The following is a 53,408-nucleotide window of genomic DNA, read 5'->3' as shown; positions in this document are numbered from 1 at the left end:
AGTACGGTGTCCAGAACGGCCGGGTGCTCGACACCCAGAAGTTCAACTACACCGCCGCCCAGGTGAACTCGGGTATCCCGGTGAAGACCATCACCAGCACCGACGTCTTCCAGGCGCGCTTCCGCGTCCAGCGCGACTTCTAAGTCGCATCAGGCGCTGGGGAGGATCCTCCCCGGCGTCCCGGATGAACCCCGTGTCATGCGGTCTTCGAGGCTCGGCGCCAGCGCCGGGCCTTTTTTGTTGTTCTGCTGCCTAAAAGCGAGGCGCCATGGGCCGCCGGTCCAGTCTCTCCACGAAATGACATCCGCGTGGGATGAACTACACTGAGAGTTCGTTGTCTCTCCCGCCGCGTTGCCGCCCCGATAGCGCGCTGATACCCCAGACCGACATCTGACGGCGCCGCCCGCTCCGAATCCGGCCAGGGCTTCGCACAGGACAACGGACCGGCCCGCCAGAGGCCGGATTTCGGAGGACAGCGATGAGTACCGGAGCTTCGAGCCCGAGCACCGCCCACGTGACACCAGCGGTCGCGCCGGCCTCGCGCCGTTTCTGGCCGGAGGGATGGTGGCGCCTGATCGACATCAAGATCGGCATCATCCCGCTGCCGGTCTACCTGATCCTGGCCGCCCTCCTCGTGGTCCTGGTCCAGGAGGGCGAGATCAAGCCGGACGGGCCGACGATGATCGCCGTGCTGGTGATGGGCGGCTTCACCTGCGCCGAGATCGGCAAGCGGCTCCCGATCCTCAGGAACATCGGCGCGGGCGCGATCTTCGCGACCTTCATCCCCTCGGCGCTCGTCTACTACAAGTTCGTGCCGCCGCAGATGGAGAAGGCGATCATCGACTTCACCAAGTTCACGAACTTCCTCTACATCTACATCGCCACGATCATCGTCGGGTCCATCCTGGGCATGGATCGTGAGGTCCTGATCAAGGGCTTCCTGAAGATCTTTGCGCCGCTGGCCATCGGCTCCGTGGCGGCGGGCCTCGTCGGGACCCTCGTCGGCACGCTGCTCGGGATCGGGGCCTACAAGACCTTCTTCTTCATCGTGGTGCCGATCATGGCCGGCGGCGTCGGCGAGGGCGCGATCCCGCTCTCCATCGGCTACGCCGCCATCCTCGGCACGCAACAGGGCGTGATGTTCGCGCAGGTGCTGCCGCCGGTTATGCTCGGCTCGCTCACCGCCATCGTGCTGTCGGGCACCCTGAACTACGTCGGCAAGAAGAAGCCGCACCTCACCGGCAACGGCAAGCTGCAGCCCGACGCCGAGGAGTTCAAGTCCAGCGACGCCCAGGCCAAGTCCGAGGCCGCGCAGAAGGGCATCGACCCCGCCACGATCGGCGCGGCCGGCCTCACCGCGATCACGCTCTACCTGCTCGGCGTGATGTGCCATCACCTGACCGGCCTGCCGGCGCCCGTGGCGATGCTGTTCCTGGCGGTGTTCGCCAAGCTCGCCAGCGCCGTCTCCCCCCGGCTCCAGGCGGGCGGCTTCGTGGTCTACAAGTTCGTGCAGATCAGCATGACCTACCCGCTGCTCTTCGCCATCGGCGTGGCGCTGACCCCGTGGAAGGACCTGATGGCAGCGTTCACCCTCGTGAACCTCATCACTATCATCGCGACCGTGGGGACGCTGATGACGGTGGGGTTCTTCGTCGGGCGGGCCATGAACATGTACCCGATCGAGACGGCCATCGTGAACGCCTGCCACAGCGGCCAGGGCGGCACCGGCGACGTGGCGATCCTCACTGCCGCCGACCGCATGGCGCTGATGCCCTTCGCCCAAATCGCCACCCGCATCGGCGGCGCCCTGACGGTGACGGGCACCCTCATCGTGATGAAGTGGATCGGCGTCTGAGGGCGCCGGCCCTGCCACGACATGCTGACTCGTCGTGAGGCGAGGCAGCAACGAGGCTAGCGACCGGCTTGCGGGCCGGATGCGCCATCCAGCGCCACGCCGCGGACGGCCGCAGGCCGCTCCTTGCACCGCGTGACGTAGGCATCGAGGGCATTGCTCGACGGGAACGCCTGACGGGCGAAGCCCAAGGCGCTGCCGATCAGGAGATCGGCGCCGCTGAACGTCTCGCCCGTCACATAGGGGACGCGCGTCAGGGTGGTTTCGAGCCGGTGCATGACCGCTTCGTGGTTCCGCCGTTTCTGCGGCGATTCCGCCAGCTCGCCCGACAGGCCGGCGAATAGGGCCGGTTCGAGTTCGCAGGCGTACCACGCGATCCATGTCAGGAACGCGCCCCGGCGCGGATCGCCGACGGCGGGGGCCAAAGCAGCCTGGGGGAACGCCTCGCAGAGGTGGAGTACGATCGCGACCGATTCGGTGATCAGCACGCCGTCGTGGTCGAGGGCGGGCACGCGCTTGTCGGGATGCGGATTGTCGGCATCCGGCTCGCCGGTTTCCGTCATCGGCCGGTAGATCGACACCGGCCTGATGACGTAGGGGGCGCCGATTTCCTCCAGCAGCCAGATGATGCGCGAGGAGCGGGATTGGGGAGCGTGATACAGGGTGATCATGGTCTTCGTACCTCGGCCACGAAGCGGGACAGGCGCGGCCCGACGCTTGTAGAAGCCCCCTCCTGACAGCATCCTGGCAGCAGGAGACAGGCGATGCGCCGGGCGGACAGACTTTTCCAGATCATCCAGATCCTGCGGCGCTCGTCACGGCCCGTCACCGCCGCCGCCATCTCCACCGAGTTGGAAGTCTCGGTGCGCACGATCTATCGCGACTTGGCCGATCTCATCGGGCAGCGCGTCCCGATCCAGGGCGAGGCCGGGCTCGGCTATGTGCTCGGTGACGCGTTCGACATGCCCCCGCTGATGCTGACGCCCGATGAGATCGAGGCGGCCGTGCTCGGCGCGCAATGGGTCGCCGGGCGCGGCGATCCGGTCCTCTCTCGGGCCGCCCTCGATCTCATCGCCAAGATCACCGCCGTCGTGCCCGAGCGCCTGCGGCCCCTGCTCACCGATCCGTCAATCGGTACTCCCCCCGGCCACCCGCAGGCCGGCGACGGCATCGACGTGGCACAGGTCCGGCAGGCGATCCGCGACGCGCGCAAGGTCTGCCTGAGCTATCGCGATATCCGGGGCGAACGGAGCGAGCGGATCGTCTGGCCCGTGATCGTCGGCTATTTCGATCAGGCGCGCGTCCTCGCGGCCTGGTGCGAGCTTCGCCAGGAGTTCCGGCATTTCCGCACCGACCGGATCGTCGATGCACGGTTCCTCGATGAGCGTCACGGGGTCAGGCCCGCCCTCCTCCGGGCGCGCTGGAAGCGCAACCTCGTCGAGACGCGGAAGACCACCCTCTCCAAACCGCCCGCGGCCGTGACGGCCGGGTGATGGCGCAGCGGCGTCGGCGCGAGCCTCACGCGACGCTGCGCTCGATCTCCTCCTCGTCGCAGATCACGCCGGCATTGCCCTCGAACTCGGCGGCGAGGTCGACGGGGGCCTGAAGCGGGGCGGCCGAGACCCTGTCCTTCGCGAAGGTGGCGAGGAACAACCGCATCACGTGGCGTACGCCGGCATCGTTGATGGTGCGCTGGTCGTCGTTGTAGTAGCGCCCCGCATTCACGTTGCTGGTGACGATGTCGTAGGCCGGGAAGTACACCGCGCGGGGGTCGTTGCGCGCCACGACTTCCCCCGCCGCCACGCGCAGGACCGACTTGGAGTAGCTGTTCGACTCCATGACGTGACGGTCCATATAGGTGGCGATCATCGGCACGGGCGACACGGTGAAGATCACCCGCGCGGTCGGGTTGACACTCCACAGCCGGTCGAGGAACCCGTTCAGGTCGGCCAGAACCTCGGCCGAGCCGGCGTTGACGCACTCGTAGAGGTCCGCGTCGAAGGTGCCGCCCGCCACGCCCGGCGCCAGGGGAAGCGCCGCCCCGTCCGCCCGCCAGCGCCAGCCTTCGGTGAGGCCGAGGGTCAGCACGAAGACGTCCAGGGTCTCGAACAGGTGGCGCACGGCGGCGAGATGCGCATCGCGGGCGGCGATCACCTCCGCCTCGCTGGCGAAGCCCTGCGGCTCGACGGTCGGCCGGAACGGATCGACGTAGCGCCCGTCGTCGCGCAGCCACGCCTTCAGTTCCGGCTCGAACTGACCGTAGGCGCGGTCGAAGAGCTGCACGAACTGGCGCGTGTAGTAGAGGTTGCCGTAGCGCGCGGAGAAGGTGCCGAACTGCCGGGCATTGGCCTCGGCTTCGGTCATACCGGGGAGCGGCGGCTCGGTGAGATAATAGTTGAACCCGGCTCCGCGCACGGCTTCGGCCACCCGCTGTGCGAAGCAGGAGCCGCCCGTGGCGACCTTGTCGGTCGGCGCGATGGTGAAGGCGCCCTTTGGGTGCGGATTGACGGCGAAGGGCGGCACGTTGGTCACGACCTTGCGCCAGAAACGCTCGGCCGGTAGACCCGTGTACGGATTATTCGCCATCACCGAACCCTCTTGCCGCCGCGGCGAGTTACGCCGCTGCCGCCCTCCGCTCAAGACCAGCGCGCAACGTGGCCCTGACCGATCTGCCCCGGCGCGCGCGCCATGCGCTCTCCCTGTCGGCCCCTTCCTGGGCGACAGCGTGGCGAAGCCGGTCCCGCGAGGATCAGGCGCGCAAAGGCCCCTCCATCGCGATCATCGGCAATTGCCAAGCGCGGGCGCTGGCCCAGGCCATGCGGCTGCTCGCACCGCAGAGCCCCGTGCGCTACTTTTCCATGGGGACGCTGAAGCGCGAGCACGGCCAGCTCGACGCCCTCGCGCGGGTGCTGCACGGGCATCACCGGGTCTTCAGCCAGGCCTTTCCCGAGGGGCTGATCCCCGGCGGCGGCAGCGCACGGCTGAAGGAGATCGAGCCGCGCCTGACGCTGGTCCCCTCCATCGTCTTCTCGGCCTTCCACCCGGACATGGTCTATGCCGGCGCAGCCTCCGACCTCGCGTCCCTGAAACTCACACCCTCTCCCCTCGGTCAGTACCACTCGGCCATCGTGCTGATGGCGCATAGGCTCGGGCTCGATGCGGCGCGCACGGTCGGCCTGTTCCGCGAGGAGGTCTTCGCCCGGCTCGGGTACCTCGATTGGTGGGAGCCGGCGGTGCGCGAATTGACGAGCGCCGCCGAGCAGGCCGGCTTCGGCCTCGACCGCGAACTGACCCGCTGGGCGCGGCGCGGCGCCTTCATGCACCTGATGAACCACCCGAAGCCGTTCGTGGTGGGCGACATCGCCAAACGGCTGTTGCGGGAAGCCGGCATCGAGCCGGCGCCGGTCGAGGTGGAGGATTACCTCGCCGACGAACTCGTCCACGACGTGATCTGGCCGATCTATCCGCCGATCGCCGCGCAGTTCGGGTTGTCCGGATCCTACCTGTTCAAGGCCAAGGCGCGGGACGGGGCGTTTCCGGTGCTCTACGACCTGTCGGCCTTCGTCGCCGCGAGCTATTCGCTCTATGACGGGATGGCCGCGTCCGATCTGCACTGTGCGCGCGTTGAGATTTGGCTGAGCCTGCCGGAGATCGTGGCCCTGTTTCGCGGATCGGCTCAGCCCGCCGCGTAGAGCGCGGCCGGTGCGGCGAAACCCTCCGCCATGATGCGGACGGTGGCATCGATCTCGCGCACCTGGAACGGCTTGCGCAGGAACAGGCTGCCGGGCACGCCCCGGTTGCGGGACGACGTGTCCGCCGAAGTGTAGACCACCGGTCCCTCCGGCTTGATCGCCCGGAACGCCCCCGCCACCGTCCAGCCGTCGATGAGGCCCGGCAGGTGGATGTCGGTGAGGAGCCAATCGACCTCCTCCCCGCGCTTGCGCAGGAGGGTGAGCGCCGCCTCCCCCGTCGAGGCTTCGAGCACCCGGATGCCGCACGCCTCGCACAGGTTCGCGACGATCTCCAGCAGGAGATAGCTGTCTTCGACGATCAGGACGCTCTGGCTTTGGAGCATGGGGGGCGCACCGATGAACGCGACGATTCAGGATCGAGCGACCCGATTAAGGCGCGGTTAAACATGAGCAGAGCTTTCCGGCCTGACGGGCGGCTGTGGCCTCGGGGACACCGTTTCGGTGAAATCGCAGCGGGCCGGGGGAGATGCCGCGCCCGGGCCGCATTCCGGGCGCCTCACCGGAGCGCGGGTGCGTCGGCGCACGCTCCGACAGAGGCAGCGGGCGCAAGCGCCGTTTGGGGCAGCCCGCTGAACCCGGGCTTAACCATCGTAGCCTTAATGGGACGCAGACAAACGGACGCGGCCCTGCCTCGAAGACCCCAGCCGGCCTTCGGCACCGCGCGAGGAGTTTCGTACACGATGTCCGCCATCATCACCCGGCGCCTGCGCGCCGTCGCCCTCGGTCTCTCTGTCTGTGCCGCCCTCGGGCTCGGCGCCTGCAGCAAGGACAGCGATCTCGCCGACGCCTCGGCTTACGGTGCCAACGGCGCCGGCGGGGCCTCGACGCCCGGCAGCGCCCAGGATTTCGTGGTCAATGTCGGCGACCGCGTCTTCTTCGAATCGGATTCCACCGATCTGACGCCCACCGCCACCGCCACCCTCGACAAGCAGGCCGCATGGCTGCAGCGCTACCCGCGCTACACGTTCATCGTGGAAGGCCATGCCGACGAGCGCGGCACCCGCGAGTACAACTTCTCCCTCGGCGCCCGCCGCGCCCAGTCCGTGTTCGACTACCTGACCACCCGCGGCATCGCCGCCGGCCGGATGCGGACCGTCTCCTACGGCAAGGAACGGCCGGTCGCCGTGTGCAACGACATCTCCTGCTGGTCGCAGAACCGCCGCGCGGTGATCGTGCTCGACCGGGGCGCGGGCGCCTGATCCGGCCCGCCGGCCGTCTTTTTGCCGCGGACGGGGCGTTCTGTTAGGGCGCGCCCCGTCCGCTGACTGCAAGCCGAGCCCCATGCACGCCCGCCTTCCCAGACGTTTCCTCGCCGCCCTCGTGATCCTGCCGGCCCTGTTCGGCCCAGCGATGGCGCAGGATGCCTCCGAACTCGTCGTTCGGCTGGGGCGGCTCGAAAGCCAGTCCCGCACGATGTCGGGGCAGATCGAGACCCTCCAATACGAGAACCGCCAGCTTAAGGAGCAGCTGCGCAAGTTCCAGGAGGACGTTGAATTCCGCCTGAACGAAAAGGGCGGCGGAGGTGCCGCCGCCGCGGCGAAGCCCGCCCGCAGCCCCGCACCCTCGGCCGTCCCGGCTCCCGCCGCGCCGAACTCGGTCAACGGCGGCAATCCCGGTTTCAACGGAGGCGGCACGCGCCAGCCGTCGCAGAAGCGCGGTGACGCCTTCGATCCCGACCAGAACCCCGAGGCGCCCGGCGCCCCGATGCGGCTCGGCGCCACCGAGCCCTCCGCACCGTTGCCTCCTCGTGAAACCGCCGAGGCCGCGCCCCTCCCGCGCGGCGCCCTCGACGATGAGGGCGAGCCCACCGGCTCCTACGACGAGCCCGTCGACCTGAACCCGCCGCGCCGCACGGGCGCGATCCCCTCGGTAGCACCGCGCCCCAGCGAGAGCGTCGCCGCCACCGGCACGCCGGATGCCGGGGCCGATTACGATTCGGCCGTCGAGCTGATCCAGTCCCGTCAATACGAGCAGGCCGAGATGAGCCTGCGTCAGTTCCTGCAATCGCACCCGCGCGACGCTCGCGTGCCCGGCGCGACCTACTGGCTGGGCGAAAGCTACCTCGCCCGGGGCCGCACCCGCGAGGCGGCGGAGCAGTTCCTGAAGGTCTCGACCGATTACGCCCGCTCTGCCCAGGCGCCGGAGGCGATGCTGAAGCTCAGCGTCTCCCTGAACGCCCTGGGCGCCAAGGAGCAGGCCTGCGCCACCCTCGCCGAACTCGAGCGCAAGTTCCCGAATGCCGGGACCGGCGTGCGCCAGGGCGTGACGCGGGAACAGAAGCGCGCCCGCTGCGCGGCGTGACCCCGCCGGACGATCCTGTCCTCGACGCGCTCCACCCCTGGCTGAGACCGGACTCTTCGCGAACGCTCCTCCTCGCCGTCTCCGGCGGCCCCGATTCGACCGCGCTGATGCACGCGGCGGCGAGCCTCCGACCCGATATGCCCCTCCACGTCGCCACCGTCGATCACGGCCTGCGCCCGGACGCGGCCTCCGAGGCCGACTCGGTCGGCCGCGCCGCCGCCGACCTCGGATTGCCCCACGCGGTGCTGCGCTGGCAGGGCGACAAGCCCACCACGGGCCTTCAGGACGCCGCCCGCGCCGCGCGCTACCGGCTCCTCGCCGACCATGCCGCCGCCATCGGCGCGGATCTCATCCTCACCGCCCATACCCGCGACGATCAGGCCGAAACGGTGCTGATGCGGCTCGCCGCCGGCAGCGCGCTCGCCGGGCTCGCGGGTATGCGCCCCGAACGGATGCTCGCGCCGGGCCTGCGCCTCGGGCGGCCCTTTCTCGGCCTCGACAAGGCGGTGCTGGTCGGCTGGTGCGAGGCGCGAAGCCTGACGTTCCTGCAGGATCCCTCGAACACGAACCCGCGCTTCGCCCGCGCCCGCCTGCGGGCGGCGGCCTCGGCCCTCGCCGCCGAGGGCCTGACGAGCGCGCGGCTCGCGCGGCTGGCCGAGCGGGCTGCCCGCGACGAGGCCGCGCTGCGACAGGCAGCGGAGACCGCCCTCCGCGACGCCCTGCTCCCGGCACCGGAGGGGACGCTGCGCCTCGACGGAACGCGGCTGCGGGCTCTGCCGGAGGCCATCGCCCTGCGCTGCTTCGATCTGGCGATCAGGCGCGCAGGCGCGGCCGGCTACCGGCTGGAGAAGCTCGAAGCCCTGGTGCTCGACGCTTTGCTGCCTGCCTTGCATGCCGGAGCGAGCCTGCGGCGAACCCTCGCGGGGTACTCCGTGTCGGCTAAGAGCAGTGGAGTGGTGACACTTGTGCCCGCTCCTCCCCGGAAGAATGCCGGGCCTGCGGCACCGCCGACCGTCTTACTTGGCAACGAACACCCCCCCGCCTACATTGGCGATGCGTGATCGGACGGGCTGGCGCTGCTGCGCGAGAGCCATCTGGGGGACCGCGCGCGCCAAGGATCGATCGATGAACCCGAATTTCCGCAACTTCGCCTTGTGGGTCGTCATCTTCCTGCTTGTGCTCGCCCTCGTGACGCTGTTCCAGAATCCTGGGCATCGGGGCGGCGGCAGCGAGATCGCCTACAGCCAACTGCTGAACGATGCCGATGCCGGCAAGATCCAGTCGGTGGTGATCTCCGGGCAGGACGTGTCCGGCACCTATGTCGGCGGCGGCAACTTCACCAGTTACGCGCCCAACGACCCGAACCTCGTCACCAAGCTCCAGGGCAAGGGCGTGCAGATCACCGCGCGTCCGCCGTCCGACAACACGCCCTGGTTCATCCAGCTTCTCGTGAGCTGGCTGCCCATCCTCGTGTTCATCGGCGCCTGGATCTTCCTGTCGCGCCAGATGCAGTCCGGCGCCGGACGGGCGATGGGCTTCGGCAAGTCGAAGGCCAAGCTCCTGAATGAGGCGCATGGGCGCGTCTCCTTCGATGACGTCGCCGGCGTCGAGGAGGCCAAGGAGGACCTTCAGGAGATCGTGGAGTTCCTCCGCGACCCGCAGAAGTTCCAGCGCCTCGGCGGCCGCATCCCGCGCGGCGTGCTCCTCGTGGGCCCCCCCGGCACGGGTAAGACGCTCATCGCCCGCGCCGTCGCGGGTGAGGCCAACGTGCCGTTCTTCACCATCTCCGGCTCGGACTTCGTGGAGATGTTCGTGGGCGTCGGCGCCAGCCGCGTGCGCGACATGTTCGAGCAGGCGAAGAAGAACGCGCCCTGCATCATCTTCATCGACGAGATCGACGCGGTCGGCCGCCATCGTGGCGCCGGCCTCGGCGGCGGCAACGACGAGCGCGAGCAGACCCTGAACCAGCTCCTCGTGGAGATGGACGGGTTCGAGGCGAACGAGGGCGTGATCATCATCGCGGCCACCAACCGCCCCGACGTGCTCGACCCCGCGCTGCTGCGTCCGGGCCGGTTCGACCGCCAGATCATGGTGCCGAACCCCGACGTCACCGGCCGTGAGCGCATCCTGCGCGTCCACGTCCGCAAGGTGCCGCTGGCTCCAGACGTCGATCTGAAGACCATCGCCCGCGGCACCCCCGGCTTCTCGGGCGCGGACCTGATGAACCTCGTCAACGAATCGGCCCTGCTCGCCGCCCGTCGCGGCAAGCGGATCGTCACGATGCACGAGTTCGAGGACGCCAAGGACAAGGTGATGATGGGCGCCGAGCGGCGCACCCTCGTCATGACCGAGGACGAGAAGCGGCTCACCGCCTATCACGAGGGTGGCCACGCCATCGTCGCCCTCAACGTTCCGGCAACCGACCCGGTCCACAAGGCGACGATCATCCCGCGCGGCCGTGCCCTCGGCATGGTCATGCAGCTGCCCGAGCGCGACAAGCTGTCGATGTCGTTCGAGCAGATGACCTCGCGGCTGGCGATCATGATGGGTGGCCGCGTCGCCGAGGAGATGATCTTCGGCCAGGACAAGGTGACCTCCGGCGCCCAGTCGGACATCGAGCAGGCCACCCGCCTAGCGAAGATGATGGTGACCCGCTGGGGCTTCTCGCCCGAGCTCGGCACCGTCGCCTACGGCGACAACAACGACGAGGTCTTCCTCGGCATGTCGATGGGCCGCCAGCAATCGGTGTCCGAGTCGACCGCCCAGAAGATCGACGCCGAGGTGCGCCGTCTCGTCGAGACGGGCCTGACCGACGCCCGGCGCATCCTCGCCGAGCGTAAGGACGACCTCGAGTCGCTGGCGCAGGGCCTCCTCGAATACGAGACCCTGACCGGTGAGGAGATCCGCAACCTCATCAAGGGCCAGCCGCCTGTCCGCGACGGCGGCGACACGCCCTCGACGCCGGCCCGGCCCTCCTCCGTCCCCTCCGCCGGCCGTGGGCGGCCGAAGGAGAGCGACGGCGGGATGGAGCCCCAGCCGCAGGTCTGAACCGTGATGCACTGACGTGATGAGGGGCGCCGCGAGGCGCCCCTTTTCGTTGGGCGGCGCATATTGCCCGCCGTATTTCGAACGCCTTTCTCACGGAGCACCCGATTCACCACGCCTCCGGCCGAAGCTCGGCCGGCGGGCGAAGTCTGCTATGATGGCCGGGTGCGCCCCGAACGGCGCCGGAGACGCGACGTTGCGCAAGTATTTCGGGACCGACGGCATCCGTGGCCGCGCCAACGGCATCATCACGCCGGAGCTCGCCCTGAAGGTCGGGCAGGCGGCGGGCCTCGTGTTCCAGCGCGGCGACCACCGTCACCGGGTGGTGATCGGCAAGGACACGCGCCTCTCGGGCTACATGATCGAGACCGCCCTGGTCGCTGGCTTCACCTCGGTGGGCATGGATGTGCTGCTCCTCGGCCCGGTTCCGACCCCGGCGGTGGCGATGCTCACCCGCTCCATGCGCGCCGACATCGGCGTGATGATCTCGGCCTCGCACAACCCGTTCGAGGATAACGGCATCAAGCTGTTCGGGCCCGACGGCTTCAAGCTCAATGACGATGTCGAGCGCGAGATCGAGGCGCTGATCGACGCCGAGTTGCACAAGCGCCTCGCCGGCTCCTCCGACCTCGGCCGGGCGAAGCGGATCGAATCCGTTCATGCCCGCTACGTGGAGTTCGCCAAGCGGACCCTGCCCCGCTCCGTCACCCTCGACGGGCTGCGGGTGGTGGTGGATTGCGCCAACGGCGCCGCCTACCGCGTGGCGCCGGAGACCCTGTGGGAACTCGGCGCCGACGTGATCAGCATCGGCGTCGAGCCGGACGGGTTCAACATCAACCGCGATGTCGGCTCCACCGCGCCGACCGCCCTCGTGGACATGGTGCGCGAGCGCCGCGCCGATATCGGCATCGCCCTCGACGGCGACGCCGACCGGGTGCTCATCGTGGACGAGAAGGGCCATGTGGTCGACGGCGACCAGCTGATGGCCGCCATCGCCCGCTCCTGGCAAGAGGACGAGCGCCTCACCCAGCCGGGCGTGGTCGCCACCATCATGTCGAACCTGGGCCTGGAGCGTTTCCTCGGCGGCATCGGCCTCCACCTCGCCCGCACCGCCGTGGGCGACCGCTATGTGCTGGAGCATATGCGCGAGCACGGCTACAACCTCGGCGGCGAGCAATCCGGCCACATCATCATGTCGGACTACACCACGACCGGGGACGGTCTGGTCGCCGCCCTGCAATTGCTCAGCGTCGTCCAGCGCAGCGGCAAGCCGGTCAGCGAAGTCTGCCATTGCTTCGATCCGCTTCCGCAGATCCTGAAGAACGTCCGCTACCGCTCCGGCGAGCCCCTGCGGCAGGAGAGCGTGGTGACGGTGATCGAGCAGGCGCGGGGACGGCTCGGCCAGTCGGGCCGCCTCGTCATCCGCCCGTCGGGCACCGAGCCGGTGATCCGCGTGATGGCGGAGGGCGACGACCGCACTCTGGTTGCCGAGGTGGTGGACGAGGTGGTCGAGGCCGTCGCCAAAGCCGCCGCCTGACGCAGGCTCAGCCCGGCCGCCCCTCGTAGCGCAGCACGAGGTCGGCCGGGGCGGTGATCCGCCACGCCGCAAGCAGCGCGTCGCGCAGGGTTTCCTCCTCGCAGTCATACAAGTCGAGATTCGTCCAGCCCCGGCGCCCCCAGGCGCCGTCGAGGGGCTGGAACAGGTCCGGCTCGGCCTCGCAGAACATCTCCTGCGCCTCCGGGCTCAACCGCAGCACCACCCGCTCCTCCTCCACCCAGAGCGTGCCGAGCACCCGTCCGCCGACGCGGAAATCCGGGTTGCCGCGATGCGTGCCCTCGATGACCTCGGGCAGGAGGCGGGCCAGGGCCCGTACATCGTCGCCGGTCATCGGCCGATTCTTCCCGGAAACCTTCCGAAGCTGCCCAAACCCAATCCTCGCCCCACGCCCCGCCTGTTTCCGAGACCTTAACGGCTGCGCAACACTTCGCGCCTCGGTCGAAAACTTTGTCAGGACTAAAACTTAACGTTAAGTCCGATTTAAGGTGTTCCCGTCATTCTCGTGAATGTCAATCAGCCGGCACTAAGCTTCCGGCACACGATACGAGTGAAGGAATCCTTATGGCCCGCTCCAAGCTTCACGCTGTGGTGCGCGTCGCGACGCTCGTGGCGAGCATCGGCGCACCCGGTCTGGCATTCGCTGCCGACCTCCTGCCTCCGCCCCCTCCCCCGCCGCTGCCCCCGCCGGTCGATTTCGCCGGCGGCTGGTATCTGCGCGGCGACGTCGGCGCCAGCATCTACACCGCCCCGAAGTATGCCGTGAACGATATTCCCGGTACGCATTTCTTCGGTGAAGCTCAGTCGGGCGGCCTCTTCGCGGGCGTCGGTGTCGGCTACCAGTTCAACAACTTCTTCCGCGCCGACGTGACCGGTGAGTACCGCACGGCCTCCCTGCGCCTGTCGAGCTATAACGACTTCGGCAGCGGCTGCGGCTGCGATCCGACGGGCCGCAACTTCAACCTGACCAGCGGCCATTACGATGCCGCCGTCGTCCTTGCGAACGGCTATTTCGACCTCGGCACGTGGTACGGCATCACGCCGTTCGTCGGCGGCGGCGTCGGCGCGGCCTTCAACTACTTCTCGGGCTTTACCGACAGCGGCGTCACCAACTTCTACGCGCCGTACGTCTACAACCAGCCGACCTCGCCGGGCGTCTTCAAGTCGAAGACCACCGAGAGCTTCGCCTGGGCGCTCCATGCCGGTCTTGCCTACGACGTGACCCCGAACTTCAAGGTCGAACTGGCCTACCGTTACCTCAACCTCGGCCACGCTCAGACCGGCGTGCTGACCTGCCTCGACGCCTCAGCTCCGGCCTGCACCACGGTGCTGAAGGCGAAGAACCTCGAGGCGCACGACATCAAGCTCGGCGTCCGCTACCTGATCGGCAGCGCCTTCGTTCCCGCCCTCCCGCCGCTCATGCCCGAGCCGCTGGTCCGCAAGTACTGATCGACCCTCCAGGACGTTTCCGGACGGCGCGGGCTTCCCGCGCCGTTCGTGTTTGTCGCGAACCGAAAATTGCGTTCAGCGCAAGGCGAAACACGCTGAACTTGCCTAATGCAACGGTCGATTAAGGTTACTGCGGTAACCCTAAACCGTGGCGTGAAGATTTAATGGCTTCGCAGCCCCGAGGATTGTTGGGATGCGTAGGATCCTATTTTCACTGTTGGCCCTGAGCGCGGTCGGCACGGCGCAATCCGCCGACCTCGACTACGATTACCTGCGCGGCGCCGACTATGATCCGCCCCCCGTCGCCGTCATCGACTGGAGCGGGTTCTATATCGGTGGGCACGGTGGTTGGACCTCCGGCAGCGTGACGAAGCGAGCCGATGCCCAGGCGGCCTTGTTGAGCTACGCCAACGCGACGCCCCTGGGGACCGGCTACACCCTCAACAACTCGACAATCTTCGGGTCTCGTGGATCGAACGACAGCTTCGGCGCCTATGCCGGCTTCAATGCTCAGTTCGATGACGTCGTCCTCGGCATCGAAGCCGACTACACGCACAACAGCCGCAAGTCGGTCTGGACAGGAACGGCCACGAACCTGCTGACGCAAGATACCGTCACGGCGACGAACCGGACGAGCTTCGAGAATTACGGGACGATCCGTGCGCGCGCCGGCTACGCCATCGGAAGTTTCCTGCCCTACGTCACCGGCGGTTTGGCCATCGGCGAGGCGAACTTCAGCCAGAGCCTGTATCGGGCTCCGTATCCGTCGGCGCCCTTCGCCCAGGTGACGACCTCCAAGATGGTCGTGGGTGTCGCTGCCGGCGCGGGTATCGACTACGCCATCACGCCCAACGTGATGCTGCGTGCCGAATACCAGTATCTCAATTTCCCCGAGTTCAACGGTCGCCAAGTCCAGATGAACACCTTCCGCGGCGGCGCGGCGGTCAAGTTCTGATCCCGGAGCCTCTCATGACCCTCGGTCCGCGGGCCTTTGGCCTGCCGTTGCTCGCGATCCTGCTCTGCGGCGGGTTCACCCCCGCCGTGGCGCACGAGGATGCCTTCTCGGATGCGCCGCCGCGCCATGTGCGCGTCGACCGCCGAATTGTGCCGATGCAACGCTACGTCTCCCCGCCGCCGATCATCAGCGGCTACCTCCCGCGCAACAACGCGGTGCCGATGTACAACGAGCCGCCGGGTCTCCCGTCCGGTTACGGCGCCTACGGCCGCTGATCAGCTTTCCAGCTCGCTGTCCCAATAGAGATAGTCGAGCCAGGTGTGGTGATACTGGCGGTGGTCGAATTCCGGCTGGCGATGGTGCAGTTCGTACCGCGTCGGCCGGCGCGGTGCGTTCATCAGGGGCATCTCCGCCTCCTCCGGCGTGCGGTTCGCCTTGCGCAGGTTGCAGGGCGAGCAGGCGGCGACGACGTTCTCCCAGCTCGACAGACCGCCCCGCGAGCGCGGCACCACGTGGTCGAAGGTCAGGCCACCCGAGGGCAGGCGCAAACCGCAGTACTGGCAGGCGAAGCTGTCCCGCAGGTAGATGTTGTAGCGGGTGAAGGCCGGGCTGCGCGCCAGGGCCACGTAGTTCTTCAGCGCCACCACGCTCGGCACCCGCAGCGACCGCGAGGGCGAGCGCGCCTCCACGTCGTAGCTGGCGACCAGGGTCACGCGGTCGAGGAACAGGGCCGTGAACGCGTCCTTCCAGGACCACAACGACAACGGATTATACGAGAGCGGCCGATAATCCGCGTTCAGGACGAGTGTTTGAAGGTCCATCATCGGCGCGTCTCGCTCACGGCTATCTCTGGCGCGTCCAGCGCGCGGGAAGTGTCCCGCGCCCCGCCCATCCGCCGCGCTCGCGGCCGGAAACGGGCGGAGAGCGGCGTCGGGAGACCGCCGCAGGGCGGATCCCGTCGCGCGCCTCGCGCGGTGTCGGATCGTGGGTGAGGATGGGAAACAGGGCCGGAGGCCGGCGCGAATACACGCCGGGGCTGGCACTCGGATACGGTACGCGGCCGGGCCGGGACGTGAGATCCGCAGGCCGCGCCCCTTCGCGTCGTGACGAAAAGGCCCTGTCCATAAGGGCTTCATCTAATCCCACCGTGACACCCTTGTGAAGCTGTCCGCGCCGTCCGCAGGGACGCACCCACATCCGATTACGGTTTTCGCGGCTCCGGCGGTCCAATGGAGCTCCGAGGGTTGGGTCACGCACGCTTTGGCCTTATTCGTCTGGCGAAACGGCCGCCCCGCGCGGCCCACCCGCCGCGACTCGCCCGCGAATCGCCGGAGGCCCCGCATCCCGGCGCCGTCCTGGCCACCCGTCGAGAGGTTTGCCTATGCTGTTTTCGCCAGTGCGCGTGACCACGCCGCACGGCCCGCGCCGGCTCCGCACCACGCCGCTCGCGATACTGGCCGCCCTCGGGACGGCCCTGTGCCTTGCCTCTCCCCTCCCCGCGTCCGCTCAGAACCCGGCCCCGCAGGCCCCGCCGGCTGCCGCGACGCAGGCCCCCGCCGCCCAGCCGCCCGCGAAGCCTGGCGAGGCGAAGAAGCCGGAGGCCAAACCCGCCATCGCGCAAATAGAGCCGCCGGAGCAGTTCAAGGCCGTCCGCGCCAAGCTCGACGAGGCCAAGGCCGAGCTCGACAAGCGCGAGAAGGAGCTCGGCCACACCGACGTCTCCGCCGCCGACCTTTCTACGATCCGGGAATCCGTCACCACCGTGACGGACGAGGTGCGCGCCATCGTCAGCCGGCTGGACGATCCGCTGGCCGCCGCGCGGGAGCGCCTGTCGCAGCTCGGCCCCAAGCCGAAGGAGGGCGAGGAGAGCCCCGACGTCGCGCAGCAGCGCGCCGAGCGCGAAGCCGCCGTCACCCGCATCGACGAGACGCAGCGGCTCGCCCGCTCCCTGGTGGTGCAGGGCGACCAGCTCGTGGACCGCGTCTCGAACCGCCGCCGGGCCTCCTTCACCCGCGACCTGTTCCAGCGCACCCACCCGCTCATCAGCCCGAGCCTATGGGAGAAGGTCGTCGCCGACCTGCCGCGCGACATGCGCTCGCTGCAGAGCGCGCTGGCGGATATCGGCGTGCTGTTCGCGCGCAACGGCAGCATCGGCAACCTGCTGCTCCTCGGCCTCGCCTTCGGCGTGTCGGTGGCGCTGTATTTCGGCCGCCGCAACATCGCGCCGCGCGCCGCCCGCCGCGACGAAAACAAGACCGAACCCTCCCGCCGGGCGACGCTGATGGGGGCGTGGCGGGTCATCCTCGTCGGCACGGTGCCGGCGGTGGCGGGCTCCTACGCGGTGTTCTACGCCCTCGATGAGACCAACCTGCTCCCCTCGCGCCTCCTGCCGGTAGCCGGCGCGATCCTCGGCGGGCTCGCCTTCATCGCCGCCGTCGAGGCCCTGTGCGACGGCCTGCTCAGCCCGGACAAGCCGGCCTGGCGCCCGGCCCCGGTGAGCGATTCCGCCGCGACCCGCCTGAAGCTCCTCGCGGTCAGCATCGCCACCATCGCGACGGTGGTGAAATCCGTGGAGGCGCTGAATTCCGGCATCTCGGCCGCGCTCACCATCTCCATCGCCACGCGCGGCCTCGGCGCGGCGGCGACCTCGCTGATCCTCGCCATCGGCCTGCATCGCTTCGCGGACACGGAGCAGGAGGAGGAGGCATGTTTCGGCCCCTACGTCCCCACCAAGACTACCACCGGCATCGGCGGCCCGGCCCGCCTCGTCGGCTGGATCGCGGTGGTGGTGATCGGGTTCGCGGCGCTCGGCGGCTACGTCGCGCTGGCGACCTTCCTCACCGACCAGTTGATCTGGGCGACCTGCATCCTCGTGTTGCTGTACCTGCTGGTGCAGAGCGTCGACACGTTCCTCGGCAAGGCCCTCACCGACGAGAGCCGCCTCGCCACGGCGTTGCAGGCCAATACCGGCCTGCGCAAACGCTCGCTGAATCAGATCTCGGTATTGGCGACGGGCGCCGCCCGCGTGGTGCTGATCCTCGTGGCGGCGCTGCTGATCCTGGCCCCCTGGGGCCTCGATTCCACCGACATCACCGCCTCGATGCGCTCGGCCTTCTTCGGCTTCCAGGTCGGCGGGGTGACGATCTCCCTGTCCTCCATCGTGCTGGGGATCGGGGTGCTGGCGATCGGCGTGATCGTCACCCGCGCGATCCAGCGCTGGCTCGATCAGACCTACCTGCCGGCGACGGACCTCGATGCGGGCCTGCGCAACTCGATTTCGACGGTGGCCGGCTATTGCGGCTTCCTGCTCTCGCTGGCCCTGGCCTTCTCGTATCTCGGCCTGAGCCTGGAGAAGATCACCATCGTGGCCGGCGCGCTCTCGGTCGGTATCGGTTTCGGCCTGCAATCCATCGTCAACAACTTCGTCTCGGGCCTGCTCCTGCTCTGGGAGCGGCCGATCCGCGTCGGCGATCAGGTGGTGATCGGCGATTCCGAGGGCATCGTGAAGCGCATCTCCGTGCGCTCCACCGAGATCCAGACCTTCGACCGCTCGGCGGTGATCGTGCCGAACTCGAACCTCATCTCGGGCATCGTGAAGAACCGGGTGCGCGGCGACCGGACGGGCCGGCTCTCGCTCACGGTCAACGTTCTGCGGAACCAGGACCCGGTGAAGGCGGCCGAATTGATCACAGGCTGCGCCGACGCGCATCCCAACGTGGTGCGCGACCCGCCGCCGCGCGTGGTGTTCCGCAAGATCGGCGACACGTTCCTCGAATTCGAGCTGCTCGCCTGGATCAGCGACGTGTCCCTCGGTCTCAAGGTGCAGACGGACCTGAACTTCGCGGTGTTCCGGACGCTCACCGAGGAGGGTCTGATCCCGCCGATGGGGCCGGGATCGAGCATCGTCACGATCCAGGGGCTCGACGGGATGCAGAACGCGATGGGCGAGATCGCCAAGACCTTCGTGCGCCCGACCCAGGAGACGGAGAAGGCCCCGCCAGTGCCGGAGAAGACCGCGACGGCGCCGCTCTAGGCGGGCTTGCGCGCCGCACGCGGCCTCTCGGCCCCGTCGTGGTCGAGCACGGCCGTGTTGCGGCCGGATTCCTTGGCGGCATAGAGCGCGGCGTCGGCGCGGGCAAAGAGGCCCGGCGTCGTGTCCGCCTCCGCACGGGCGATGCCCACGGAGGCGCCGACCCTCAGGAGAAGGCCGGCATGGGCGAAGGGCCGCCCGAGGCCGGCGACGATGGTGGCGCCCAGGGCGCGCAGGGCGACGGGATCGGCCGGGCGCGGGATCAGAACGGCGAACTCGTCGCCGCCGAGCCGCGCCACGAGGTCCGCCCCCTTGCAGATCCGCGCCAGCCGCGCCGCAGCGCGCTTCAGGCAGGCATCCCCCGCCACATGGCCATGGATGTCGTTGATGGCCTTGAACCCATCGAGGTCGATGAGGATCAGCGCGCCCGTGGGAAGCCCGCCGGAGGCCTCCGGCTCGCCGAAGCAGCGCTCGAAGGCCCGCCGGTTCGCGAGTCCGGTGAGCGGGTCGAGGTCGGCGCTGCGGTGAAGCGCGGCGAGGCGCGCGATGTCGGCGCTGACGTCCTGATGGGTGCCGAATAGGCGATGGGGCACGCCGTCCCGGGTCTCGATGCCTGCCCGCGTCCGCAGCCATCGCCGCTCGCCCCCTGGCGTCACGATCTCGCTGTCGAACTCGAAATTCTGCAGCCGGGACAGGGCCTTGCTGCGCAAGACGTTCAGCAGCTTCAGCGAGGCCGCCTCGTACATCTGCAACACGCGCGGGCGGGACAGGGACGACCCGCGGGGCAGGCCGAAGATGTCGAAGCTGTTGCCCGACCAGTCCAGCGCCTCGTCACGCAGGCGGCACGACCACAGGCCGACGCCGCCGGGCAGGTCGGCTTGGCGCAGCATCCCCTCCTGCCGCTTCAGCAGGGCGGCCTGCGCCCGGATGATCGCAGCCTGAATCGCGTATCGCGTGACGGCGTCGTCACCGTCCGGGAGCGAGGGGGAAGGGCCGGCGGATTCTGACATCGCCCCGCATTCGTCTCGTGCGCAACCAGAATGCCTGCGATCGGTAAACGTCCGGTCACCCTTTCCCACCGATGCGCATTCTGGATGCGATCATTATATGCCGCGTTCGACGGCGAAGATGCGGGGATGACGGACGTGAACGGGTCGGGCGGACGGAAAACGGTTATCGGCTTCGCCGCACTGGCGGCGGCGGCGCTGCTCGGTGCCTGCAGTGCGAACGCCCCCGCGACGAGCGCCGTGCCCGCTATCTACCTGCCGCTCGCCTCGAACACGGCGCAGGTCGATACCGAGACCGCCCGGGACATGATCTCGTCCTACCGCCGCAACCACGGTGCGGGACCGCTCACCGTCGATCCCGAATTGCAGAAGCTCGCGGAGACCGAGGTGGCGGCCATGGCGGCGGCCGACCGGCCGAGCAAGGCGCAGACGGTGAAGGCGGCGGTTACGCGGCTCGGCTATTCGGACGTGAACGCCAACCTCTCGGCCGGCTATCACACCTTGGCGGAAGCCTTCTCCGGCTGGCGGGACAGCCCGCCCCACAACGCGACGATGCTCGATTCGCAGGCGAGCCGCATGGGCATCGCCACGGCCTACGCGTCGGGCTCCAAGTACAAGGTGTACTGGGCGCTGCTCACCGCGCGCTGAGGCGGATCACGGGATGCCCTTGATCATTGGGGTCGGGGGCGCTTCCTTCAGGAGCGTCACCGTCACCCGGCGGTTGGCGGGCATGTAGGGATCGTCCGGGAACAGCGGCTCGGTGTCGGCCTTCCCGGCCACCGTGCTGAAGCGGTCGTCGGGCACGCCGGCGCTGGCCAGGATCTCCCGGACGCTGATCGCCCGGCCGGCGGACAATTCCCACGGGGGCGCGGGCGGACGGCGACCCGGCCGGTCGGTGGCGGTGTAACCGGTGACGACGATGCGGTTCGGCATCTGCCGGAGGGCGGGGGCGAGCTTTTCGATGAGCCGCCGCGTGCGGTCGTTCGGCCGGCTCGACCCTTCCGGGAACATCGAGCGCCCGTCCTGATCCACGATCGAGACGTCGAGCCCCTTCTCGGTGCGGGCGATCACGACGTTCTTCGAGATCTCCGCGAAGTCCGGCATGTCCTGAAGCGCCTGCCGCAGGGAGGCGGCGGCGAGGCCGAAATTCTCGGCTTGGCCCTTGTCGCGCATGCCGTCGTCGGCGCTCTTGTCGATGGCCGGCGGCGTGGTGCGGTCGGTCGCCTTCTCCGGCGGGATATCGCGCAGGTTCTTCAGGCGGTCCGCGGCCGGGATGCCGTCCGACTCGGTGATGCCGGCGAACTTCGAATCCTTGGAGACGCCGAAGGCGTCGCGCATCGAGCCTGCGACGAGTTGCAGCTTCTTCTGATCCTGCGTCGAGTAGGCGGCGACCATCACGAAGAAGCTCATGAGGAGCGCCATCAGGTCGGCGAAGGTGACGAACCAGCCGTGGCCGCCATGCGCTCCACCGCGTTTCCGCCTCGCCATGTCAGGCCGCCGCCTCCAGCAGCGCTTCGCGATTGTTGTGCGGCAGGTAGGCGACCAGCATCTCGCGCACCAGCGTCGCGCTCTTCTGGTCGCGAATCAGCAGGATGCCGTCGATGATGAGGGAGCGGGAGACGTCCTCCTCCTCCAGCTTGACGTGCAGCTTGTCGGCCAGCGGCAGGGTGATCAGGTTGGCGATCACGGCGCCGTAGAGGGTGGCGAGCAGGGCCGTCGCCATGGCCGGGCCGAGCTTGGACGGATCGGACATGTTGGCGAACATCGCAACCATGCCGAGGATGGTGCCGATCATGCCCCATGCCGGCGCACAGTCGCCGTAGGCGCGATACACCTTCGAGCCCTCGTCGAGGTGCAGCAGGAAGTTGTCGCGGTCCCGCTCCATCGTGTCGCGGATGAACTCCCGGTCGTAGCCGTCGGCGATGTAGCGGGCGCCCTGGGCGAGGAACGGGTCGGAAATCTCCATGTTCTCCAGGGCCATCGGTCCCGACTTGCGCACCACGTCGGCGATCCGGGTCAGCTCCTCGATCAGGTCCATCGGCTTCACGGAGCGCGTCATGAACGCGAACCGCAGGCCCATCGGGATGCCGTGCATGATGGTGGAGAAGGGAAAGCGGATCATGGTCGCGGCGGTGGCGCCGCCGAACACCACCACGAGGGCGTGCTCCGAGACGTAGGCACCGAAATGCCCGCCATCGAGCATGATCAGGCCGATGACGACGCCGACGCCGGACAGGAGCCCCAGTGCGGTAGCGAGATCCATGAGTTGTGGCCCGGCGCGTTTTCCACGGTCGGCCGGATCGGGATCGCGGCGGACAGGCGGGAAGCGTTAGGCCGACGTGCTGAATGAAGCGTAAAGGTCGCGGATCCTGTCACATCGCGTCATCGCCCGTTCAGCCGGGAAAGGGCATAAGCAACTCGTCACAAGGGGCAATGCCCCTGCACAATGACGAGAGGGGCGGCTTCGAGCCTGAACAGGCCGGGGCCGGCGGCGGAGCGGTACGATGGTTCGTCTTTACGGACGGGTTCTGGGTTTCCTGAAGGCCGAGCGGGGGCTCGCGATTTCGCTCGCGCTCGCCAACGTGTTGTTGGCGGTGGCGGCCTTCGCCGAACCGCTGCTGATGGGCCGCATCATCGATGGGCTCACGCACCTGAAACGCGGCGGCAACGCCATGACCCAGATGCTGCCATTGATCCTGGCCTGGGTTGGTTTCGGATTCTTTACCATCGGCGCCGGGGTGTTCATCGCCCTGCATTCCGACCGGCTCTCCCACCGCAACCGCCTGTCCAGCATGGCGGCCTATTTCGAGCACGTCCTCGATCTGCCGCTGGCCTTTCACTCGGCCAACCATTCCGGCCGCGTCCTGAAGGCGATGCTGGAAGGCACGAACGGCATGGCGTGGCTGTGGCTCGGCTTCTTCCGCGACCACCTCGTCGCGCTCGTCTCCCTCGGCGTGCTCCTGCCGATGACCCTGTTCATCAACTGGCAGCTCGGCTCGATCCTCGTGGTGCTGGTCCTCGCCTTCACGGCCCTGACCACCTTCGTCATGCGCCGCACCGAGACCCTTCAGGGTCAGGTGGAGCATTTCAACTCCGGCCTCGCCGCCCACGCCTCGGATGCGCTCGGCAACGTCGCGGTGATCCAGTCCTTCACCCGCGCCAAGGCCGAGAAGGACGCGATGCGCGACATCATCGCCAAGCTTCTCGCCGCGCAGATTCCGGTTCTGTCCTGGTGGGCGCTCGCCAACGTCGCGACCCGCGCCTCGGCGACGATCACCATGACCGCGATCTTCGTGACCGGCATCTCGCTCTATCAGGCCGGCACCACCACGGTCGGTGAGGTCGTGGCCTTCATGAGCCTCGCCACTGCCCTGGTCTCGCGCCTCGACCATGTGGTCGGCTTCGTGAACGGCCTGTTCCAGCAGGCGCCGAAGATCGCCGAGTTCTTCGCGATCTACGACACGGTGCCGTCCGTGGCCGACCGGCCGCACGCCAAGCACGTCGCCCGCTTCGAGGGCGAAGTCACCTTCGACGAGGTCGGCTTCACCTATGACGGCCGCCGCAAGGCGCTGGACGGCGTGTCCTTCTCGGCCAAGCCGGGCGAGACCATCGCGCTGGTCGGCACCACCGGCTCCGGCAAGTCGACCACGCTCGGCCTCCTGCACCGCAGCTTCGACCCCGCCGCCGGCGCGATCCGCATCGATGGGCTGGACGTGCGCGACGTCGCCCTCTCGTCGCTGCGCCATAACATCGGCGTGGTGTTCCAGGAGCCGATGCTCTTCGCCCGCTCGATCCGCGAGAACCTGCAGGTCGGCCGTCCGGACGCAACGGATGCCGAGATGCTCGAAGCCCTGGACCGCGCCCAGGCCGGCGAGTTCATGGCCCGCCAGGCGGACGGCCTCGACACGGTGATCGGCGAGCGGGGTCGCTCGCTCTCCGGCGGCGAGCGCCAGCGGCTCTCCATCGCCCGCGCCCTCTTGAAGAACCCGCCGATCCTCATCCTGGACGAGGCCACCTCGGCGCTGGACGCTTCCACCGAGCGCAAGCTCCAGGGCGCCCTCGAAGCGGTGATGGAAGGCCGGACGACCTTCGTGATCGCCCACCGCCTCGCCACCATCCGCGACGCGGACCGGATCCTCGTCTTCCACGAGGGCCGGATCGTGGAGAGCGGCACCTTCGACGACCTCGTCGCTCAGGACGGCCGCTTCGCCGACCTCGCCCGGGCCCAGTTCATGGCCGCCCAGGCGGACGACGCCGAGGATCGCCTCGCCCTCGCGGCCTGATCCTCAGGTCCAGACAACGACAAAGGCCCCGGCGATGGGAATCGCCGGGGCCTTTTGCTGTCAGGCTAAGGAAATCAGACGGCGGCGTAGCTCCGCGCGGCGCGGCGGGCGGGGGCGACGGCCGGAGGAGCCTCGCGCGGGCGCAGCACCTCGGAGATCTTCACGAAGCCGTCCGCGCTGCGGTCTTCCACGGCGCGGATACCGAAGCCGAGGGCGAAGGAGCGGGTCAGGTCGGTGTCGCGCTCGATGCCGAACCGGTCGAGGGCGGCGAGGAACGCCTCCCGGAACAGGCTCGGCCGGCACCAGCCCTTCTCGGCCATCTGCAGCGGCCAATCCCACAGGCGCTCGGCCCGGCGGGCCGCGACCGCACCACGGGCAATGAAATAGCCCGTGCCGCGATGCTCCAGCCCGTCCTCCTGGACAGACCATTCGGCGTTGCGGAAGAGTTCGACGGAGACCGCGCCGTTCATCGGGAAGCCCCAACTGTTAATGGAACGTTCCACGAACACTGAACCGGAACTCAACACGCGTCAAGCGCTTGTTCTCGTCCTGTTCGTACTCGCTCCGTCGGGGCTGGGGCCTCGTGCGGTCAGCGCTTGGCGAACATCGGGTGCTGGACCTTGTCGCCGGCCCTGATGCCGAGCTTGGCTGCCGTTCCCGCATTGAGTTCGAGCACGGCGAGGACGGGGCCGTTCGAGGGGATGATCGCCGTCGACAGCGGCTCCGTGTCCGCCGCGACCCGCGCGACCGTGCCGTCCTCGCGGATGAACACCATGTCGAGGGGGAGATAGGTGTTCTTCATCCACATCGTCACGGGCTCGCTGCGTTCGAAATCGAACAGCATGCCGTGGTCGGGGGCCATGTGGCGGCGGAACATGAGGCCGCGGCTGCGCCCGGCATCGTCGCGCATCACCTCGACGGAAAATTGGCGCGGGCCGCCCTTCGTGGCGATGGTCAGCGACTCGGTCGGCACCGGGGCCGCCTTCACCACGGTCTGGGCCATCGCGGTCCCGTTCGCAACGGGGGCGAGCCCGATGCCGGTGACGAGGAGGGCGGCGAGGAAGCGGGCAGATCGGGAAACGCAGGTCAAGGTGCGAGCCTCACGCGGAACGGGCCGTCGCGGCCGGGGGATCACCCGACATAGCGCGTCCTTCACGCGAGCGCGACGCGTTGACCCGACACCGATTCGTGTGTGGACTCAATGCGAGGTGGGCAATCCACCGTCGAGCAGCCGCACTTCGGCGGCCATCACACCCTTCGAGCCGTCGCCGTAGCGCACCAGCACAGACTCGCCCGGCTTCAATTCCGCGATGCCGTAGCGGCGCAGAGTCTCCATGTGCACGAAGATGTCCGGCGTGCCGTCGCCCCGCGTGAGGAAGCCGAATCCCCGCAGGCGGTTGAACCACTTCACCACCGCCGTCTCGAGTCCGCTCGTCGGCGTCACCGTGACATGGGTGCGCGGCATCGGCAGTTCGGACGGGTGGAGCGCGGCCGACTGGTCGAGAGAGACCACCCGGAACGCCTGCCAGCCGCGCGGGCGCTGCACAGCCTCCACGACGATGCGTGCGCCCTCGCTGGCGGCCTGGAACCCGTCCCGGCGCAGGCAGGTGACGTGCAGCAACACGTCGGGCGAGCCGTCATCGGGGACGATGAAGCCGAAACCCTTGGAGACATCGAACCATTTGATGCGCCCGGAGACCTCGATCAAGTCCAGCGGCTCGTCGGCGCGCTCGGCCGCCTGCCCTTCGGGCATCTGGGGGATCTCCGGCCCGGATCCGCGTTCGTCAGACATGGCCGAAACTACCTACACTGAATCGCGGTGCGCGCTCACGTGATAAGATTAACGAAGTCCTGAATCGCTGGAAGCCCATTTGACCGGCAACCGAGCCTGCCAGGGTTGCAATCTTGGGCGGGGCGGCAGGGCCGCAACAGTTTTGAGCCACGCGCGAGGACAAGCTGAGCGGCGGCCCGTCGAGTGACGCAATCTCCAATTGCCGCTTTAACCCGCGCGAAAACAGATAGCGCGCTTGCCCGCGACTTCGCGCGCAAGGGCTCACGATTGCGAGAGCATGAAAGCGGTGGCGGTGACGCGCCGCCCATGGTTTGAGCGGAGCATGGTCGCGCTTCCCCCGTCCGACGCCCCCGCCACACGGCGGCTGCCCATTATCGACGCCGCCCGCGCCGTCGCCCTGCTCGCCATGGCGTGCTTTCATGCGCTCTGGGACCTCGGCAACGTGCGGCTGACGGCCGAGAACTACGCTGCCACGCCCACCGGGCGCCATGCGGCCGAATGGATCGCCGGCTCATTTCTGATCCTCGTCGGCGTCGGACTGGTGCTGATGAACGGACGGGGCCTGCGCCTTCGTCCCACGCTGCTTCGTCTCGGGCGCATCGCGGCCGGCGCGCTCGCCGTCACCGTCGCGACGCGCCTCGTCTTTCCCGATGCCTACGTCTTCTTCGGAATCCTCCACTGCATCGCCGTGTCGAGCGTGCTCGGCCTGCCGTTCCTATTCCTGCCCTGGCCGGTGACGCTCGCCGCCGCCGCCGCGATCCTGGCCGCGCCCCTCGTGGTGCACGCCGACTGGCTCGATTCCCCCGCCCTCTGGTTCCTCGGCCTCGGGCGGCTCACGCCGCACACCAACGATTACGTGCCGCTGTTTCCGTGGTTCGGGCTGGTGCTGGTCGGGATCGTGCTGGGGCGGCTCGGCCTGCCCTTGCTCGCCCGCTTGCGCCTCGGCGCCTGGGCGCCGCGCGGGGTGATCGGCCGGGGCGCGACCTTCGCCGGGCGGCACAGCCTCGCGGTCTATCTTGTCCACCAGCCGGTGCTGTTCGGGCTCGCCTTCGGCCTGGCGCAGGTCGTGGGGCCGAACCCGAAGGCCGGGCTCAAGGCGTTCCGGGCGGATTACCTCGCCATGTGCACGCGCGGCGGCAGCGAGGTCGCCCCCTGCCGGGTGGCGGCCCGCTGCACCGGCGAGGCCCTGTTGCGGGAGGATCTGTTCCGGGACGACGGGCGCCCCTACACCGTGGAGCAGCGCGCCCGCGCTCAGGCCCTGTCGCGGGGTTGCTACGCCGCCGCCGAGGGCGACGGCGCGCGTTGAGTTAGTCCTTGGCGCGCTCGACGTAGGCGCCGTCGGCGGTCATCACCACGACGCGGGTGCCGGCGGCGATGTGCGGCGGCACCGTGGTGCGCACGCCGTTCGAGAGCGTCGCGGGCTTGTACGACGACGAGGCAGTCTGGCCCTTGAGCACCGGCTCGGTCTCGGTGACCTCCAGGGTCACGCGCTGGGGCAGCTCGATGGTCAGCGGTACGCCGTTATGGACCGAGAGCATCACCGCCATGCCTTCCTGCAGGTAGGGCGCGGAATCGCCCACCACGTCCTCCGGCACGGCGATCTGCTCGTAGTTCTCGGGGTTCATGAAGTGGAACCCTTCGCCGTCGTTGTAGAGGAAGGTGTGCTCGCGATCCTCCACGAAGGCGCGCTCCACCTGCTCGGTGGTGCGGTAGCGCTCCGAGACCTTCACGCCATCGGTGATGCGGCGCATGTCGAGCTGCGTGACCGGGGTGCCCTTGCCAGGGTGGATGTTCTCCGCGAACAGGATCACATACAGCTTGCCGTCTTTTTCGACGACGTTGCCCTTGCGGAGCGTCGAGGCGATCACCTTCACGGGAAATGGTCCTAAATTGACGAGGTTCTGGCGGCGCGCGGAGGGCGCAGTTCCGCGAGCGGATGTCCGCAACTATCTCATTCGCGGTTCGGTTGCCAGCGGCGCCACGCGACATCACCCGGAGCGCCCGCATCGTGGCTGACGCCCCCTCCCCCTGGTGGATGCCCGCCCGGCACGCCGACCGGCGGCCGCGTCTGATCCTGCGTAACCGAATCACCGCCCGCTTTCGCGCGTGGTTCGAGGAGCGCGACTTCGTTGAGATCGAGGCCGCCTGCCTACAGGTCTCCCCCGGAAACGAAGCGCATCTCTCGGCCTTCTCAACGCAGGCCATCGGCGCGAGCGGGGCGCGCACCGCCCTGCACCTGCACACCTCGCCGGAATTCGCCTGCAAGAAGCTGCTGGCGGCGGGCGAGCCCCGACTGTTCAGCTTCGCCCATGTCTTCCGCAACCGGGAGCGCGGGCCGCTGCACCATCCCGAATTCACGATGCTCGAATGGTACCGCGCGGGCGAGGGCTACGAGACGCTGATGCGCGACGCCGCCGCGCTCATGGCGCTCGCCGCCGAAACGGCCCGAGCGCGGACCTTCACATGGCGGGGCCGCGAGGCCGACCCCTTCGCCGAGCCGGAGCGTCTGACCCTGGCGGAGGCCTTCGACCGGCATGCCGGCATCGATCTCCTCGCCTGCATCGCTGCCGATGGCGCCACCGACCGGGACCGCCTCGCGGCCGGCGTCACGGCGGCGGGGCTGCGGGTGGCGGCGGACGACACCTTTGCCGACCTGTTCTCGCGGGTGCTGGTGGCGCGTGTCGAACCGCATCTCGGCATGGGGCGGCCGACGATCCTTTGCGAGTACCCCATCAGCGAGGCGGCCCTCGCGCGGCCCGCGCCGCACGATCCGCGCGTGGCTGAGCGCTTCGAGCTCTATGCCTGCGGCGTCGAACTCGCCAACGCCTTCGGGGAACTGACGGACCCGGCCGAGCAGCGCCGCCGCTTCGAAGCGGAGATGGACGAGAAGGAGCGCGTCTACGGCGAGCGCTACCCCGTGGACGAGGATTTCCTTGCCGCCCTCGCGGAGATGCCGGAGGCCTCGGGCATCGCGCTGGGCTTCGACCGGCTCGTCATGCTGGCCTGCGGCGCCGGGCGCATCGAGGACGTCCTCTGGACGCCCGTCGCGGAGACCGCCCCGTGAGCGGCATCCTGCGCCACCCGGAGCATCTGACCGAAGCCGGCCTCGTTACGGAGGCCGAGCTGGCGGCGCTGCGGCCGGTACTGGCGCGCTACGCCCTGTCGATCACCCCCGACATGGCCGAGCTGATCGACCCGGCCGACCCTGCCGACCCCATCGCCCGCCAATTCGTGCCCCGCGCCGAGGAACTTGACGCCACGCCGGAGGAGCGCGCCGACCCCATCGGCGACGGCGCCCACGAAAAGCTCCCGGGCTTGATCCATCGCTACCCCGACCGGGTGCTGCTGAAGCCGCTCCATGTCTGCCCGGTCTATTGCCGGTTCTGCTTCCGCCGGGAAAGCGTTGGCCCGGGCGGGCTCGGCACCCTCACCGAGGCCGAGTTCGCGGCGGCCTTCGCCTATATCGCGGCCGATCCGGCGATCTGGGAGGTCGTGCTGACGGGCGGCGATCCGCTCGCCCTCTCGCCCCGGCGCCTCGGCATGATCGCGCAGCGGCTCGGCGCCATCCCCCATGTGAAGGTGCTGCGCCTCCACACCCGCGTGCCGGTGGTGCAGCCCGCCCTCGTGACCGATGCAGTGGTCGAGGCCCTGTCCGGGTTCGGCGGCGCGGTGTTCGTGGCGCTCCATGCCAACCACCCCCGCGAGTTCACGCCCCAGGCCCGCGAGGCCTGCGCGCGGTTCGTCGGGGCCGGTATCCCGATGGTGAGCCAATCGGTGCTGCTGCGCGGCGTCAACGACGATGCCGCCACCCTGGAAGCACTGATGCGGACCTTCGTGGAGAACCGCATCAAGCCGTATTACCTGCACCACGGCGACTTGGCGCCGGGCACGGGCCATCTGCGCACCGGCGTCGCGGAGGGGCAGGCGCTGATGCGCGGGTTACGGGGGCGCCTCTCCGGTCTCGCGCAGCCGACCTTCGTGCTCGACATCCCCGGCGGGCACGGCAAGGTGCCGATTGGGCCGAACTACCTCAGCGAAACCGAAACCGGCCTGGACGTGACCGACCCCGCCGGCCGGACGCACCCCTACCCACCCAAGGAGACCCGATGATGCGCAGGCTCTGGGGCCGATTGAGTTCGGTGAACGTACAGAAGGCCGTCTGGGCCCTGGACGAGGCGGAACTCGCCTACGAGCGTCTCGACGCGGGCGGTGCCTTCGGCGTGGTGCGCGAGCCCGCCTATCGCAGCATGAACCCGAACGGGCTCGTGCCGACCCTGGAGGAGGACGGCTTCGTCCTGTGGGAGTCGAACGCGATCATGCGCTACGTCGCCTCGCTGAGCCCGGCGCTCGCGCCCCCCATCGACCCGCGCCAGCGCGCCCATATCGACCAGTGGCTCGATTGGCAGGCGACGAGCTTCACCCCGGCCATGCGCGATGCCTTCTGGCAATTGTTCCGCTCGGCCGACCCGAACCGGACCCTCGTCGCTGCCTCGCTCGCGGCGTCGGAAGTCTATGCGGCGATCCTCGACGGGCATCTCGCCGGGCGCGACTACGCCGTGGGCGAGAGCTTCAGCATCGCCGACATTGCGCTGGGCTGCGCGGCGCATCGCTGGCTGAACCTGCCGGCCGAACGGCAGGACCGCCCGAACCTGCGCCGCTGGTACGAACGCATCGCCGCCCGGCCCGGCGCCGCCCGCGCCCTCGCCGAGCCGGTCGGCTGAGGCAGTGGATCGGCGACGGCGGCGCTTGCGTTGCCGCCGGGGTCACGCCATCCCCCCATGGAAAACCTGAGCCGGAGCGTCCGTATGGCCATCGACCCCACCCTGCGCGATGCCCTGAGCGCCGTCACCACGGCGAGCATCGCGCGGGCCCTCGAACGGGCCGGCCTGCGGGACTTCGCCCCGGCCGGCCTCGGACGCCGGTCGAGCACGACCATCGTCGGCCCCGCCCATACGCTGCGCATGGTGCCGGCCCGCGGTGAGGGCATCGGCGATCTCGCGACCGCCATCGAATCGGTGCCCGAGGGGGCGGTGGTGGTGATCGACGCCGCCGGCACGGGCCGCAACCTCCCCTTCGGCGCCATCCTCGCCGGGCGCCTGTCGAGCCGGGGCGCGGCGGGCCTCGTCACCGACGCCACCGTGGCGGAGGAGATCGGCCTGCCGATCTGGGCGGCGCAGGGCGCGGCGGCGGGCGGTCTCACCCTGGCCGGAAGCTGGCAGCCGGTCGCCTGCGGCGGCGCGGCGGTGCATCCTGGCGACATCGTCGTCTGCGGGCCGGACGGCATCGTGATCGTGCCGCCCGACATGGCCGAGCAGGTCGCCCTGGAAGCCGTCGAGCAACAGCGCCTGGACCTGTGGCTGCAGCGGGAAGCCGAGAAGGGCGTGAGCCTCTACGGGCTGCTGCCGCCGGACTCGAGCGCCCGCGCGCGATTCGAGGCCGAGACCGGCTCGGTCTGAGGGGGATGTTCTTCCCCGCCTCGAAGGTGATCACCTTCCTGATCACACCGTCGAACCTGCTGATCTTCCTGAGCCTGGCGGGGACCCTCCTCCTCGCCGCGACGCGGCATCGCCGGACGGGCGCGTCCCTCGCGCTCACCGGGACTCTCGGCCTGTTGCTCGCAGGCTTCGGGCCGACCTCAGAGATCGCGCTACTGCCCCTGGAGCAGCGTTTCCCGGCCTTCGATGCGGACGGCCCGGCGCCGGCCGGGATCATCATGCTCGGCGGGGCCATCGAGACCGGATTGTCCGAGGTTCGCGATCAGGTCGTCGTCAACGATGCAGGCGAGCGGCCGATCTATTTCGCCGACCTCGCCCGGCGCTTCCCGCAGGCGCGGCTGGTCTTCTCCGGCGGCAGCGGCTTCATCGGCGGCGGCGTCTCCGAGGCCGATATCGTGAGCCGGCATGCGGACGTCATCGGCGTGCCCCGCAGCCGGATGATCCTTGAGAACCGCTCGCGCAACACCCGCGAGAACGCGACCTTCTCGGCGGATCTCGTCCATCCGAAGCCCGGCGAGCGCTGGCTGCTCATCACCTCCGCGTGGCACATGCCCCGCGCGGTGGGGTGCTTCCGGCAGGCGGGCTTCACCGTCGAGGCCGTTCCCGTCGATTACCGGACCAAGGGATGGGGCGACGTGCTCCATCTCCACGGCTTCGCGTCGGATGGGCTGCTGCAGCTCGACCTCGCCGCGAAGGAATGGATCGGCCTCGTGGCCTATCGCCTCGCCGGCTACATCCCCGATTGGCTGCCGGGGCCCGACTCGCCGCCGCCCTCGGGCAGCGCCAGCCGGTAGATGCCGCGGAAGTCGTCCGGGTCCACCGGGCGGCCCTTGCGCAGGATCGCGACGCGCCCCTCATGGGCGAGGCGCACCGCCACACGCCGCACCGGCTGCATCAGCGGCCCCCAGCCGTCCGGATGCGGCCCCCCGAGTTCCCGCGCCACCTCCGACGGGCAGATCGTCTTGCCCGCGCCGCGTTCTTCCACGAGGCGCAGCATCGTCGTCGCGATGGTCTCCGCATCCGCACTCATCGCTTGCTCCCGTCCAAAGGACCCTCATGCTCGCATTCGCCCAGGGCGAGCAACTCGCGCCGGATGCGCGAGAGGAATTGCCGGTGCCACATCACGCACACGACGAAGGTCGTGGAGCCGAACAGCATGACCGGGCTCACGAACCACCCGAGATAGGCGAGCGCGAAGAAGAACGCCCGCTGGCCCCGCGCGAAGTGGCTCCCCGCGCTGACGTTCATGGAGGCGATGCGGCTCACCGTGCGCAGCATCTCGGGTTCGGGCACGTCCGCTCCCTTGGGCGGGACGGCGCCGAGGAGGATCGCGCTGTAATTGAACAGCCGGTAGGCCCAGGCGAACTTGAAGAACGCGTAGGTGAAGACGCAGGCCAGCCCCGCCACCTTCACCTCCCAGGTCAGGCGGTTGGCCACCGTGCCGAAGGGCAGTGTCGCGAACAGGTTGATCACGTCGTCCCCGGAGCGCGACAGGGTCAGCACCGAGCCGAGCGCGATCAGCGAAGTCGAGGCGAAGAAGGCCGTGCCGTTCTGCAAGGAGGCGTTGATCTGCGTGTCCACGACCCGGTTGTCTCGCACGATCACCTGCCGCGCCCAGTTCTCCCGGTGGCGGTCCATGATGCGGCTGAGGGAGATGCGCTGGCCCCGCAGGCGGCTGACGCTGACGCCGTAGGCCGTCCAGGCCGCGAGGAAATAGAGCAGGGCTCCGAGATCGAGAGGCGAGAAGCCGGGGGCGGCGGCGGACAGGTCGGTCATGATCGAGCGGCTCTACCAGCCGGATCGCCGGGGCAGAACCCGCGTCAACCCAGGATCAGCCCCGTTCGACGGCGAAACCGGGCGTGATGGGCGGCGCGGCGCCCTCGCTGACGGCCACGTCATCGACGCGGGCGAGGAGCGGCCCCTTGCGGCACAGGCCGAGCATCCGCTCTACCGTCTCCGCAGGTCCGCTGAACAGGGCCTCGACACTCCCGTCCGGCCGGTTGCGCACCCAGCCCGACAGGCCGAGCCCGTCCGCTTTCTCCTTGGTCCAGGCGCGGTAGGAGACACCCTGAACGCGGCCCCGGACGATGATGGAGACGGTGCGCAGGTCGCTCATGCCATCTTGTCCTTCACGAAGGCGGCCCGCGCAGCCAGCCGCCGACCTCGCGGAGATAGGGCGACGGCAATTGCGCCGCCGAGGCCGCCGCCAGCACCGCTTCGAGATAGCCCGGCCTCGGCCGCCCCGGCGCCGTCGAGCGGCCGAGATAGATCAGCGCCCGACGCACGCCCGCCTCGGTGCGGATGGGCAAGCTCGCCTTGGCGTAGAGGCCGCTCGCCACGCCCTCGTAGCGGTCGAGGGCTGGGATGTCGTCGAGGGCCAGTTCCCACAGCACGCCGTGGACGACCCGCGCGGGGTCCCGCACGACCGAGGCATAGCCCTCGCGCATGACGATGAAGCGGTGGCCCGCCAGACGCCCCCGGCCGATCAGCCGCGAAACGGGGCAGCGCAGGGCCATGGCGGCGGCGTCCATGTTGGCGCCGTAGGCGAAGTAGAGCGGCAAGTTTCGTGGGGCGTCGGCGCGATCACTCGCCGGGCTGGCGATGGTCGAGCCGACGGGTCGCGCGCTCGTTCGCGAGAACCGCCGCGTAAGCGATGGCCAGCGTGATCGCCGGAATGCCGAACGTGACGAAGTACCAGTCGAAGTTCATGGCCTGAGGCTCCGCAGGGCCCGCCGCGCACCCAAATGTAGGGTCACTCCGGTCAAAAGCCAAACCAGAGAGAACGACAGGGTCTCGAACCGCGCCACGGGGGCACTCGCGACTCCGAAGCTGAGGGCCGTCATCGGCGTCACGAAACCGATGACGACGTAGGCGACGGCGACGTTGTTCAACGCCGTCGCCAGGAGCTTCGTCTGCTCGTTGTGGATCGCCGTCACGGTCGCGCGGGACTCACGCGAATTCGAGGATCACCGCGTCGACGGCGAGGCTGTCGCCTTCCTTCGCGTGGATCTTGCCGACCGTGGCGTCGCGCTCGGCCCGCAGGACGTTCTCCATCTTCATCGCCTCGACCACCGCGATGGGCTCGCCGTTCTTCACCTCTTGGCCCTCGGCCACGAGGATCTGCTTCACGAGGCCGGGCATCGGGCAGAGCACCTGCTTGCCGGAGCCCGCCTGCTCCTTCACCGGCATGAGGGCGGCGAGTTCGGCCTCGCGGCGGGTGAACACCCGCGCCTCGGCCGCCGCGCCGGCATGCTGCAGGAACGCGCCGTTGAGCAGGCTGCGCACCTGGATGGCGCAGCGCTCGCCGTCGATGGTGCCGATCCAGACCGGCTGGCCGGGGCGCCAGTCGCTGGCGACGTGCAGGGCCGTGCCGTCCTGGCGGGTGACGATCACGCCCTCGCCGTCGGTCTCGACGGTCACGGGGAAGCGCTCGCCGGCCAGCGTCACCACGCGCTCGTTCTCGAAGGCGAACAGGCCCGGCGCCCGCATCTGGCCGCTGATGCCGCGCTTGCGCTGGTTGAGCTTGTGGTCGATGGCCGCCGCCGCCGCCATCATCCGCGTCGCGACCTTGCCCTCGGGCTCCGGCGCGGCGAACCCGCTCGGGAATTCCTCGGCGATGAAGCCGGTGGAGAGTTGCCCTTCCTGCCAGCGCGGATGCGCCATCAGCGCCGACAGGAACGGGATGTTGTGGCGGATGCCGTCGATGGCGAAGGCGTCCAGCGCCTCGGCCTGAGCGTGGATCGCCTCCAGGCGGGTCGGCGCCCAGGTGACGAGCTTGGCGATCATCGGATCGTAGTGGATCGCGATCTCGCCGCCCTCCTCCACGCCCGTGTCGTTGCGGACGATGGCCTCGCCCTGCGGACCTTCCTCCGGGGGCTGATAGGTGGTCAGCCGGCCGATGGAGGGCAGGAAGTTGCGGGTCGGGTCCTCGGCGTAGACGCGGCTTTCGACAGCCCAGCCGTTCAGCTTCACCTGCTCCTGCGAGAGGGGCAGCGTCTCGCCGGCCGCGACGCGGATCATCAGCTCGACGAGATCGAGGCCGGTGATCATCTCGGTGACGGGATGCTCGACCTGCAGGCGGGTGTTCATTTCGAGGAAGTAGAAGGACTTGTCCTGCCCCGCCACGAACTCGACCGTGCCGGCGGAATCGTAATTCACCGCCTTGGCGAGGGCGACGGCCTGCTCGCCCATCTTGCGGCGGGTCTCCTCGTCGAGGAGCGGCGACGGCGCCTCTTCGATCACCTTCTGGTTACGACGCTGGATCGAGCACTCGCGCTCGCCGAGGTAGATGACGTTGCCGTGCTTGTCGCCGATGACCTGGATCTCGATGTGGCGCGGGTCGGTGATGAACTTCTCCACGAACACCCGGTCGTCGCCGAAGGAGGACGACGCCTCGGACTTGGCGCGGGCGAAGCCCTCCGCGACCTCGTCGGCGGAATGGGCGATGCGCATGCCCTTGCCGCCGCCGCCCGCCGAAGCCTTGATCATCACGGGGTAGCCGATCTCGTCGGCGATGGTCACCGCGTGCTCGGGGCTGTCGATCACGCCGAGGAAGCCCGGCACCGTCGACACGTTGGCAGCGGCGGCGGCCTTCTTGGATTCGATCTTGTCGCCCATCGCGGCGATGGCGCCGGGATTGGGGCCGATGAAGACGATGCCGGCGGCTTCCAGCGCCTTCGGGAACGCCTCGCGCTCGGAGAGGAAGCCATAGCCGGGGTGGACGGCCTGCGCGCCCGTCTGCTTGCAGGCCTCGACGATCTTCTCGATGACGAGGTAGGACTGCGACGCGGCAGCCGGGCCGATATGGACGGCCTCGTCGGCCATCGCGACATGCACGGCGTCGCGGTCGGCATCCGAATAGACCGCCACGGTCTTGATGCCCATGCGCCGCGCGGTCTTGATCACCCGGCAGGCGATCTCGCCGCGGTTCGCGATCAGAATCTTATCGAACATCCTTCGGGCCGCCCTGCATCGGATCGCCGGATTGCAGACCGGCTTATTCGTTCCGATAGAGCAGATGTGACGCGGACGGAAGCTGTACCGATAGGCGGTTCACGCCGCGAGGGCGAAGTGCCGGCGGGAGCGGGCGGCCGGCTCGCGGATCCAGCGGTTCGCTTCGAGGGCGAAGGCGGTGAGCGACTCGGCCGACCCTTGAGCCTCACGCACGATCTCCTGCGCGATCCGCGCGGCGACGGGGCTCGGGCCCGTGCGGCCGGTGAAGGTGGCGGCGAGCCATGTGGCGGTCTCGCGGTCGACGTAGCCGGTCGAGCGCTCGCCCCACACCACGTAATCGACCACCGTCGCCACGAGGAAGTCGGCGAAATCCTCGGAGGACGGCACGGCGCGCTCCAGGGCGACCAGCAGGTCGACCTCTTCGCGGCGGGTGATGCCGTCCGGGATCACCTCGCGCTTGAGAACCCGCAGGTCGTCCGCCGAGATCTCGCCGGCCGACACGGCATGGTTGCAGAACTGTTCAACGGAGATCTGGATCATCTGAGCCTTCCTTCGCGACCTTCTGTGAGGTCGTCCCTGTCGTTCCGTGTATCCGACAGTACGAGGCGGCTGATCTTCCAGAGGTTAACAGCCAAATCTGAACGGGTCTTCAGGTAAACACCTGACAACGAGAGAGCCTTATTCGAACGTTGCCGGGCTTCGTTAGCGGACGATGACCGAGGCCCCGACAGGCACGCGATTGTAGAGGTCGATCACGTCGATGTTGCGCATGCGGATGCAGCCCGACGAGACCGCCTGCCCGATCTTCTCCGGCTCGTTGGTGCCGTGGATCCGGTAGAGGGTGTCGTGGCCCTTGTCCGACAGGTAGAGGGCACGGGCGCCGAGCGGGTTGGCCGGCCCGCCCTGCATGGCATGGACATGCGGCCAACGCTTGATCATCTCGGCCGGAGGGTTCCAGGCGGGCCATTCGGCCTTGCGGTCGATCACCGCCTTGCCGTTCCAGCCATAGGCCTCGTCGCCGACGCTGACGCCGTAGCGCAGGGCCTTGCCGCCCGGCTGCACGAGGTAAAGCTGGCGCTCCTTCGTCTCCACCACGATGGTGCCCGGAGGCTCGCGGGTCGGGTCGTTCACCTCGTAGCGGGCGAAGTGCGGATCGAACTCGGCCTCCGGGACCAGCGCCATGAAGGACGCGTCGCGGGCCGAGACGGCGGGGTCGGGCACCGCCTTGAAACTGCATCCGGCGAGCAGCGCCGTCGCCGCGAGGATCGCCAGCGCCCGCATGAGATCGTGCCCCAATCAACCAGTATGCGAATCAGACAGATGTCGGAAAACCTCCGATCCTTAACCTGGGCCGCTGAGGACCCGTAGTCCGCACGCTCGCGGCGTGGCACATTGCCGGCTGCTGTTGCGGCGGCGTGACAGAGTAGATTTCGGGAGACAGCCCCCGTGACGACCCTCTACGTGAGCCATCCCGCCAGCTTCGACCACGTGGTGCCGGAGGGGCATCCGGAGCGCCCCGACCGCATGCGCGCCATTGAACGTGCGCTGGAGGACGAGCGGTTCGCGACCCTCGTCCGGGTGCAGGCGCCCCGGGCCGAGCCCTCGGTCGCCACCCTCGCCCATCCGGCCGAGTACGTGGACGCGCTGATGGCGGCGGTGCCCGAGCAGGGCATGGTCGGCATCGATTCCGATACGATCCTTTCCCCCGGCAGCATGGAGGCGGCCCTGCGGGCGACCGGCGGCGCGGTCCATGCCGTGGACGCGGTGATGCGCGGGGAATGCAGCAACGCCTTCGTGGCCATGCGCCCGCCGGGCCACCATGCCGAGCGGATGAAGGCGATGGGCTTCTGCCTGTTCAACCACGCCGCCATCGCCGCCCGCCACGCCCGCGCGGCCTTCGGCGTCGACCGGGTGGCGTTGGTCGATTGGGACGTCCACCACGGCAACGGCAGCCAGGACATCTTCTGGGACGACGACGCGGTGCTCTACTGCTCCACCCACCAGATGCCGCTCTATCCCGGCACCGGCGCGGCCTCCGAGCGGGGCAACAAGAACACGATCGTGAACGTGCCCCTCCACGCCAACGACGACGGCGAGGTGTTCCGCGAGGCGTTCGAGGCCGGCATCCTCTCCCGGCTTAAGGCGTTCCGGCCGGACCTCATCCTCATCTCGGCGGGGTTCGACGCGCACCGGCTCGACCCGCTGGCCAACCTGCGCCTGGAAGCCGAGGATTTCGCCTGGGCGACACGACGTCTCATGGAGGCCGCCGAGCGCAGCGCGAGTGGGCGCATCGTCTCCGTGCTCGAAGGAGGCTACAGTTTGGAAGGGCTGTCCAAGTCGGTGGCGGCGCACGTCAACGCCCTGATGGGCCACTGACCCCGGAAACAATGACACGAAACGATGCTTGCGCAGCACTTGTGTGTTGCACGAACCGTGGCGGAATCTCGCGCATCGGTTGAATGAATCATTAGACCTTTTGCGAATAGGGTCGCGGCCTCGACACCGGAGTGCTTCGCGGCCCCATGGCAGCATCCTCACACAGTTGCACGGCGGCGATCCGGAAGCTGCGTGGCGACCGGACGGGGACGACGGCTGTCGAGTTCGGCCTGCTGATCGTGCCGTTCATGCTGACGCTGCTCGGGGTGTTCGAGGTCGGCTACACGTTCTTCATGATGTCGGCGCTCGATTCCGCCGCCCGCGGCAGCGCCCGGGCGGTGATGACGGGCGCGGTCTCCACCGCCGGCATGACCGCCAGCCAGTTCCGCACCACGGTCGTCTGCCCGAAGCTGCCCGCCAACTTCGCCTGCGCCGACGTCTTCATGAACATCAGCGTGGTGCCGGCCACATCGACCCAGACTGGGTACTATTCCTACGTCAACACGGCGAAGAGCGCCCTCGTCGTCCCGCCCCTCGACGTGACGCAGAACGTGTTCTGCCCCGGCTCGGGCGGACAATACGTGGTGGTGCAGATCCTGTACCCCGCCAGCTACTTCACGATGCTGTTCGCCGGGTCGTCGTCCGTCACCTACAAGGGCAAGAAGGTCAACGTCCTGATGTCGACGGCGACGTTCAGGGCCGAGCCCTATAGCGGCGGTGCCGCCTATGCGGGCTGCTGACGATGTCGCCCGCCGCCTGCCTCACCAGGTTCGGACGTGATCGCGCGGGGATCGCCGCCGTCGAGTTCACGCTCATCTTCCCGATCCTGCTCGGCGTCTCGGCGGGGATCTTCGAATATTCGAGCTTCGTGCGGCAATCGCGCCAGCTGACCGACACCGCCAACTCTATCGCCGAGATCCTCGCGGCCGATGCCGACACCACCATCTCATCGACGGACCTGCATTACGCGGTCGATTCCACGATGCTGACCTTCCCGAAGGTGCTGAGCGACTCGACGCGCAAGGGCATCGCCTGGGCGAACGACATCACCATCTCGCTGGCGGGGATCAGCTTTGCGCCGACCGTCTCAGGCTGCACGAGCAGTTGCACCTACAAGGCCGCCATCAACTGGACCGGTGGGGGCAAGCAGAGGACCTGCGGCAGCCTGCAATCCTCCGCCAGCGACACCAACGCCCCCAGTGCGTCGACCCTGCCCGCGAGCCTGTTCACCCCGGTCGCGAGCCCGCAGGGCGGCAACGGCTCCCCGCTCTTCGTCGTGGTGGCGGACGTCACCTACACCTGGTCGCCGGCCGTGTTCACGGGACTGCTCAACGCCGTCACCCTGAAGCGCTCGTCGTACATCAACCCCCGCTACGTCAGCTCGCTGAAGTACACGGCCGGCAGCGGCGATGATGGATTTGGCCAAGCATGCTCCGGCTACTGACCATGCGCGCATCGACGCTGCGATCCGGCCTGCTCGGCCACCTTCTCGCGATGCTGCGCCGTGCCTGGGCAGCCCGCTCGGGCAGCCTCACCACGATCACCGCCTTCTCGGCGATCCCGATGATCGGCTTCATCGGCCTGTCGGTCGATTACGGCATGGAACTGGCGGCCAAGTCGAAGCTCGACCATGCTGCCGACGCGGCGGTGATCGCCGCCATCACCAGCGCCCAGACCTACATCGTGACCTATACCGGCACGGGTGACCCGACCACGAACGCGATCGCCGTGGGGAAGGCGCAGGGGCTGGCGCAGTTCAAGGCCAATACCGGCTCCCTGCCGGCGGCCGTGCCGACCCCGACCATCAATATGAGCGTCTCCGGCCGGGTGGTGAGCGCGAGCGCGTCCTACTCGTTCTCGATGCCGACGATCTTCATGAAGGTGCTCGGCACGCGCACGGCAAGCTTCACCGGCGCGGCGGGTTCGACCCTGACGATCCCCGCCTTCACGAACATCCACATCGTGATCGACACCTCGTCCTCGATGGGCATCGGCGCGACCACGGCGGACCAGCAGATCGTCTACAACGCCACCGGGGGCTGCGCCGTCGCCTGCCACCACACCGGCACGACCGATCTCGCCCGCAACAAGGGCGCGACGTTGCGCATCGACGTGGCCAAGAACGCCGTCGTCTCGGCGTTGCAGCAGATCATTTCCTCCGGCAACGCGACCCGCTTCCAGGTCTCCGTCTGGACGATGAGCACGCAGTTCAACAACGTGTTCCCCCTGTCCAACAAGATCTCGAATGCGGTCACGACGGTTCAGGCTCTCGACATCACCGACAGCGCGAAGGACGGCGGCACCAACACGACGTACAGCCTCCAGACCCTCGGCAACTCGCTGAACACCGACGGCAACGGCCTGACCTCGGCCACCGCCCAGGGCTTCGTGATGCTGATCACCGACGGCGTGCAGGATTCGGACATGAAGGTGAAGTCCGGCAGCAGCTGGGTGGACGGCTACGATTCGAACTTCTCGCCCTATTCCCCTTGCACGACGCCCAACTGCAAGAGCCTCACCGGCTTTTCGGTGCCGATCATCATCCAGTCCTTCGACCCGAGCGCCTGCAACGCGATCAAGTCGAAGGGCTACACGTTGATGACCCTAAACACGAAGTACATCGTGCCGCCCTCGAACCTCCAGAGCAGCAGCGCGACGCTCAACAGCGTGTTCGACTTCGTGAAGACCTATCTGGCGAGCTCGATCGCCTCGAACCTGGCGTCCTGCGCGACGTCGTCGACCTACGCCTACGCGGCCGACTCGCCGAGCGAGATCAACACCGCCGTCCAGCAGATGTTCTTGGCCGCCGGGGCGCAGGCGCGGATCACCAACTGATCCGCGCCCGGGCGCCGCGTTACAGCGGCTCGTCGCCCAGGTGCTCGATGCCGAAGCCCGAGAGGCCGACATAGGAGCGCGACGAGGTCGCGAGGTTGCGGATCGAGACCACGCCGAGGTCGCGCAGGATCTGCGCTCCGAGCCCGACCTCGCGCCATTGCCGGGCGCGCACGGCCTCTGCGCCCTCGTCGTTGACGCTCTTGAGGGGCACGCCCGCCGTCCCGTCGCGCAGGTAGACGAGGATGCCCCGTCCCTTCTCCGCGAAGCGGCGTAGGACCGCATCGATCTGCGTGCCGCCGCCGATGACATCGGCGGCGACGTTCGAGCGGTGCAGGCGCACCAGCACGTCGCGCCCGTCGCCGATATCGCCCATCACGAAGGCGAATTGCTGGATCGTCTCGAACGGCGTCGAATAGGCGTGCGCCGTCATCGTGCCGTGCGCCGACTGGACCTGGAAATGGCCGACGCGCTCCACCAGCCGGTCGCGGGCCTGCCGGTAGGCGATGAGGTCGGCGACCGAGATCCGCTTGAGCTTGTGCGTCTTGGCGAAGGCGTCGATCTGCGGCCCCTTCATCACGGTGCCGTCGTCGTTGGCGAGTTCGCAGATCACGCCGACCGGCGGCAGTTCGGCGAGCTTGCACAGGTCCACCGCCGCCTCGGTATGGCCCGAGCGCATCAGCACGCCGCCGTCGCGGGCGATGAGCGGGAAGACGTGGCCCGGCCGCACGAAATCGGCCGCGCCCATGTTGCCGTTGGCGAGCGCCCGCACCGTGTTGCAGCGCTGCTCGGCCGAGATACCCGTGGTGAGACCGTGCTTCACATCCACCGTGACGGTGAAGGCGGTGCCGAGCGGCGCGTCGTTCGAGGCGACCATCGGGTCGAGGCGCAGGCGCCGCGCCTCGGCCAGCGTCAGCGGGGTGCAGACGATGCCGCAGGTGTTGCGGATGATGAAGGCCATCTTCTCCGGCGTGCAGAGCGAGGCGGCGACGACGAGGTCGCCCTCGTTCTCGCGGTCGTCATCGTCGGTGACGACGACGATCTCGCCTCGGGCGAAGGCTTCGATCACTTCGGTGACAGTGCAATGGCTCACGGGTGACGTCCTAAAGTCGCGACGGGCCGTCCCACGGGGACGGCATCTCGGTCAGGGCTGCCCCACCTGACCGCGATGACGGAGATAGTGATCGGCCAGCACGCAGGCCATCATCGCCTCGGCCACGGGCACGGCCCGGATGCCGACGCAGGGGTCGTGGCGGCCCTTGGTGATGAGGTCGACCTCGGTGCCGTCCCGGCTCACCGATTGCCGGGGCGTGAGGATCGAGGAGGTCGGCTTCACCGCGAAGCGGACCACCACCGGCTCGCCGTTGGAGATGCCCCCCAGGATGCCGCCCGCATGGTTGGCGAGGAAGCGCGGGCGCCCGCCATTGCCGGCGCGCATCTCGTCGGCGTTGTCCTCGCCGCGCAGGGCCGCCGCCGCGAAGCCGTCGCCGATCTCGACGCCCTTCACGGCGTTGATCGACATCATCGCCGCTGCGAGGTCGGAATCGAGCTTGCCGTAGACCGGCGCACCGAGACCCGGCGGCACGCCCTCGGCCACCACCTCGATCACCGCGCCCACCGACGAGCCGTCCTTGCGGATGCCGTCGAGGTATTCCTCGTAGTGGGCCGCCGTCTCCGCGTCGGGGCAAAAGAACGGGTTGCGGGCCACCTCGTCCCAGTCCCAGCGGCTGCGGTCGATGGCGTGCGGCCCCATCTGGACGAGGGCCGCGCGGATCGTGATGCCGGGGATGACCTTCCGCGCCACGGCGCCGGCCGCCACGCGGGCGGCGGTCTCCCGCGCGGAGGAGCGTCCCCCGCCGCGATAGTCGCGGATGCCGTACTTGGAATCGTAGGTGTAGTCCGCGTGGCCCGGCCGGTAGCTGTCGCGGATCTCCGAATAATCCTTCGAGCGCTGATCGGTGTTCTCGATCATCAGCGCGATGGGCGTGCCCGTGGTGAGCTGGCGCCCACCGGTGCGATCGTCGGAGAAGACGCCGGAGAGGATCTTCACCTGATCGGGCTCGCGCCGCTGCGTGGTGAAGCGCGACTGGCCGGGCTTGCGCCGGTCGAGTTCGGCCTGGATCTCCTCCGCTTCCAGCGACAAGCCGGGCGGGCAGCCATCCACGACGCAGCCGAGCGCGACCCCGTGGCTCTCGCCGAAGGTGGTGACGCGGAACAGGTGGCCGAACGTGTTGTGAGACATGGCGGCCCGCTCTAGCGCGGGTCGGCGCGAGTCACAAACCGCCATGAGAGCGGGACGGACCTGCGCCATGCTCCGGACCGGGACGGAGACAGTCGAAACATAAAAACTTACGTATTCGCGGTGGGAATAAAAATCCCAGGACCCTCGTGGAACTCAGGTGGCATGGTCCCGCTTGTAACAGCAAAGGTTACTGCACAGGTAGGCACCATGAAGACCTCGGTCACTGCGCTCGCTGCGCTCCTCGGCGTCTGCGTTCTTTCCGCTCCCGCCTTCGCCGCTTCGTCCTACGATCCCTTCGGTGGGAGCGATGCGGAGGATTACTACACGGAGCAATCCCCGTACGGCTATCAGGGCACCTACAACCCCAGCTACGGCCAGGGTGTGCAGGCCGCGCCGCAGGCGCAGGTCCAGCCGATCCAGCGGGAAGTCGTCCCCTTCACCGCGAACTACGCGCCGGGCACCATGGTCGTCTCGACCTCGGAGCGGCGCCTGTATCTGGTCCTCGGTAACGGCGAGGCCCTGCGCTACGGCGTCGGCGTCGGCCGTCCGGGCTTCACCTGGGGTGGCGTGAAGACGATCACCGCCAAGAAGGAATGGCCGTCGTGGGTGCCGCCGAAGGCGATGCTCGCCCGCCGTCCCGACCTGCCGCGCTACATGGCCGGCGGCATCGAGAACCCGCTCGGCGCCCGCGCCATGTATATCGGCGGCACCGAGTACCGCATCCACGGCTCCAACGAGCCCGACACGATCGGTCAGGCGGTGTCGTCCGGCTGCATCCGCATGACCAACGACGACGTCAGCGACCTCTACGAGCGCGTAAAGGTCGGCGCGAAGGTCGTCGTCCTGAACTGATCGCCGCTCTTGCAGCGACCTTGAGGAGCCCTGCCCGGCGCGACCCGCCGGGCAGGGCTCCTTGCGTTACGGGACGACGTGCCCGACCGCCGTCTGCGCCGGGCTGAACGAGGCGAACGGCAGATCGCAGAAGCAGCGGGCGCCCAGCGGACGCGGACCCGGCAGCGGGCAGGAATAGGGGCGCGGCCCGGTCAGCCCGCGCTGCACCGCATCGCAATTGTAGCCGACCTCGCGCACCACCCGGCGGCGCGGCGGTGCGTATTCTTCCTCGTAGGCCGGGCCGCGGCGCTCGTAGCCGTCGCGCGGGCCGTCGTAATACTGGGCGCCGGCCGTCGTGACCGACGAGGCGAGGGCCAGCGCGCCCAGGGCGCCGCAGAGCCAGCGCGCACCACCACGGAATCCGTTCATCGTCGCACTCCCGTTCCAATCGGGCCGCATCGGCCCCGCTTCGCCGCTGTCAGCGGGAATGGGGGCGAAAACGAGACGGCCCGCCCCGAGGTGGGGCGGGCCGTCGACCGACATGCCGACTCGGACGATCCGAATCAGTGGTTGGTGGCGCGCTCGGTGGCGTCCTGGGCGTTCTCGACCGTCTGGTTGGCGGCGTCGCGGCCCTGCTCCATGGCGCGGCGGGCCTCGTCGGCGCCCTGCTGCATGGCGGACTTGGCGCGCTCGGCACCTTCCTGCATGGCGCTCTGCGCAATGCCGCTGAATTCCTTGGCCTGGGTCTGCATGGCCGCGAACTGGCTGCGGACGAAATCGGCCTGGATCTGCATGGCCTCCTGCACGTCCCGCGCGCGGACGAGGCGCTTGGCGAAGTCGAACGCCGCGTTCACGTTCTGCTCGGCGTACTCGAAGCCGCGCGACGACACGCTCTGCGCATTGTTGCGGGCCACCTCGGCCGAACCCTGCACGGTGTCGGCGGTGCGACGGGCGGCGCCCATGAAGCTGTCGAACGCCTTGCGGGCCTGATCGACGCTCTTCTCGGCGAAATCGCGCATCTCGGTGGGAATTTCGTAATTCGGGGTGTTGCTCATGTGGCTGTCCTCTCGTTAGCGGCTGTTGATGGCGCGTTGTGCACTGCACAATAATCGATTCGCAGCCATATGCCACCCGCGCCGCAGGCATTAAGGTTGACATGACGTAAACGTGTGACGGCTAGCGCCATAGTCCAGCCATTGGCGCTACTAAGGGCTACAAACAGGATCGTTCGCATGCCCAACACGCATGCCGGACGCACCGGACGAGACGAACATTCGCAGCCGGGAGCGGAGTCGCGGGGCTTGGACACCGACAGCACACAGCGGGACGCGCGCCTGTCGCCGGCCTTCGCGCTCTGGGAGCGCGATCCGACGCTGGCGGCCGCCCTGAAGGATTCGGCCGGCACTCATCTCGTCCTCGACGCGGGGGACGGGCGGGTTCGCCATGCCTCGCCGGCCGCCGCGCGGCTGGCCGAGGCCCTGCGCGGGCTCGACCTGCCTGGCATCGCCCGCCAGCTCGCCGCCTGCTGCCCGTCCGAGGGCGGCCACCGCATCGTGCGCGTGCGCCTCGATCCGCGCCGGATCGTGCCGCCCTCCCTGTTCCTCGTGTCGCGCGCGGCGGACGACGAAGGTCGGCCGGTCTATCTCGCCGTGCCGTCCGGTACGCCGGCCTTGCCGCGCCTCGCCCCCGCCGCCGCGGTGAAGATCGAGGCGCCCCGCCCCCCTGCCCCGGAAGCCCCCTCGCCCGCCCCCGAGCCGCCGCGCGAGGGCGACCGCTTCCTGTGGCGCAGCGACGAGGCCGGGACACTCACCCGCCTCACCGGCCCCCTCTCGGGACTCGCCGGGCAGGATTGGCGCAGGCTCGCCGGGGGCGATGCCTCCGGCCTGCGGGCGCTGCTCGCGGCGCTGGCGGGCCGAGAGACCTTCCGCAAGCTGCCGATCAGCTTCCGTCTTGGGCTGAACATCGTCCATGCCGAGGTCTCGGGGGCGCCCTCGGCGCGAGACGGCGCACCCTTCCGGGGCTTCGAGGGATTCGGCACAATCCGGGGCGTCGCGCGGGCGGATGCCGGGCCGGCGACCCTCGCGGACGACCTGATCGCCTTCGCCTCGGACGAGGACGGAGTGGGCGGCGCCGACGGCACGCTCTCCAACGACGAGCACGCCGCCTTCCGCGAGATCGCGCGGGCGCTCGGCGCGCGCTATGCCGGCGACGACGACAGCGCCGCCCCCCTGGCCGAGCGCCTCGCCGGGTCGGTGATGCCCTTCCCCGGCATGCGGGCCGACATCGCGCCCGCGATCACGGACGAGGGCGACGAGAGCGGCGGCCTCCTCGACAGCCTGCCGATGGCCACCATGGTGCATCGCGGTGAAACGATCCTGGCGGTGAACCGCCCGTTCCTCGACATGACCCGCCACGCCGACCTTGAGTCGCTGCGGGCGGCGGGGATCCACGCGGTGTTCCCGGGCGGCCCCCCGAACTTCCGCAGCGGCCAATCGCACGAGACCGCCATCGGCACGGCGGCCGGCGGCGCCTTCCCCGTGGAGGTGACGCGCGGCATCTGTGCCTGGGCCGGCGGCCCGGCGGCGATCCTTCTGCTGCGCGGCCTCGACGAGAACGACCCGCGGCGCGAACTCGCGGCCGAGCGGCTGGCCCGCGAGGTCCAGGCCGGGCGGGCGCTGGGGGCCGAAGCGGCCCTCGACGCGCTGCAGGCAGGCGTCGTCACCATCGACCGCGATGGGCGGGTCGTCACCCTGAACCGCGCGGCAGCGGCCTGCCTCGGCGGGAGCCCGACCGAACTGGTGGGCAGCGCCTTCGCCGGGCTGTTCGATGCGGGCAGCGCCGCGCCCCTCGCGGCGGCCCTGACCGGCGGCGGCGAGGCGCCCTCGGCCGTCCTCGCACAGGGCCGGGCCATGACCCTGGCCCTCGCCCCGCCGCGTGCGGACGGACAGCGGGTCGCGGTGCTCCATCGCCTGCCGGATTCGACGGCGAGCGGCGCGGCTCCGGCGGCGCGGCCGGAACCCGCCCTGCCCCGCCCCAGCAGCCTGCTGCGCCTCGATCACGAGCTGCGCGAGCCGGTCGATGCGATCCTCTCGCTGACCCATGCCATGTTGGAGGAACGCTACGGCGCCCTCGGCGACCGCCGCTACCGCGCCTGCCTCAGCGACATCCGCGACGCGGGCGAGCGGATCGTGGAGCGCATGGCCGAACTCTCGGACCTCGCCGCCATCGAGGCCGGGCTGATCGACCTCTCGCCCCGCCCGCTGGCGCTGAACGACGTGGTCGCCGGTTGCGTCGCGGGGCTCCACGCCGACGCGGCGCGGGGGCGGATCGTCCTGCGCACCAGCTTCTCGGCGGACCTCGCCGAACTCGAGGTCGATGAGGCGAGCGTGCGCCGCGCGGCAACCCTTGTAATCGAGGCGGCCATCCGCCGCTCGGCGGCCGGGGGGCAGGTCATCGTCTCGACGGGCAGCGGCGAGAACGCCGAGGTGGCGCTGCGCGTGCGCGACGGGAGCCCGGCCCAGGAGGCGGCAAAACCCGCCGCCAGCGAGGACGATCCCCGCCTCGCCCTGCCCCGCGCCCTGATCCAGGCCAATGGCGGGCGCCTGCGCTCCACGGCCCGGGGCGAGGAAGGAACGCTGGTCGAGATCCTTCTGCCTTCAAGGCGCGGGACCCGTTCGAGCGGGCGAGACAAGTCCGCTGCTTTGTCATCGCAAGAACCCGGCTGACCGGATTGTTAGTGGCGCTTGACTGTTTCGTTCTGGAAAGTCGCTTGACAGCGCGGTGACGGCCCGTTCATCACGTTTCCATTGCGCTCAATTTAAATCGAGCCGGTCGGTTCTTGTGCGCAGGGGGATGATCCGGGGTTACCGGAGCGGCCTTCATGACGCTACACGACTTTGGAAGTCCTGGCTGCGCGGTCTGAACCGCGATACGATCAGGCACCAAAACAGGGATGAAACACGATGGAAGGCAGGGTCGTCGAAGTCCAGGACGCGTGGCGCGAGGGCGCCCTCGTCGATGATGCCAAGTATCGCGAGATGTATCAGGCGTCGGTCACGGATCCCGACGCCTTCTGGAGCGAGCACGGCAAGCGGATTGACTGGATGACGCCGTATACGCGCGTCAAGAACACCAGCTTCGAACCCGGCAATGTCTCGATCAAGTGGTTCGAGGACGGCAAGACCAACGTCGCCTACAATTGCGTCGATCGTCATCTCGAAACGCGCGGCGAGCAGACGGCGATCATCTGGGAAGGCGACAACCCGGACGAGTCCAAGCACATCACCTATCGCGAGTTGCATGCGCAGGTCTGCCGCTGGGCCAACGTGCTGCGCAACCGCGGCGTCGAGAAGGGCGACCGCGTCACCCTCTATCTGCCGATGATCCCTGAAGCGGCCTACGCGATGCTCGCCTGCGCCCGTCTCGGGGCGATCCACGCCATCGTGTTCGGTGGCTTCTCGCCGGATTCCCTGGCCCAGCGCATCCAGGGCTGCGGCTCGAAGCTGGTCATCACCGCCGACGAAGGTCTGCGCGGCGGCCGCAAGGTGCCGCTCAAGGCCAACGTGGACGAGGCGATCAAGCGCCTCGGCACGCCGATCGTCGATCATGTCATCGTCGTGCGCCGCACCGGCGGCGGCGTCGCCATGGAGCCCGGCCGCGACGTCTACTTCGACGAGGCTGCCGAGCAGGTGACGGACGAGTGCCCGGCCGAGCCGGTGGAGGCGGAGCACCCGCTCTTCATCCTCTACACCTCGGGCTCGACGGGCCAGCCGAAGGGCGTGGTGCACACCACGGGCGGCTACCTCGTCTACGCCTCCATGACCCACGAATACGTCTTCGATTACCGCGAGGGCGACGTCTACTGGTGCACGGCCGATGTCGGCTGGGTCACGGGCCACAGCTACATCGTGTACGGGCCGCTCGCGAACGGCGCGACGACGCTGATGTTCGAGGGCATCCCGACCTATCCGTCGAACTCCCGCTTCTGGGACGTCGTGGACAAGCACAAGGTCAACATCTTTTACACGGCGCCGACGGCCATCCGCTCCCTCATGGGCGGCGGCGAGGCGCCGGTGAAGAAGACATCCCGCCAGAGCCTGCGGGTGCTGGGGTCGGTCGGCGAGCCGATCAACCCGGAAGCCTGGGAATGGTACTACAAGGTCGTCGGCGACAGCCGCTGCGCCATCGTGGACACGTGGTGGCAGACCGAGACCGGCGGCATCCTCATCACCCCACTTCCGGGCGCCACCCCCCTGAAGCCGGGCTCGGCCACGCGCCCGTTCTTCGGCGTGCAGCCGGAGATGGTCGATGCCGAGGGCAAGCCCCTCCAGGGCGCCTGCGAGGGCAACCTCTGCATCACCGACTCCTGGCCAGGCCAGATGCGGACGGTCTACGGCGACCACGAGCGGTTCGAACAGACCTACTTCTCGACCTATCCCGGCAAGTACTTCACCGGTGACGGCGCCCGCCGCGACGCGGACGGCTATTACTGGATCACCGGACGCGTGGACGACGTCATCAACGTGTCGGGCCACCGGATGGGCACGGCGGAGGTGGAATCCTCCCTCGTCGCGCACCCGAAGGTCTCCGAGGCGGCGGTAGTCGGCTATCCGCACAACGTGAAGGGCCAGGGCATCTACGCCTACGTGACTCTGAACGAGGGCGAGGATGGCGACGACGGGCTCCGCAAAGAACTCGTCGCCTGGGTGCGCAAGGATATCGGGCCGATCGCCTCGCCCGACCTAATCCAGTTCGCCCCCGGCCTGCCGAAGACCCGCTCCGGCAAGATCATGCGCCGCATCCTGCGCAAGATCGCGGAGGACGATTTCGGCTCGCTCGGCGACACCTCGACGCTCGCCGACCCGGCGGTCGTCGATGACCTGATCGACAACCGGCAGAACCGGGGCTGATCTTTCCCACATCGCGTGGGCAAGCACATGGGGCGGTCGCCGGAGAGGCGGCCGCCCCCACTAACGAGAGCGAACACGCCAAAGCGTGACCAGGGAGTGGAAGGCCAAAGCGCCTTCCCGGGAGGATGGTTCGATGAGTGGGTCAACGGTTGGACGTCTGGGGGCGAACGTCACGCCCATAGGAGCGACGGGCTTGGACACCGTCGATCCGCAATTGGAACGCGTCGCCCGGACGCCGGAATTCCAGCAGCTCGTGGCCGAGCGCACGAAGTTCGGCTGGATCCTCACCGGCCTGATGCTGGTGGTCTATTTCGGCTTCATCGGACTCATCGCGTTCGACAAGTCGGTGATGGCGATCAAGGTCGGCGGCGGCACGGCCTCGCTCGGCCTGTTCCTCGGCGTCTTCGTTATTGTCTTCGCGTTCCTGCTCACCGGCATCTACGTCGCCCGCGCGAATACGCGCTTCGACGCCCTGAGCGACGCCCTCAAGCGCAAGGTCGCCCGCTGATGCGCCACGCTCCCCTCTTCCTCGGCCTGACCCTGGCCACCATGGCGGCGACGGCGGCCTATGCGGCCGGGCCGGATCTCGGCGCCGTTCAGCAATCGGCCACGAACTGGCCCGCCATCGGCATGTTCCTGTTCTTCGTGCTGCTGACGCTCGGCATCACCTACAAGGCGGCCAAGGGCACCAAGTCGGCGGCGGACTTCTACGCCGCCGGCGGCGGCATCTCGGCGGGCACCAATGCGTTGGCCATCGCGGGCGACTACATGTCGGCCGCCTCGTTCCTCGGCATTTCGGGCCTCGTCTACACCTCCGGCTTCGACGGGCTGATCTACTCGACGGGCTTCCTCGTCGGCTGGCCGATCGTGTTGTTCCTGATCGCGGAGCGGCTGCGCAACCTCGGCAAGTTCACCTTCGCCGACGTGGCGAGCTTCCGCCTCGACCAGACCGCCATCCGCATCATCTCGGCGGTGGGCACCCTGGTGGTGGTGGCGTTCTACCTGATCGCCCAGATGGTCGGCGCGGGTAAGCTGATCCAGCTCCTGTTCGGCCTGCCCTACCTCTACGCGGTGGTGATCGTCGGCGTGCTGATGATCGTCTACGTCGCCTTCGGCGGCATGAAGGCGACCACCTGGGTGCAGGTGATCAAGGCGTGCCTGCTGCTCGGCGGCGCGACCTTCATGGCCGGCGCGGTGCTCTACAATTACGGGTTCAACCCCGAGATCCTGTTCAAGAAGGCCGTGGACGTCCACCCGAAGGGTGATGCGATCATGGCGCCAGGCGGCCTCGTGTCGAACCCGGTCGAGGCGATCTCCCTCGGCGTCGGCCTGATGTTCGGAACCGCCGGCCTGCCGCATATCCTGATGCGGTTCTTCACGGTGTCCGACGCGCAGGCCGCCCGCAAGTCGGTGTTCTACGCCACCGGCCTGATCGGTTACTTCTACATCCTGACCTTCATCATCGGCTTCGGCGGCATCGCGCTGCTGATGTCGGACCCGAGCTACTTCAAGCTCGGCGCGGGCGGGGCGTTCGACAAGCTCAAGGACATGATCGGCGGCACCAACATGGTCGCCGTGAACCTCGCCAACGCGGTCGGCGGCCCGTACTTCCTGGGCTTCATCTCGGCGGTGGCCTTCGCGACGATCCTCGCGGTGGTGGCGGGCCTGACGCTCGCCGGCGCCTCCGCGGTGAGCCACGACCTCTACGCCCAGGTGATCGCCCGCGGGCGCACCACCGAGAAGCACGAGGTCAACCTGTCCAAGATCGCCGCCGTGGTCATCGGCATCGTGGCGATCGTGCTAGGCTACATCTTCGAGAACCAGAACGTCGCCTTCATGGTCGGCCTCGCCTTCTCGGTGGCCGCGAGCTGCAACTTCCCCGTGCTGGCGATGTCGATCCTCTGGCGCGGCACCACGACCTGGGGTGCCCTCGCGGGCGGCCTCGTGGGCCTGACGGCGGCGGTGGTGATGGTGGTGCTCTCGAAGGCCGTGTGGGTCACGACCTTCGGCCATCCGGTGGCGCTGTTCCCCTACGACAACCCGGCCCTGTTCTCGATGCCGCTGGCCTTCGCGACGATCTGGATCGTGTCGCTGATGGACAGGACCCGCCGCGCCCAACGGGAGCGGGCGGCGTTCGAGGCGCAGTTCGTGCGCTCCGAGACCGGCATCGGCGCCGTGGGTGCCCACGCTCACTGATCGACGTTAATCCTTTGAAGAATGACAAAAGGGGCGCGGCGCAAACCGCGCCCCTTCTTCGTTCCACTGTCCGATTACGCTTTGTGTCTGTTGTGTTGATAGTTGGGATTCACGAATGCTTTATCTGTTGGGCCCGCCGCGCACGTGATGTAACGCATGGGTGATCTGCGAAAAACGCAGACCGCGCCGCAAAGGCGTCGTCATTCACCTGGGAGGGCACGACAGATGGCAATGGCAGCCGCGTTACCGCGGGCCGGAGAGACCGTAAGGCCGATGACGGCGGGCGAGAAGAAGGTCATCCTGGCCTCGTCGCTCGGCACCGTCTTCGAATGGTACGACTTCTTCCTCTACGGCTCCCTCGCAACCGTGATCGGAGCGCAGTTCTTCTCGGCCTATCCGGAAGCCACGCGCAACATCTTCGCCCTTCTCGCCTTCGCCGCCGGCTTCATCGTGCGCCCCTTCGGCGCCCTGGTGTTCGGACGCCTCGGCGACCTCGTGGGCCGCAAGCACACGTTCCTCGTCACCATCCTCATCATGGGCATCTCGACCTTCG

The 53,408-nt window shown here is 68.8% G+C and carries 55 protein-coding genes (1 of these 55 cut by a window edge); 30 read left to right on the top strand and 25 right to left on the bottom strand.

What is annotated here, in order from left to right; translation table 11 throughout:
- Positions 1–478 precede the first annotated feature (478 nt).
- Positions 479–1,855 (top strand): 2-hydroxycarboxylate transporter family protein, encoded by a 1,377-nt coding sequence (locus MKK52_RS14990; RefSeq protein WP_243955091.1) that lies wholly within the window; start codon positions 479–481, stop codon positions 1,853–1,855.
- Positions 1,856–1,911: 56 nt separating this feature from the next.
- On the opposite strand, the gene MKK52_RS14985 is transcribed toward MKK52_RS14990, so the two are convergent.
- A complete protein-coding gene (locus MKK52_RS14985; protein WP_243955089.1) occupies positions 1,912–2,523 on the bottom strand; it encodes a glutathione S-transferase family protein in 612 nt (203 codons plus the stop codon).
- 93 nt (positions 2,524–2,616) lie between these two features.
- Between MKK52_RS14985 and MKK52_RS14980 the strand changes: the two genes are divergently transcribed.
- Positions 2,617–3,345, top strand: coding sequence for a helix-turn-helix transcriptional regulator (locus MKK52_RS14980; protein WP_243955087.1), 729 nt, complete (start codon positions 2,617–2,619; stop codon positions 3,343–3,345).
- 25 nt (positions 3,346–3,370) lie between these two features.
- Here MKK52_RS14980 and MKK52_RS14975 read toward each other — a convergent pair whose 3' ends face one another.
- The gene (locus MKK52_RS14975; protein WP_243955085.1) at positions 3,371–4,438 is read right to left on the bottom strand and encodes a GSCFA domain-containing protein; all 1,068 of its coding nucleotides are present in this window, start codon (positions 4,436–4,438) and stop codon (positions 3,371–3,373) included.
- 68 nt (positions 4,439–4,506) lie between these two features.
- Between MKK52_RS14975 and MKK52_RS14970 the strand changes: the two genes are divergently transcribed.
- Positions 4,507–5,544: a WcbI family polysaccharide biosynthesis putative acetyltransferase gene (locus MKK52_RS14970; RefSeq protein ID WP_243955083.1), complete on the top strand. Its 1,038-nt coding sequence runs from the start codon at positions 4,507–4,509 to the stop codon at positions 5,542–5,544.
- Here the strand turns inward: MKK52_RS14970 and MKK52_RS14965 are convergent.
- Positions 5,529–5,927, bottom strand: a complete 399-nt coding sequence (locus MKK52_RS14965; RefSeq protein WP_243955081.1) for a response regulator — start codon at positions 5,925–5,927, stop codon at positions 5,529–5,531. The two genes, MKK52_RS14970 and MKK52_RS14965, sit on opposite strands and share 16 nt — an antisense overlap.
- A 357-nt stretch (positions 5,928–6,284) precedes the next feature.
- Here MKK52_RS14965 and pal point away from each other — a divergent pair, with 357 nt between their 5' ends.
- From pal to glmM, 5 genes are all read left to right on the top strand, one after another.
- On the top strand, positions 6,285–6,803 hold the full coding sequence (gene pal / locus MKK52_RS14960) for a peptidoglycan-associated lipoprotein Pal (protein WP_243955079.1): 519 nt from the start codon (positions 6,285–6,287) through the stop codon (positions 6,801–6,803).
- Positions 6,804–6,885: 82 nt separating this feature from the next.
- Positions 6,886–7,905, top strand: a complete 1,020-nt coding sequence (gene ybgF / locus MKK52_RS14955; protein WP_409564673.1) for a tol-pal system protein YbgF — start codon at positions 6,886–6,888, stop codon at positions 7,903–7,905.
- Positions 7,902–8,966 carry a tRNA lysidine(34) synthetase TilS gene (tilS, locus tag MKK52_RS14950; protein ID WP_243955076.1) on the top strand — a complete coding sequence of 355 codons (1,065 nt, stop codon included), beginning with the start codon at positions 7,902–7,904 and terminating at the stop codon, positions 8,964–8,966. The genes ybgF and tilS overlap by 4 nt, the downstream gene beginning before the upstream one ends.
- A gap of 64 nt (positions 8,967–9,030) precedes the next feature.
- Positions 9,031–10,953 carry an ATP-dependent zinc metalloprotease FtsH gene (gene ftsH / locus MKK52_RS14945; protein WP_243955074.1) on the top strand — a complete coding sequence of 641 codons (1,923 nt, stop codon included), beginning with the start codon at positions 9,031–9,033 and terminating at the stop codon, positions 10,951–10,953.
- Between the two features lie 193 nt (positions 10,954–11,146).
- Positions 11,147–12,487, top strand: a complete 1,341-nt coding sequence (gene glmM / locus MKK52_RS14940) for a phosphoglucosamine mutase (protein WP_243955072.1) — start codon at positions 11,147–11,149, stop codon at positions 12,485–12,487.
- A 7-nt stretch (positions 12,488–12,494) separates the two neighbouring features.
- On the opposite strand, the gene MKK52_RS14935 is transcribed toward glmM, so the two are convergent.
- Complete coding sequence (locus MKK52_RS14935) at positions 12,495–12,839, bottom strand: MmcQ/YjbR family DNA-binding protein (RefSeq protein WP_243955070.1); 345 nt, start codon at positions 12,837–12,839, stop codon at positions 12,495–12,497.
- A 230-nt stretch (positions 12,840–13,069) separates the two neighbouring features.
- Between MKK52_RS14935 and MKK52_RS14930 the strand changes: the two genes are divergently transcribed.
- The 3 genes from MKK52_RS14930 to MKK52_RS14920 all read left to right on the top strand — a co-directional run bounded on the left by MKK52_RS14930 (position 13,070) and on the right by MKK52_RS14920 (position 15,184).
- Entirely contained in the window at positions 13,070–13,954 is an 885-nt protein-coding gene (locus MKK52_RS14930; protein ID WP_243955069.1) for an outer membrane protein, read from the top strand.
- 193 nt (positions 13,955–14,147) lie between these two features.
- The gene (locus tag MKK52_RS14925) at positions 14,148–14,909 is read left to right on the top strand and encodes an outer membrane protein (protein WP_409564672.1); all 762 of its coding nucleotides are present in this window, start codon (positions 14,148–14,150) and stop codon (positions 14,907–14,909) included.
- A gap of 14 nt (positions 14,910–14,923) precedes the next feature.
- Positions 14,924–15,184, top strand: coding sequence for a hypothetical protein (locus MKK52_RS14920; RefSeq protein ID WP_243955065.1), 261 nt, complete (start codon positions 14,924–14,926; stop codon positions 15,182–15,184).
- Here MKK52_RS14920 and MKK52_RS14915 read toward each other — a convergent pair whose 3' ends face one another.
- Positions 15,185–15,733, bottom strand: coding sequence for an HNH endonuclease (locus MKK52_RS14915; protein ID WP_243955063.1), 549 nt, complete (start codon positions 15,731–15,733; stop codon positions 15,185–15,187).
- A 557-nt stretch (positions 15,734–16,290) separates the two neighbouring features.
- Here MKK52_RS14915 and MKK52_RS14910 point away from each other — a divergent pair.
- On the top strand, positions 16,291–18,942 hold the full coding sequence (locus MKK52_RS14910) for a DUF3772 domain-containing protein (protein ID WP_243955061.1): 2,652 nt from the start codon (positions 16,291–16,293) through the stop codon (positions 18,940–18,942).
- Here MKK52_RS14910 and MKK52_RS14905 read toward each other — a convergent pair.
- Complete coding sequence (locus MKK52_RS14905) at positions 18,939–19,949, bottom strand: sensor domain-containing diguanylate cyclase (RefSeq protein WP_243955059.1); 1,011 nt, start codon at positions 19,947–19,949, stop codon at positions 18,939–18,941. The genes MKK52_RS14910 and MKK52_RS14905 overlap by 4 nt on opposite strands.
- Before the next feature lie 126 nt (positions 19,950–20,075).
- Here MKK52_RS14905 and MKK52_RS14900 point away from each other — a divergent pair, with 126 nt between their 5' ends.
- Complete coding sequence (locus MKK52_RS14900) at positions 20,076–20,594, top strand: CAP domain-containing protein (protein ID WP_243955057.1); 519 nt, start codon at positions 20,076–20,078, stop codon at positions 20,592–20,594.
- 6 nt (positions 20,595–20,600) lie between these two features.
- Here MKK52_RS14900 and MKK52_RS14895 read toward each other — a convergent pair whose 3' ends face one another.
- Positions 20,601–21,434 (bottom strand): flagellar motor protein MotB, encoded by an 834-nt coding sequence (locus MKK52_RS14895; protein ID WP_243955055.1) that lies wholly within the window; start codon positions 21,432–21,434, stop codon positions 20,601–20,603.
- Position 21,435: 1 nt separating this feature from the next.
- Entirely contained in the window at positions 21,436–22,209 is a 774-nt protein-coding gene (locus MKK52_RS14890) for a motility protein A (RefSeq protein ID WP_243955053.1), read from the bottom strand.
- Positions 22,210–22,450: 241 nt separating this feature from the next.
- Here MKK52_RS14890 and MKK52_RS14885 point away from each other — a divergent pair, with 241 nt between their 5' ends.
- Positions 22,451–24,229 (top strand): glucan ABC transporter ATP-binding protein/ permease, encoded by a 1,779-nt coding sequence (locus tag MKK52_RS14885; protein WP_243955051.1) that lies wholly within the window; start codon positions 22,451–22,453, stop codon positions 24,227–24,229.
- A 74-nt stretch (positions 24,230–24,303) separates the two neighbouring features.
- Here MKK52_RS14885 and MKK52_RS14880 read toward each other — a convergent pair whose 3' ends face one another.
- From MKK52_RS14880 to MKK52_RS14870, 3 genes are all read right to left on the bottom strand, one after another.
- Positions 24,304–24,732, bottom strand: coding sequence for a hypothetical protein (locus tag MKK52_RS14880; protein WP_243955049.1), 429 nt, complete (start codon positions 24,730–24,732; stop codon positions 24,304–24,306).
- Between the two features lie 86 nt (positions 24,733–24,818).
- Positions 24,819–25,232 carry a DUF192 domain-containing protein gene (locus MKK52_RS14875; protein WP_409564676.1) on the bottom strand — a complete coding sequence of 138 codons (414 nt, stop codon included), beginning with the start codon at positions 25,230–25,232 and terminating at the stop codon, positions 24,819–24,821.
- Between the two features lie 195 nt (positions 25,233–25,427).
- Positions 25,428–25,982: a cold-shock protein gene (locus tag MKK52_RS14870; RefSeq protein ID WP_243955047.1), complete on the bottom strand. Its 555-nt coding sequence runs from the start codon at positions 25,980–25,982 to the stop codon at positions 25,428–25,430.
- Between the two features lie 361 nt (positions 25,983–26,343).
- Between MKK52_RS14870 and MKK52_RS14865 the strand changes: the two genes are divergently transcribed.
- Entirely contained in the window at positions 26,344–27,327 is a 984-nt protein-coding gene (locus MKK52_RS14865; protein ID WP_243955045.1) for a heparan-alpha-glucosaminide N-acetyltransferase, read from the top strand.
- A gap of 1 nt (position 27,328) precedes the next feature.
- On the opposite strand, the gene efp is transcribed toward MKK52_RS14865, so the two are convergent.
- Positions 27,329–27,895 (bottom strand): elongation factor P, encoded by a 567-nt coding sequence (efp, locus tag MKK52_RS14860; protein ID WP_243955042.1) that lies wholly within the window; start codon positions 27,893–27,895, stop codon positions 27,329–27,331.
- Positions 27,896–28,056: 161 nt separating this feature from the next.
- Between efp and epmA the strand changes: the two genes are divergently transcribed.
- The 5 genes from epmA to MKK52_RS14835 all read left to right on the top strand — a co-directional run bounded on the left by epmA (position 28,057) and on the right by MKK52_RS14835 (position 32,310).
- Complete coding sequence (epmA, locus tag MKK52_RS14855) at positions 28,057–29,085, top strand: EF-P lysine aminoacylase EpmA (protein ID WP_279597853.1); 1,029 nt, start codon at positions 28,057–28,059, stop codon at positions 29,083–29,085.
- Positions 29,082–30,131: a lysine-2,3-aminomutase-like protein gene (locus tag MKK52_RS14850; RefSeq protein ID WP_243955039.1), complete on the top strand. Its 1,050-nt coding sequence runs from the start codon at positions 29,082–29,084 to the stop codon at positions 30,129–30,131. Before epmA ends, MKK52_RS14850 begins: the two co-directional genes overlap by 4 nt.
- Positions 30,131–30,742, top strand: a complete 612-nt coding sequence (locus tag MKK52_RS14845; RefSeq protein WP_243955121.1) for a glutathione S-transferase family protein — start codon at positions 30,131–30,133, stop codon at positions 30,740–30,742. Before MKK52_RS14850 ends, MKK52_RS14845 begins: the two co-directional genes overlap by 1 nt.
- Before the next feature lie 84 nt (positions 30,743–30,826).
- Positions 30,827–31,477 carry a dimethylmenaquinone methyltransferase gene (locus MKK52_RS14840; RefSeq protein ID WP_243955038.1) on the top strand — a complete coding sequence of 217 codons (651 nt, stop codon included), beginning with the start codon at positions 30,827–30,829 and terminating at the stop codon, positions 31,475–31,477.
- 5 nt (positions 31,478–31,482) lie between these two features.
- Positions 31,483–32,310: a YdcF family protein gene (locus MKK52_RS14835; RefSeq protein WP_243955036.1), complete on the top strand. Its 828-nt coding sequence runs from the start codon at positions 31,483–31,485 to the stop codon at positions 32,308–32,310.
- On the opposite strand, the gene MKK52_RS14830 is transcribed toward MKK52_RS14835, so the two are convergent.
- From MKK52_RS14830 to MKK52_RS14795, 9 genes are all read right to left on the bottom strand, one after another.
- Entirely contained in the window at positions 32,247–32,546 is a 300-nt protein-coding gene (locus MKK52_RS14830) for a DUF3253 domain-containing protein (RefSeq protein WP_243955035.1), read from the bottom strand. The two genes, MKK52_RS14835 and MKK52_RS14830, sit on opposite strands and share 64 nt — an antisense overlap.
- Positions 32,543–33,292, bottom strand: coding sequence for a DUF599 domain-containing protein (locus tag MKK52_RS14825; RefSeq protein WP_243955033.1), 750 nt, complete (start codon positions 33,290–33,292; stop codon positions 32,543–32,545). The genes MKK52_RS14830 and MKK52_RS14825 overlap by 4 nt, the downstream gene beginning before the upstream one ends.
- 55 nt (positions 33,293–33,347) lie before the next feature.
- The gene (locus tag MKK52_RS14820; RefSeq protein ID WP_243955031.1) at positions 33,348–33,632 is read right to left on the bottom strand and encodes an acylphosphatase; all 285 of its coding nucleotides are present in this window, start codon (positions 33,630–33,632) and stop codon (positions 33,348–33,350) included.
- A 13-nt stretch (positions 33,633–33,645) separates the two neighbouring features.
- On the bottom strand, positions 33,646–34,077 hold the full coding sequence (locus MKK52_RS14815) for a gamma-glutamylcyclotransferase family protein (RefSeq protein WP_243955029.1): 432 nt from the start codon (positions 34,075–34,077) through the stop codon (positions 33,646–33,648).
- Between the two features lie 22 nt (positions 34,078–34,099).
- The gene (locus tag MKK52_RS26975; RefSeq protein WP_279597840.1) at positions 34,100–34,225 is read right to left on the bottom strand and encodes a hypothetical protein; all 126 of its coding nucleotides are present in this window, start codon (positions 34,223–34,225) and stop codon (positions 34,100–34,102) included.
- The gene (locus tag MKK52_RS14810; protein ID WP_243955027.1) at positions 34,222–34,452 is read right to left on the bottom strand and encodes a hypothetical protein; all 231 of its coding nucleotides are present in this window, start codon (positions 34,450–34,452) and stop codon (positions 34,222–34,224) included. Before MKK52_RS14810 ends, MKK52_RS26975 begins: the two co-directional genes overlap by 4 nt.
- 13 nt (positions 34,453–34,465) lie before the next feature.
- Positions 34,466–36,469, bottom strand: coding sequence for an acetyl/propionyl/methylcrotonyl-CoA carboxylase subunit alpha (locus MKK52_RS14805; RefSeq protein WP_243955025.1), 2,004 nt, complete (start codon positions 36,467–36,469; stop codon positions 34,466–34,468).
- A gap of 99 nt (positions 36,470–36,568) precedes the next feature.
- Entirely contained in the window at positions 36,569–37,009 is a 441-nt protein-coding gene (locus tag MKK52_RS14800; RefSeq protein WP_243955023.1) for a hypothetical protein, read from the bottom strand.
- Positions 37,010–37,171: 162 nt separating this feature from the next.
- Positions 37,172–37,750, bottom strand: coding sequence for a L,D-transpeptidase (locus tag MKK52_RS14795; RefSeq protein ID WP_243955119.1), 579 nt, complete (start codon positions 37,748–37,750; stop codon positions 37,172–37,174).
- A gap of 165 nt (positions 37,751–37,915) precedes the next feature.
- On the opposite strand from MKK52_RS14795, the gene MKK52_RS14790 reads away from it, so the two are divergent.
- From MKK52_RS14790 to MKK52_RS14775, 4 genes are all read left to right on the top strand, one after another.
- On the top strand, positions 37,916–38,845 hold the full coding sequence (locus MKK52_RS14790; RefSeq protein WP_243955021.1) for a histone deacetylase family protein: 930 nt from the start codon (positions 37,916–37,918) through the stop codon (positions 38,843–38,845).
- A gap of 146 nt (positions 38,846–38,991) precedes the next feature.
- Entirely contained in the window at positions 38,992–39,585 is a 594-nt protein-coding gene (locus MKK52_RS14785) for a TadE/TadG family type IV pilus assembly protein (protein WP_243955019.1), read from the top strand.
- Between the two features lie 2 nt (positions 39,586–39,587).
- The gene (locus MKK52_RS14780; protein WP_243955017.1) at positions 39,588–40,289 is read left to right on the top strand and encodes a TadE/TadG family type IV pilus assembly protein; all 702 of its coding nucleotides are present in this window, start codon (positions 39,588–39,590) and stop codon (positions 40,287–40,289) included.
- A gap of 2 nt (positions 40,290–40,291) precedes the next feature.
- Positions 40,292–41,680, top strand: coding sequence for a TadE/TadG family type IV pilus assembly protein (locus MKK52_RS14775; protein ID WP_243955015.1), 1,389 nt, complete (start codon positions 40,292–40,294; stop codon positions 41,678–41,680).
- 19 nt (positions 41,681–41,699) lie between these two features.
- Here the strand turns inward: MKK52_RS14775 and ribB are convergent, their stop codons facing one another.
- Together ribB and aroC are read right to left on the bottom strand one after the other, a co-directional pair.
- Complete coding sequence (gene ribB / locus MKK52_RS14770; protein ID WP_243955013.1) at positions 41,700–42,770, bottom strand: 3,4-dihydroxy-2-butanone-4-phosphate synthase; 1,071 nt, start codon at positions 42,768–42,770, stop codon at positions 41,700–41,702.
- Positions 42,771–42,821: 51 nt separating this feature from the next.
- Positions 42,822–43,919, bottom strand: a complete 1,098-nt coding sequence (gene aroC, locus MKK52_RS14765; RefSeq protein WP_243955011.1) for a chorismate synthase — start codon at positions 43,917–43,919, stop codon at positions 42,822–42,824.
- 207 nt (positions 43,920–44,126) lie between these two features.
- On the opposite strand from aroC, the gene MKK52_RS14760 reads away from it, so the two are divergent.
- Complete coding sequence (locus MKK52_RS14760; protein WP_243955009.1) at positions 44,127–44,771, top strand: L,D-transpeptidase; 645 nt, start codon at positions 44,127–44,129, stop codon at positions 44,769–44,771.
- A gap of 66 nt (positions 44,772–44,837) precedes the next feature.
- On the opposite strand, the gene MKK52_RS14755 is transcribed toward MKK52_RS14760, so the two are convergent.
- Positions 44,838–45,179 carry a hypothetical protein gene (locus MKK52_RS14755; RefSeq protein WP_243955007.1) on the bottom strand — a complete coding sequence of 114 codons (342 nt, stop codon included), beginning with the start codon at positions 45,177–45,179 and terminating at the stop codon, positions 44,838–44,840.
- 134 nt (positions 45,180–45,313) lie between these two features.
- Complete coding sequence (locus MKK52_RS14750) at positions 45,314–45,805, bottom strand: phasin (RefSeq protein WP_243955005.1); 492 nt, start codon at positions 45,803–45,805, stop codon at positions 45,314–45,316.
- A 246-nt stretch (positions 45,806–46,051) separates the two neighbouring features.
- On the opposite strand from MKK52_RS14750, the gene MKK52_RS14745 reads away from it, so the two are divergent.
- The 5 genes from MKK52_RS14745 to MKK52_RS14725 form a co-directional block, all read left to right on the top strand.
- Positions 46,052–48,475: a PAS domain-containing protein gene (locus MKK52_RS14745; RefSeq protein ID WP_243955003.1), complete on the top strand. Its 2,424-nt coding sequence runs from the start codon at positions 46,052–46,054 to the stop codon at positions 48,473–48,475.
- Between the two features lie 237 nt (positions 48,476–48,712).
- Positions 48,713–50,659 (top strand): acetate--CoA ligase, encoded by a 1,947-nt coding sequence (gene acs / locus MKK52_RS14740; protein WP_243955001.1) that lies wholly within the window; start codon positions 48,713–48,715, stop codon positions 50,657–50,659.
- A gap of 133 nt (positions 50,660–50,792) precedes the next feature.
- Positions 50,793–51,167, top strand: coding sequence for a DUF485 domain-containing protein (locus MKK52_RS14735; protein ID WP_243954999.1), 375 nt, complete (start codon positions 50,793–50,795; stop codon positions 51,165–51,167).
- On the top strand, positions 51,167–52,855 hold the full coding sequence (locus MKK52_RS14730) for a cation acetate symporter (protein ID WP_243954997.1): 1,689 nt from the start codon (positions 51,167–51,169) through the stop codon (positions 52,853–52,855). The genes MKK52_RS14735 and MKK52_RS14730 overlap by 1 nt, the downstream gene beginning before the upstream one ends.
- A gap of 273 nt (positions 52,856–53,128) precedes the next feature.
- Positions 53,129–53,408 carry the 5' portion of an MFS transporter gene (locus MKK52_RS14725; RefSeq protein ID WP_409564671.1) on the top strand. Its footprint extends 1,409 nt past the window's final position, so the window shows 280 of its 1,689 coding nt (coding positions 1–280); its start codon is at positions 53,129–53,131; its stop codon lies beyond the right edge, outside the window.

The organism is Methylobacterium sp. J-067 (assembly GCF_022829465.1).
Classification (GTDB): Bacteria; Pseudomonadota; Alphaproteobacteria; order Rhizobiales; family Beijerinckiaceae; genus Methylobacterium; species Methylobacterium litchii.
The sequence above is the reverse complement of the archived record's forward strand: the minus strand, read 5'-3'. Positions and strand labels throughout refer to the sequence as shown.

What these genes read in the sequence shown, in the direction of transcription:
- MKK52_RS14755 (WP_243955007.1), bottom strand. Translation starts at nt 45,179, where the DNA reads ATGAACGGATTCCGTGGTGGTGCGCGCTGGCTCTGCGGCGCCCTGGGC.
- MKK52_RS14840 (WP_243955038.1), top strand. Translation starts at nt 30,827, where the DNA reads ATGGCCATCGACCCCACCCTGCGCGATGCCCTGAGCGCCGTCACCACG.
- aroC (WP_243955011.1), bottom strand. Translation starts at nt 43,919, where the DNA reads ATGTCTCACAACACGTTCGGCCACCTGTTCCGCGTCACCACCTTCGGC.
- MKK52_RS14830 (WP_243955035.1), bottom strand. Translation starts at nt 32,546, where the DNA reads ATGAGTGCGGATGCGGAGACCATCGCGACGACGATGCTGCGCCTCGTG.
- MKK52_RS14835 (WP_243955036.1), top strand. Translation starts at nt 31,483, where the DNA reads ATGTTCTTCCCCGCCTCGAAGGTGATCACCTTCCTGATCACACCGTCG.
- MKK52_RS14935 (WP_243955070.1), bottom strand. Translation starts at nt 12,839, where the DNA reads ATGACCGGCGACGATGTACGGGCCCTGGCCCGCCTCCTGCCCGAGGTC.
- MKK52_RS14870 (WP_243955047.1), bottom strand. Translation starts at nt 25,982, where the DNA reads ATGCCCGAAGGGCAGGCGGCCGAGCGCGCCGACGAGCCGCTGGACTTG.
- MKK52_RS14775 (WP_243955015.1), top strand. Translation starts at nt 40,292, where the DNA reads ATGCGCGCATCGACGCTGCGATCCGGCCTGCTCGGCCACCTTCTCGCG.
- MKK52_RS14735 (WP_243954999.1), top strand. Translation starts at nt 50,793, where the DNA reads ATGAGTGGGTCAACGGTTGGACGTCTGGGGGCGAACGTCACGCCCATA.
- MKK52_RS14895 (WP_243955055.1), bottom strand. Translation starts at nt 21,434, where the DNA reads ATGGCGAGGCGGAAACGCGGTGGAGCGCATGGCGGCCACGGCTGGTTC.
- MKK52_RS14760 (WP_243955009.1), top strand. Translation starts at nt 44,127, where the DNA reads ATGAAGACCTCGGTCACTGCGCTCGCTGCGCTCCTCGGCGTCTGCGTT.
- ybgF (WP_409564673.1), top strand. Translation starts at nt 6,886, where the DNA reads ATGCACGCCCGCCTTCCCAGACGTTTCCTCGCCGCCCTCGTGATCCTG.
- MKK52_RS14920 (WP_243955065.1), top strand. Translation starts at nt 14,924, where the DNA reads ATGACCCTCGGTCCGCGGGCCTTTGGCCTGCCGTTGCTCGCGATCCTG.
- ftsH (WP_243955074.1), top strand. Translation starts at nt 9,031, where the DNA reads ATGAACCCGAATTTCCGCAACTTCGCCTTGTGGGTCGTCATCTTCCTG.
- MKK52_RS14885 (WP_243955051.1), top strand. Translation starts at nt 22,451, where the DNA reads ATGGTTCGTCTTTACGGACGGGTTCTGGGTTTCCTGAAGGCCGAGCGG.
- MKK52_RS14890 (WP_243955053.1), bottom strand. Translation starts at nt 22,209, where the DNA reads ATGGATCTCGCTACCGCACTGGGGCTCCTGTCCGGCGTCGGCGTCGTC.
- MKK52_RS14985 (WP_243955089.1), bottom strand. Translation starts at nt 2,523, where the DNA reads ATGATCACCCTGTATCACGCTCCCCAATCCCGCTCCTCGCGCATCATC.
- MKK52_RS14915 (WP_243955063.1), bottom strand. Translation starts at nt 15,733, where the DNA reads ATGATGGACCTTCAAACACTCGTCCTGAACGCGGATTATCGGCCGCTC.
- MKK52_RS14875 (WP_409564676.1), bottom strand. Translation starts at nt 25,232, where the DNA reads ATGGCCCAGACCGTGGTGAAGGCGGCCCCGGTGCCGACCGAGTCGCTG.
- MKK52_RS14910 (WP_243955061.1), top strand. Translation starts at nt 16,291, where the DNA reads ATGCTGTTTTCGCCAGTGCGCGTGACCACGCCGCACGGCCCGCGCCGG.
- MKK52_RS14980 (WP_243955087.1), top strand. Translation starts at nt 2,617, where the DNA reads ATGCGCCGGGCGGACAGACTTTTCCAGATCATCCAGATCCTGCGGCGC.
- MKK52_RS14865 (WP_243955045.1), top strand. Translation starts at nt 26,344, where the DNA reads ATGGTCGCGCTTCCCCCGTCCGACGCCCCCGCCACACGGCGGCTGCCC.
- MKK52_RS14975 (WP_243955085.1), bottom strand. Translation starts at nt 4,438, where the DNA reads ATGGCGAATAATCCGTACACGGGTCTACCGGCCGAGCGTTTCTGGCGC.
- MKK52_RS14785 (WP_243955019.1), top strand. Translation starts at nt 38,992, where the DNA reads ATGGCAGCATCCTCACACAGTTGCACGGCGGCGATCCGGAAGCTGCGT.
- MKK52_RS14800 (WP_243955023.1), bottom strand. Translation starts at nt 37,009, where the DNA reads ATGATCCAGATCTCCGTTGAACAGTTCTGCAACCATGCCGTGTCGGCC.
- MKK52_RS14930 (WP_243955069.1), top strand. Translation starts at nt 13,070, where the DNA reads ATGGCCCGCTCCAAGCTTCACGCTGTGGTGCGCGTCGCGACGCTCGTG.
- pal (WP_243955079.1), top strand. Translation starts at nt 6,285, where the DNA reads ATGTCCGCCATCATCACCCGGCGCCTGCGCGCCGTCGCCCTCGGTCTC.
- MKK52_RS14730 (WP_243954997.1), top strand. Translation starts at nt 51,167, where the DNA reads ATGCGCCACGCTCCCCTCTTCCTCGGCCTGACCCTGGCCACCATGGCG.
- MKK52_RS14820 (WP_243955031.1), bottom strand. Translation starts at nt 33,632, where the DNA reads ATGAGCGACCTGCGCACCGTCTCCATCATCGTCCGGGGCCGCGTTCAG.
- MKK52_RS14900 (WP_243955057.1), top strand. Translation starts at nt 20,076, where the DNA reads ATGACGGACGTGAACGGGTCGGGCGGACGGAAAACGGTTATCGGCTTC.
- epmA (WP_279597853.1), top strand. Translation starts at nt 28,057, where the DNA reads ATGCCCGCCCGGCACGCCGACCGGCGGCCGCGTCTGATCCTGCGTAAC.
- MKK52_RS14845 (WP_243955121.1), top strand. Translation starts at nt 30,131, where the DNA reads ATGCGCAGGCTCTGGGGCCGATTGAGTTCGGTGAACGTACAGAAGGCC.
- MKK52_RS14795 (WP_243955119.1), bottom strand. Translation starts at nt 37,750, where the DNA reads ATGCGGGCGCTGGCGATCCTCGCGGCGACGGCGCTGCTCGCCGGATGC.
- MKK52_RS26975 (WP_279597840.1), bottom strand. Translation starts at nt 34,225, where the DNA reads ATGAACTTCGACTGGTACTTCGTCACGTTCGGCATTCCGGCGATCACG.
- MKK52_RS14990 (WP_243955091.1), top strand. Translation starts at nt 479, where the DNA reads ATGAGTACCGGAGCTTCGAGCCCGAGCACCGCCCACGTGACACCAGCG.
- MKK52_RS14750 (WP_243955005.1), bottom strand. Translation starts at nt 45,805, where the DNA reads ATGAGCAACACCCCGAATTACGAAATTCCCACCGAGATGCGCGATTTC.
- MKK52_RS14805 (WP_243955025.1), bottom strand. Translation starts at nt 36,469, where the DNA reads ATGTTCGATAAGATTCTGATCGCGAACCGCGGCGAGATCGCCTGCCGG.
- MKK52_RS14780 (WP_243955017.1), top strand. Translation starts at nt 39,588, where the DNA reads ATGTCGCCCGCCGCCTGCCTCACCAGGTTCGGACGTGATCGCGCGGGG.
- acs (WP_243955001.1), top strand. Translation starts at nt 48,713, where the DNA reads ATGGAAGGCAGGGTCGTCGAAGTCCAGGACGCGTGGCGCGAGGGCGCC.
- MKK52_RS14825 (WP_243955033.1), bottom strand. Translation starts at nt 33,292, where the DNA reads ATGACCGACCTGTCCGCCGCCGCCCCCGGCTTCTCGCCTCTCGATCTC.
- MKK52_RS14925 (WP_409564672.1), top strand. Translation starts at nt 14,148, where the DNA reads ATGCGTAGGATCCTATTTTCACTGTTGGCCCTGAGCGCGGTCGGCACG.
- MKK52_RS14965 (WP_243955081.1), bottom strand. Translation starts at nt 5,927, where the DNA reads ATGCTCCAAAGCCAGAGCGTCCTGATCGTCGAAGACAGCTATCTCCTG.
- MKK52_RS14905 (WP_243955059.1), bottom strand. Translation starts at nt 19,949, where the DNA reads ATGTCAGAATCCGCCGGCCCTTCCCCCTCGCTCCCGGACGGTGACGAC.